The following is a 57,671-nucleotide window of genomic DNA, read 5'->3' as shown; positions in this document are numbered from 1 at the left end:
GGTTCGCCCGCCGCTGCTGCGCCATGGCCCGAAGGAGCGGCGGCACCACCACACCCTGCGCTGCCATCTGGCGCCGTACTTTGCGCCGGCAGACAACCGTCATGGCGGCGCCAAAGCCCAGGAGCAGGAACTGCACGCTGAGTGCGATCCGGAACGGTTCCAGCCCGTACAGGACGCCGCCGGAATAGCCGCTGGCCAGCAGGACGTCCAGCACCAGGCCAATCAGGAAGATAGCCACTAGGGCCGCGATGAAGCCACCCACATTCACGATGCCCGTTGCGGTTCCGATCCTGTGCGCCGGATTGAACGTCCGTGCGAAATCAAACCCGATCATCGAGCCTGGCCCCCCGATGGCCAGGACGACCACCAGGCACGCCAGCAGCCATAGCGGGGAACGGCCCGGCATCAGCAGCACCGCGGCCCAGGCAGCGGCTGTGGCGCCGGCGATGAGCAGGACCATCGTTGACCGGCGAAGCGGGTGACGGGAGACGAACTGCCCAATGAAGGGGCCCACCGCCATCGCCGCCGCAACGTACAAGGTCATCAGGCCGGCCACGGTTCCGGCATCCAGGCCCTGCCCCGAGATCAGGAACGGATATCCCCAGGTCATGGCGAAGACGGTGCCGCTGAACTGGATAGTGAAGTGGCTCCACATCCCGAGCCGGGTGCCCGGCTGGCGCCATGCCCGCGCGAGCGAGGCGCCTGTGGCTTTCAACCCCTGCTGCGCCTGAGGCGCCGGCGCACCGGGCGGGTGGTCCTTCAAGAGCACCAGCACCAGGACAACTGCCATGCCCGCCATGCCCGCCAGCATCAGGAAACCGGAGGTCCAGCCGAAGGAATGGAGGACAAAGGCGAAGGGAAGCACACTGAAAAGCTGCCCGAGCTGGCCTGACATGCCCGTCAGCTGGGTGACCAGGGGAACCCTGGCCGGCGCGAACCACAACGGAATCAGGCGGATCACGGAAATAAAGGTCATGGCGTCCCCGGCGCCCACCAGAACCCGCCCCGCCACACCGCCGGGGATGGTGTCGGCGAAGGCCAACTGGAGCTGGCCAAGACCCATCAGGACGGCTCCACCGGCGATCATGGCGCGCGAGCCGAATCTGTCCACCAGGAGGCCCACGGGGATCTGCAGGCCCGCGTAGACCAGCAATTGCAGCACCGTGAAGAAGGAGATGGCGGACGCGCCGGCATGGAAGCGCTCGGTGGCCTCCAGTCCCACCACACCGAATGACGTGCGCTGGGAGACGGCCACAAGGTAGGCGAAGATGCCGATGGTCCAGATGAGCCAGGCTCGGGGTGCAGTCACCCCCTCATTATGCCGGGGTTGCTGCCCGGACCAGGGCAGGCGTCTGCCAGGCGGACGCCGTGGGGCGGGCTACGGGTGCGGGTTCTCGCGGGCCAGGTAGGCCTCCACTGCCGCGCCGAGCTCGTCCCCGTTGGGCAGTTCGTCGTTTTCATCGGCCAGGAGGGAGCGCCGGACGGTGCCCTCGGCCTTCTCGTCGTAGCGCTCCTCCAGCCTGGAGACCACCTGCTGGACATCTTCCGAGGCGGCGACCTGCTCGGCGATCTGGCGGCCCACTTCCCGGCCCGCTTCGCGCAGCCGGTCCGCCGGCAGCATCAGGGACGTCGCGGCACCGAGGAATTCAAGTCCGGCTACGGCAGCGGGCGGGTACTCCGCATCGGCAAGGTAGTGCGGAACGTGGATCACGTAGCCGGCAACATTGCGCTCAGCCTCCATCAGCCGCAGCTCCAGAATGTGCCCTACGGCCGCCGGAACGTCAACGGTGGGTTTCCAGACCGAAATGCCCTCGATCAGTTCCGGACGGTTGCCGTGGACGGTCACACCCACAGGACGCGTGTGCGGCACCGGCATGGGAATGGAGTGGATCCAGGTCACGAGGTTCACGTCCAGTTTTTCCACAATGCCGACGACGGCGCGTGCGAACCGCTCCCATTGAAGGTCGGGTTCAAAACCGGCCAGCAGCAGGAACGGGCTGCCGAGACCGTCCGTCAGCTTGTACAGTGCCAGCTTCGGCTCCTGATAGTCCTGCAGATGATCCTCCACGAAGGAGATGTGGGGCCTCCGCGACCGGTAGTCGATGAGCTGGTCGGCGTCGAACACCGCAACCGGCACGGCGTCGAGGGTGTCCAGGAGCTCCGCATTGATCTGCCTTACCACGTGGCCGGCATCGGCAAAGCCGGTGAAACCCATCACCAGGTTCAGCCCGCGGAGCGCCGGGCTGTGGAACAGCTCGATGTTGCTCGCATAGAGCGCATCGGGGTCCAGCAGGGAACCGGAAATCCGTTCAAGCACGGCGTCGTCCTTTCAAGGAGTCGGGTGAATATCTTGTACAACGCAGCCAGGCACCCCGGAATTCCACCAGCCGGTGTGGCGCAGGTCTCAGGAGATTCCGCTGCCGCGGCCCGCAGCGGCTACGATCGTGAATGGCCTGCCGGACGGGTTTTACCGGCACCCCGGCGACGTCCCGATCGGACGGCCACCGGATTTCCGTGGCCGAGCGCCTGACATCCATACCAGCGCGAACAGCCTTTTCGAGAATTGAGGACTTACCCCGTGGTCAAGAATACTGAAATCAACCTTAGTACCCTCGCCAAGGACCTGAAGAGGACCCCCAGTGACGCCGTGGTCATCGGCGTGGGACAGGGATCGGACGGTCCCGTCCTGCTGGAGAATCCGCTGACCGCAAAATCGGCTGAAGCGCTCACAGACTCCCTGAAGGTCCTGGGCGTCACCGGCGCCGCTGACCAGGTGGTCCGACTGCCCGGCCTGCCGGAAACGGGTTCCGGGGTCCTGGTCCTCGCCGGCGTCGGCAAGGTGGCCGCTGGTCGCCCGCTGACCGAAGAGGCCCTGCGGCGTGCCGCAGGTTCCGCCGTCCGCCAGCTCAGCGGCCTGCCTACCGTGGTCCTCGCGCTCCCGACGTCGGGGGTCGCCGACGTCGCGGCAGTCGCCGAAGGTGCCGCCCTGGGAGCCTATTCGTTCACCGAGTACCGGTCGTCCAACGACGGGCTCAAGGATCCGGTCCGCAACGCGGTGATCTACACGGACGTTGCCGCCAATGATGCGCTGCGCTCGGCCCTGACGCGGGCAGGTCTGATCGGCAAAGCCGTCAACGCCACGCGGTCCCTTGTCAACCAGCCGCCCAGCCATCTCTACCCCGAGTCCTTCGCCGAGGCCGCCAAGGAACTGTCCAAGGGCCTGCCGGTCAAGGTGACGGTTTGGGACGAAAAGCGCCTCGAAAAAGAAGGCTTCGGCGGCATCATGGGCGTGGGCAAGGGGTCCACCCGCCAGCCCCGCCTGGTGAAGGTTGAATACGCCCCCGCCAAGGCCACCGCAAAAATCGCACTCGTGGGCAAGGGCATCACGTTCGACACCGGCGGAATCTCCATCAAGCCGGCCCTGGGCATGGGGGACATGAAGAGCGATATGGCGGGCGCCGCCGTCGTCCTTAATACAGTGCTGGCGATCGCAGGACTGGGCCTGCCGATGAAGACGACCGCATGGCTCTGCATCGCGGAAAACATGCCCTCCGGCGCCGCCTCGCGGCCTGCGGACGTCCTCACCATGTTCGGCGGCAAGACCGTTGAGGTGCTGAACACCGATGCCGAAGGCCGCCTGGTCATGGCGGACGGCATCGTCGCGGCGAGCCTCGAATACCCTGACGCCATCATCGACGTCGCCACCCTCACCGGTGCGCAGCTCATCGCCCTCGGCAACAGGACCGCCGGCGTGATGGGCTCGGACAGCGTCACCGCCCCGCTCAAGGCCGCCGCCGACCGTGCAGGCGAGCTGGTGTGGCCCATGCCGCTGCCGGAAGAGCTGCGCCCGAGCATCGACTCCCAGGTGGCCGACCTCGCCAACATCGGCGAACGCCACGGCGGCATGATGACGGCTGCCGTTTTCCTGCGTGAGTTTGTGGGCAAGGGCAAGGACGGGGAGCAGATCCCCTGGGCACACATCGACATCGCCGGCCCGTCATTCAACAGCGGGAGCCCCTACGGCTACACCCACAAGCAGGGCACGGGCTGCACGGTCCGCACCCTGGTGGCATACGTGGAAGACGTCCTGGCTGCCGCCGTCTGACCCCACGGGTCACTGACTTTTGCTGTTGAGTTGTCACGCGGCTGTTTGTCCTGCCACTGCAGGACGGGCCGTGATCCCTTGGCCACACGGCCGCGTGACACTCACCACAAGCGCTCCACAAACACGGCGGCAAGGTGGAGCATGGATAAGTGGTTCGCTAAGGTGAACCACGGTAGTCACAAATGCAAGAGAACTTACCTGCTGGCATAATCACGGCAGTACAAGTTCCAAGACCAGATGATGCGTACGCTCGCGTCATCGTTCACGCGAGGGAGCGTTTTAGTGGCCGATCAGGCAACTGCGCAAGAATTCGACATCCTGGTACTCGGTGGCGGCAGCGGCGGATACGCCACTGCCCTGCGGGCCGTTCAGCTTGGCTTCACCGTCGGCCTCGTGGAGAAGGGAAAGCTGGGCGGCACCTGCCTGCACAACGGCTGCATCCCCACGAAGGCACTGCTGCACTCGGCCGAACTGGCCGACCACGCCCGTGACTCCGCCAAGTACGGTGTGAACGTCACCCTGGACAGCATCGACATCACCGCTGTCAACGCTTACAAAGACGGCATCATCGCCGGCAAGTTCAAGGGACTGCAGGGGCTGATCAAGTCCAAGGGCATCACCGTCATTGAGGGCGAAGGCAAGCTCACGGCCCCGGACACCGTCACTGTCAATGGCACGGCGTACAAGGGCAAGAACATCGTGCTGGCCACGGGTTCCTACTCCCGCACGCTGCCTGGCCTGGAAATCGGCGGCAAGGTCATCACCTCCGACGAAGCCCTCACCATGGACTACATCCCCAAGAGCGCCATCATCCTGGGCGGCGGCGTGATCGGCGTCGAGTTCGCTTCGGTCTGGAAGTCCTTCGGCGTCGACGTGACCATTGTCGAAGGCCTGCCCTCGCTCGTACCCAACGAGGACGCGACCATCGTCAAGAACTTCGAGCGGGCGTTCAAGAAGCGCGGTATCAAGTTCTCCACCGGCGTCTTCTTCCAGGGCGTGGAGCAGAACGACGACGGCGTCAAGGTCACGCTGGTGGACGGCAAGACGTTCGAAGCCGACCTCCTCCTCGTTGCAGTGGGCCGCGGTCCTGTCACCGCCAACCTTGGCTACGAGGATGCCGGCGTCACCATCGACCGCGGCTTCGTCATCACCAACGAGCGCCTGCACACCGGCGTGGGGAACGTCTACGCCGTCGGCGACATCGTCCCCGGCGTCCAGCTGGCGCACCGCGGCTACCAGCAGGGCATCTTCGTCGCCGAGGAAATCGCCGGCCTGAAGCCGGTGGTCGTAGAGGATGTCAACATCCCCAAGGTCACCTACTCCGAACCGGAAATCGCGACGGTTGGTTACACCGAGAAGGGCGCCAAGGAGAAGTTCGGCGAGGACCAGGTGGAAACCCAGGAATACAACCTGGCCGGAAACGGCAAGAGCTCCATCCTGGGCACCAGCGGCATCGTGAAGCTGGTCCGCCAGAAGGACGGTCCGGTGGTGGGCGTTCACATGATCGGCGCCCGCATGGGCGAGCAGATCGGTGAAGCCCAGCTCATCGTGAACTGGGAAGCCTACCCGGAGGACGTGGCACAGCTCGTGCACGCCCACCCGACGCAGAACGAGTCCCTCGGCGAAGCCCACCTTGCACTCGCAGGCAAAGCCCTCCACGGCTAACAGCCTCCCCGTCTTACCGCATGACATCAGGGTTTGGTGCACCCGGCGTGATCCGCCGGGTGCACTAAGCTCGAACAAGCCAGCCATCATCCGCACAAAAGATCAATAAGGAGAACGGGGACGACATGTCTGAATCCGTTAACTTGCCCGCCCTCGGTGAGAGCGTCACCGAAGGAACCGTCACCCGCTGGCTCAAGCAGGTAGGTGACCGGGTAGAGGTGGACGAACCGCTGCTCGAGGTTTCCACCGACAAAGTCGACACCGAAATCCCCTCTCCGATTGCCGGCATCATCGAGGAAATCCTCGTAGCCGAAGACGAGACCGCCGAAGTAGGCGCTCCCCTGGTCCGTATCGGCGACGGCTCCGGCGGCGGCGCAGCCCCCGAAGCAGCAGCACCGGCCGAGGAAGCCCCCGCCGCACCGGCTGAAGAGGCCCCGGCCGCAGAAGCACCGGCTGCGGAAGCTCCCGCAGCGGCTGCACCCGCCGCTTCGGACGGCGAAAGCCACGACGTCACCCTCCCGGCACTGGGCGAAAGCGTCACCGAAGGAACCGTCACCCGCTGGCTGAAGGCCGTGGGCGACACCGTTGCAGTGGACGAACCGCTGCTCGAGGTATCCACGGACAAGGTTGACACAGAAATCCCGTCCCCCGTCGCGGGAACGCTGCAGGAAATCCGTGTCAACGAAGACGAAACCGCCGAAGTTGGCGCCGTCCTCGCCGTCATCGGCTCCGGCGCGGCAGCCCCTGCAGCCTCCGCACCGGCACCGGCAGCAGCGCCGGCACCCGCCGCCGCGCCTGCCGCACCGGCACCGGCAGCCGAATCACCCAAGGCAGAGGCTGCTCCGGCGGCACCTGCTGCGGCAGCAGCACCTGCCCCCGTTTCAGCCCCGGCACCCGCGGCCGAGCCTGCTGCCGGCGGCGAGTCCGGCTACGTGACTCCCCTGGTCCGGAAGCTGGCCAACCAGCACGGCGTGGACGTCGCATCACTCTCCGGGACCGGCGTCGGTGGGCGCATCCGCAAGCAGGACATCCTCGCCGCGGTAGAAGCCAAGGCCGCTCCCCCCGCAACTGCACCGGCCAAGCCGTCCGCCGCTCCGGCCGGCCCGGCAGCCTCCTCCCTGCGCGGCACCACGCAGAAGGCTCCCCGCATCCGCCAGGTCATCGCCCGCCGTATGCGCGAATCCCTCGAAATCTCCACGCAGCTCACGCAGGTGCATGAAGTGGACATGACCAAGGTTGCCAAGCTCCGCCTGAAGGCCAAGAACTCGTTCCTGGCCCAGAACGGCGTCAAGCTCACCTTCCTGCCGTTCATTGCCAAGGCCGTGGCCGAGGCCCTCAAGCAGCACCCCAAGCTCAACGCTGCGTACGACGAGGACAAGCAGGAAATCACGTACCACAACGCCGAGCACCTGGCGATCGCAGTGGACACGGACAAGGGACTCCTGGTTCCGGTCGTCACCGATGCCGGCAACCTGAACCTGGCCGGACTGGCCGCCAAGATCGCCGACGTTGCCGGCCGCACCCGCGACGGCAAGATCGGCCCGGATGAACTGTCCGGCGGAACGTTCAGCATCACCAACATCGGTTCGGTCGGCGCACTGTTCGACACCCCGATCATCAACCAGCCTCAGGTCGGTATCCTGGGCACGGGCGCGATCGTCAAGCGCCCCGTGGTGGTGGCCGATGAGAACGGTGACGACTCGATCGCCATCCGCTCCATGATGTACCTGTCCCTCACGTACGACCACCGCCTGGTGGACGGCGCGGATGCAGGCCGTTTCCTCCAGACCCTGAAGTCCCGCCTTGAAGAAGGCGCCTTCGAGGCTGACCTGGGACTCTAGCCCCAGGCCAGAACCGAACGACGGCGGTGCACGCGCCGGTGGGAAACCACCGGAAGGCGTGCGCCGCCGTCGCGGTTTAACGCGCAGCGCTGTCTCCGCCGACACAGAGACTCTGCGGCCAGGCCTTACTACACGATGTAGAAACCCTGCGTAGACTGGTCGCATGGTTATCGTGTACAACATCGTGGTCTTCCTGCACATCGTCGGCGCCGCCATGATCATCGGCATCTGGATCGGGAACATGAAAACCCCCACGGTCCACCCCCGGCAGTTCGACGGCGCAGCTCTTCAGCTCATCACCGGCATTGTGCTGATGGGCCTGATCCCGTCCCTGGACATGGACGCGAATTACTTCAAGCTGGGCATCAAGTTCGCGATCGCCCTGGCCGTGGGCGTGCTGGCTTTCATCGGCCGCCGCAAATACAAAAAGGGCGAGGACATCAGCAAGGGCCTGGCCCACGGAGTTGGCGGACTTGCACTGCTCAACGTGGCCATCGCCACGCTGTGGAACTGAACGCCGGCTGAACCACGACGGCGCCGCTCCCCTCTGTGGAACTGAACGCCGTCGCTGTTTTAGCGGCCAGGCGGTGACCGCCACGCGGCTGGGTTGTCCAGTCACAATCCACTGAGAGCGGACACCCTGTGCACAGCCGCCGCTCAATCCCTAGGATTGGAACCGGCGGGGCCAGGCAACGGCCGGTCCCGGTTCGAACCAACTTTGAGGAGTGGACATGGCAGCAACACGCACCGCGCACACAGTATGGAACGGCGACCTGATCACGGGGTCGGGTCAGACCACGCTGGACAGCTCCGGCCTGGGCACTTTTGACGTTACCTGGAAGGCACGCACTGAAGCGGCCGAAGGCAAGACCAGCCCGGAGGAACTGATCGCCGCAGCGCACGCGAGCTGCTTCTCGATGGCGTTCAGCCACGCCCTCGCCGGCGCCGGCCACGCTCCGGAGGAAGTCAACACCAAAGCAGACGTGACCTTCGTTCCCGGCACCGGCATCACGGGGAGCCACCTGACGATGTCCGCCAAGATCCCCGGTATCTCCGAAGAGGAATTCCAGAAGATCGCTGCCGAGGCCAAGACCGGCTGCCCGGTTTCCGGCGCACTGGCCAGCATCGACATCACCCTCGACGCGACCCTGCAGTCCTGATCCGCTCCGGCGGCTGCCGCGTACGCGATGAACGCTGAAGGCTGCTGAGACAGAGCAGGCCCTGCCCCGCCCGGACTAACCGGGAGGGGCAGGGCCTGCTTTGTTCTGTGGGGCCGGGGAGTCCTTATTCGCCGTGCCGGCGGGCCGGAAGCGGTGCGGGCTTCAGGCGGCGGTAGCCTTCGCGGACCGGGGGCTTGTCGGTGGGCAGCTCCTGGATCATTTCCTTGAGCGCACCGATCCCGTATTCCAGCTGCGGATCCCTGCCGGCGGCATAAGCGTGCGGCGGGTACAGCACCTCGATATCGGGGTCCACGCCGTAGTTTTCCACGGACCAGCCCACGCCGCCGCCGAACCAGGTGGCGTACCGCGGCTGGGTCACGCCCGTGCCGTCGGCCAGGGAGAACCTGTTGTCGATCCCCACTACGCCGCCCCAGGTCCGCGTGCCGATCACCGGGCCGATCCCCCGCAGTTTGGAGACCTGGGTGATGATGTCGCCGTCGGACCCGGCGAATTCATCGGCGAGGATGATCACCGGACCCCGCGGGGCATGGTGCGGGTAGGTCCGCGGACGTTCGCCGCGGGGCATGCTCCAGCCGGTGACCTTCCGGCCAATCAGCTCCGCCACCAGCTGGGACGTGTGTCCGCCACGGTTCCGGCGGACATCCACGATGAGTCCGTCCAGGGCAGTTTCGGTGTCCAGGTCGCGGTGCAGCTGCGCCCAGCCGTTGGCCATCATGTCCGGGATGTGCAGGTACCCGTAGCGGCCGCCGGAGGCCTCCCGGACGATCCCGCGGTTCGCGGCCACCCACTCCTGGTAGCGCAGTCGCTCCTCGTCCCTGACCGGGATCACAGCGATGCGCCGCTGCTCCCCTGCCTCGGCGCCATGCCCGGCTCCGTTGCGTAATGTCAGCTCCACAGCCCGTCCGGCGGCGCCCACCAGCTGCATCGCGGGGCTGACGGTGGCGGACAGCGGCACACCGTCGATGGCCAGTACTACGTCCCCGGCCATGGCGGCGGCGCCGGGCCGGGTCAGCGGCGAGGTGGCCAGCGGGTCCGAGGATTCGCCGGCCAGGATTCGGGTGATCTCCCAGCCCGCCGGTGTGAACGCGAAGTCTGCGCCAAGCCGTCCCTGGCCGTTGCTGCCGTTTTCCGTGACGGCTGCGGGCCGGACGTATGCGTGCGAGGTGCCCAGCTCGCCGTGCAGCTCCCAGAGCAGGTCCACCAGGTCGTCGTGGGACCCCAACCGGTTAACGATCGGACGGTACCGCTTATGGATCGATTCCCAGTCCTGTCCTGCCATGTCTTCGGCCCAGAAGAAATCGCGCTGCAGGCGCCAAGCTTCGTCGAACGCCTGGCCCCAGACGCTGAGGGGGTCCATCATCACGCGGACGCGGCCCAGGTCCACCTTGACCAGCTGGCCGGATTCCTCATCGGCTTTGGCAGCAGAAGGAACCACGCTGACCTGCTTGTCGTTGACCAGCACTACTTTCTTGCCATCGCCGGAGAGCCGGTAGCTGTCCAGGGCTTCCACCAGCGTGGCGGACTTCCGGCGGGCCAGGTCGAACCGGACCAGGCTGGGGCGGGCGTCCTTGTCTTCCTGGCTGGCTTTGCCGTCGCCGGTGACGCCTGCCAGGGCCCAGTCCAGCCATAGCAGTGCACCCTCCGTTGACGTGAGTGACGTGTAGTTGCCCTGGGGCACCGGAACGCCGATGACGCGGTGGGCCAGCCCGGCCGGATCCACGCGGACCGCGGGACCTGCCGCGGTGTCCGCGCTGTCCGCGTGTGCGGCAGGGGACAGGTCAACGGCGGGGCCAAACGGCGACGGCGTCGTGGCGGCCAGTGCCACGAGGTACGGCTTGATGGGGCTGGGGAAGGACAGGTCGAACGAGTGCCCGTCGTACACCGGATCAAAGCTGCGGTTGGACAGGAAGGCCAGGAACTTCCCGTCCGGCGTGAAGCTTGGGGACCCGTCGCAGAAACGGCCGTCAGTGACCTCGACGATGCCGCCCGCCAGGTCCGAGGCATTGGCCAGTCGGAGCCGGCTCCGGGAGCCGAACGAGGTGACGGGTTCGGACCAGGCAAGCCACCGGGAGTCAGGAGACCACGCGAGTTCCGCGATGCTGCCCTCGCCGATGCTGGTGACGAGGGAAAGCACACCGGTGGCTGTTTCCGCCACATAGACATCCCCGAAGGAGGTACCCACGGCAAGCCACCGGCCATCGGGGCTCGCTTCGAGGGCGCTGGCGCGTGACGGCGTCGGGAACGCGATGCGGGTCGGCACGCCGGCCCGTCCTGCGTCGACTTCGGCTTCCGACGGGCCGTGGGCGGCGTCGGCCGGGGAGTCATCAGGCACCGGAACAACGACGTCGGCAATCACCGGTGCGGACGATGCCGCCGCGGGAACCGGACGCGGCAGTGACGCTTCCGATTGGTCCCGGGCGGCTGCAGCGGGTACGGCAGCGGGGGCTGCCGTGACGGCAGGGACCACGGTGTCGGGGACCTGCGCGGCAATCTCCTTGATGTAGATCGCCTCAACGCCGTTGTGGTCGGCGACGTAAGCGAGGCGGCCGCCGTCGAGCGGCCTGGGGAGCCGTGCCCGGACACCCGGGGTGGCCTCGACGATACGGGAGGGGCCGTCCTGGTGACGGAGCCAGTGAAGGGTGCCATGGGCCTCCACTGCGCTGGCGGTACCGCTGTCATCCGGCACCACCGTGCCTAGATGTTTGGAGGTTTTCAGCAGGCCCGGGCGACGCGATTGCGACGCGGAACCCAGCGAGATGTCCAGCCGTACCGCGGCAGAGGACAGATCGTGCAGGATCCAGAGCTCACCGGCGGATTCGAAGATGACCCGCCCGCCGTCGGTGGACGCGTGCCGGACGTAGAAGTCCTCGTGGTCGGTGTGCCGTCGAAGATCGCCGCCGCCGGGCAGCACCGAGTACAGGTTTCCGTAGCCTTCGTGGTCTGACAGGAACGCGATGCGCCCGTCCACCCACATCGGATCTGCGAGGTTTCCGTCGAGGTGGGGAACCAGTCGCTCGAACTCCCCGATTCCGTCGGCGTCAATCCAGAGCTTGCCCGCGGTGCCCCCGCGGTACCGCTTCCACCAGGCCGGTTCTCGGGAGAGCACACTGGCCAGGACAACCGGCCGCTCGTCCCCCACTTCCGGACCAAAGGCCACGGATTCGACGGGTCCGAAGGGGAGCTCCTCAGCCGACCCGCCGTCGACCGGGACGCTGTAAGCGTAGGTGTGCCGGCTTTCAGCCTGGCGGAACGCGCTGGTCACCACCACCTCGCCGGCTGCCGTGAAGCCTTTGACCCTGGTTGTGGCGTGGCCGAAATACGTCAGTTGCCGGTAGCCACCGCCGTCCACCTCCGCCGAGACCACTTCCGGGGCGGTTCCCTGGATGACAGTCCAGACCAGCCGTTTGCCGTCAGGCGTAAACCGCGGATTGCGGGCGGGCAGCTGCAGTGATGAAACCCGCCAGGCGCGGCCGCCGCTGAGCGGCGCGATCCACACGTCGTCCTCTGCCACAAACGTGACCAGATCGCCGTGGACATGCGGAAACCGGAAGTAGCTCGAAGAAGTCATCGTTCGATCATAGTCAACTCCCGGAACTGTCCCGGGGAGGTACCGACGGCGTGCGGGCCGTGGTGAGATGGATCATGCACATCGTCATTGCCGGGGCCTCAGGGCTGATCGGGACCCATTTGTCCGCAACGCTGCGAGAGACCGGCCATGACGTGACCACCCTCGTCCGACGCGAGCCCACGTCCGCGGCCGAAATCCGCTGGGACCCCGCAGCGCGCCGCCTGGATCCGGCGGCGCTGGCCGGCGCGGACGCAGTGGTCAACCTCTCCGGTTCCGGGATCGGGGACAGACGCTGGACCAGACGCCGGATCGACGAGCTGATAACTTCGCGCTTGGCGGCCACCGACACCCTGACCGCGGCCATGGCCACACTTGACGACCCGCCGCGCACGTTTATCAGCCAGTCGGCGTCCGGGTACTATGGCGATTCCGGGTCCGCCCAGCTCCGGGAGAACGCGTCGCCGGGCTCGGGTGTTCTGTCACGTATCTGCGTCGAGTGGGAGGCCGCCGCCCATCGGGCGCCCGCCGGCGTCCGCGTGGTCACACCACGGACCGGTGTTGTTCTCAGCCCCGCAGGCGGCGCGCTGGGCCGGCTGCTGCCGCTGCTTCGCCTCGGGGTGGGCGGTCCACTCGGCCATGGCCGGCAGTACTGGCCGTGGATCACTCTTCCGGACGTCGCCGCAGCATTTATGTTCCTCGCGGACTCCGGGCTCCACGGACCGGTCAACGTCTGCGCCCCCGAAAGCGCTGACGTCAACGCGTTGGTGGGCGCCTTGGCATCCGCGCTCCACCGGCCGGCATTTTTCCGGGTACCGTCACCGGCCCTGCGCCTGGTCCTGGGTCAGCTGGCCGATGAACTCATCCTTCCCAGCCAGCGGATGGAACCGGCGGCACTGGAAGCAGCCGGCTTCCAGTGGCAGCACCCGTCACTGGCCCAGGCCGCCGCCTGGGTGGCGGCCAAGCACTGACTCAACCGGCTGAGGCAGCCTGCTGGTGTAACCAGTCAGGACCCAGGCAGGACGTCCGTGATCCGCCACCGGCCATCAACGGAGACCAGCACCAGCCGGAGGTTCCGGGCAGCCACCGGTGTGCCCGCCGCCACGACTGCCCCGGACGCGTCTTTCTCCACATACGGCGACGTGGCTGACGTGACAGCAACAACCACCTGGCCGGGTGGACTGCCAGGCTGGACCTGCAGGTTCGATACGGAACTGGTGAATCCGGCCAGGACGTGGCCGGACTCCTGGAGCCCGGCCTTGAGACCGGCATCCGCGGCAGCGGCAGCAGATCCCGGGGCATTCACCAGATCCAGCAGCTCCAGCCGGCCGGAGCTGAAGGCTACGGACCTCACCGCGGCCAGTCCTTGGACTGCTTGAAGCGGGTCCGCCGAGGTCAGCTGCGCCGCGGCGCCTGCCGCGACGCCAGTGGCGGCGAACAATGGTTCCACCCCTCCGGCATCCGCACTCTCCGCCACCGCCTCTGGCCAAGCTGGCGCCCCCCACGGACCATCCGGCCCAAAGACGCCGGCGGCCCAGATAGCGCCTGCCAGGATCGCACCCGCTCCCACCGGCAACAGCACTGTGCCCCGATTGTGCCCGGCCGTCCCTGAGCGCACACGGCGCCGGGACGGGCCCGGGGCCACCGATTTCGACGACGTCACCGTCCGACGCCTCGCACCGTCGTTGGATTCGTGATCCTTCGAGACAGGTTCCACGGCATGTCTGCCTCGCAGCGCCAGCATGTTACCGTCGCCCACCTGGACCGGTGCGGCGAGGCTTCCTGCCGCTGGCGCCCCGGCCTTACTTGCTCCGGGCATCTCCGTTTTCTCCCCGGCCGGGAATGGAAGGACCTGCCGCACCCCCACCAGCCCGGACCAACGCGACGTCGAGATCCGGCGCCGCCAGGCCCGGAGACCATTCCGCAGCGCGCCGCCGGAATGTTCCGGGACGGGGCGCCGCGTCAGCAGCTGCGGGATAACCGTGGCGTGGACGGAGGAGGCGAGGTCCACCGGCAACGGTGGGGCACTTCGGTAGACCGCCGTCGCCAGCTCAACAGCCGTGGGCCTGAGCCGCCGGTCCTCATTAAGGCCAGCCTCCAGGGCCGCGGCCAGCTCGACTGGAACGTCAGGGAGCAGGAGGGAAAGAGGCGGACGGTCGGCGGTACGGCGTGGCGGCTGGCCCGTAAGGCAGTACCACCCCAGCGCCGCCACCGAGTAAACGTCGCGTTCCGGCTGCAGCCCCGCCCGCACGGCGTCCACGGGTGCCGGATCCATGAACCCCGGGGTGCCATGGTCCGGCACTGCCGAAACATCACCCACCATCCTGGCAATGCCGACGTCGGACAGCATTGGCTTGCCATGACCTGTAAAGAGGACGTTCCCGGGCGATACGTCACCGTGCGTGAACCCCTGGCCGTGCAGGTAGCCAAGTACCTGGGCAATAGGGGTGAGCACGGTGACCGTCTCCCCGATGGTGAGCTTGGCCCTGCTGCCGACCAGCTCTCCGAGGGAACCGCCGGGCGCGTAATCCAGCAGCAGCCCTAGTGTCCCTCCGTCCGTCATTGCTGATCCGGCCGGCTCGCGAAGACGGAGGGCGTCGTGGGCTTTGATGAGGTGCTGGTGGTCAAGGTCAGAAAGAATGCGGATTTCACGGCGGATGGCCTCCTCGGCGTCGGCCCCGGTTTCCCTGCCTTCGCCGGGATCTGTCGCGCGGCTGTGCCCTGCACCGAGGCATTTAAGCGCAAACTCGCGGCCTGTCCCTTCTTCCGTAACCAGCCACACCGTTGAACTTCCCCCGCGGCCCAGCACGCGGCCCACCAGGAACCCAGGAACCACGGGGGCAGTGAAATCGTCCATGACTCATGTCTAGCGGAATCCGGGAATGCCTGCAGAAGTTATCCACAGGCCCACTGGATCCGACAAAGCACGACCGGTGCATGAGAGGTCCGACACTATGTCCGGACCCGTCGCGGATCGGGGTCTAAGCTTGACGGCATGACTCTTGAGTTTTCACAGGTGGGTCTCGCCCCGGACTTCGTTGACTACACGCGCGGCTGGGATCTGCAGCGCGGGATCCACAGCAGGGTCGTCGCAGCCGAAGCGCCCAGCACTGTCCTCATCCTTGAACATGCCGCCGTCTATACAGCGGGCAAACTCACGGAAGAGCACGAACGCCCGCTGGACGGTACGCCCGTCGTTGCGGTGGACCGCGGCGGAAAGCTGACCTGGCACGGCCCCGGCCAGCTGATCGCGTATCCGATCCTCAAGCTGAAGAACCGGTCCGGCATCCGAGACTACGTTGAGCGGCTCGAAGCCGTCATGATCGCGGTCATGGCTGACTATGGCATCAACGCAGAGCGCATCAAGGGACGCGCCGGCGTGTGGATCACGGCTGACAGCAAGGGCCCGGACCGGAAGATTGCTGCAATTGGCATCCGCGTCCTGGACGGGGTCACAATGCACGGCGTCGCCATTAACTGCAACAATGATCTGGCGCCTTATGCCCAGATCATCGCCTGTGGCATCACCGACGCCAGCGTCACCACAATGTCCATCGAGACCGGCAGGAACATCGCCCCGAGCGATATCGCGGACCGGTTCGTGGAAGAATTTCGCAAGCACGAAGAAGCACTCGTTTCAAGCCCTGAGGGAGCACTCCTGTGACACTGGCACCAGAAGGCCGGAAGCTGCTGCGCGTTGAGCAGCGTAACTCTGCAGTACCTGTGGAGCGGAAGCCGGAGTGGATCAAGGCGAAGGTCCAGATGGGTCCGGAGTATGTCCAGCTCAAGAACCTGGTCAAGAAGGAAGGCCTGCACACGGTGTGTGAGGAGGCCGGCTGCCCGAACATTTTCGAGTGCTGGGAAGACAAGGAAGCCACGTTCCTGATCGGCGGGTCCGAATGCACCCGGCGCTGTGATTTCTGCCAGATCGACACGGGCAAGCCGTCCCCGGTGGACATGTTCGAGCCCACGAAGGTGGCCCGCTCGGTCCTGGCCATGCAGCTGCGCTACGCCACGGTCACGGGGGTGGCCCGGGATGACCTGGCCGATGAGGGTGTGTGGCTGTACGCCGAGACGGTCCGGAAGATCCACGAGCTGAACCCGGGCACCGGCGTCGAACTTTTGATTCCTGACTTCTCCGGCAAGCCCGAGCACATCGCGGCGATCTGTGATTCGAAGCCTGAGGTCTTCGCGCACAACGTCGAGACCGTGCCGCGGATCTTCAAGCGGATCCGGCCCGCGTTCCGGTACGACCGGTCCCTGGATGTCATCACCCAGGGCCGCAAGCTGGGCATGGTGACCAAGTCCAACCTGATCCTGGGCATGGGCGAGACCCGCGAGGAGATCTCCGAGGCGCTGCGGGACCTGCACGAGGCAGGGTGTGACCTGATCACCATCACCCAGTACCTGCGCCCCAGTGAGCGGCACCTGCCGGTGGACCGCTGGGTCAAGCCGCAGGAGTTCGTGGACCTCCAGGACGAGGCCAACGAGATCGGCTTCCTCGGCGTCATGAGTGGCCCGCTGGTCCGCTCCTCCTACCGCGCCGGCCGGCTCTGGGCCACCGCGATGCGCAAGAAGGGCTGGGAAATCCCCGCCGAACTCGCCCACATCGAGTCCTCCGGCAGCACCCGCCAGGAAGCCAGCTCACTGCTCGCCGCCCATTCCTGAGCCGTAGTTTGCTATCCCTGAGGGCCGGCACCGGACATTCTCCGGCGTCCGGCCCTCAGGCATAAATCACGTAGAATTGAGGAACTATGGCGAACTCCCCTGATTCCAGTAACAGCACTCCGGCGGCATCTGACGCCCCGAAGCGTGGCCTCTTCTCGCGCAAGCCAAAAGAAGCAAAGGTCAAGAAGCCCAGCCGGCTCAAGCAGATCGGCGAAGTCTTTAACATGACCCGCCGCCATGATCCCATGGTCCCGTGGCTGATGCTGCTGGTGTTCCTGGGTGTTGTGGCTGTCAGCTTCCTGGTCGGATTTTGGCTGGAAAACTGGATCACCGGCCTGCTCATCGGTATTCCGTTGGGCCTCCTCGGCGCCACCCTGATCCTCTCGCGACGTGCCGAACGCGCCGCGTTCGCCCAGATTGAGAACCAGCCCGGCGCCTCCGGCGCGGCACTGGGCACGCTGAAGCGCGGTTGGATCACCGAGGACCAGCCGGTTGCCGTCAACCCGCGCACGCAGGACGCCGTGTTCCGCGCCGTCGGCCGTCCCGGCGTCGTCCTCGTCAGCGAAGGCCCCTCCATCCGCGTCAAGCCAATGCTCGACGCCGAGCGCAAACGCCTCGCGCGCATCCTCCCGAACGTCACGGTCCACATGATCGAAAGCGGCAAGGGCGAGGGCCAGGTTCCCATCAGCCAGGTAGCCAAGAAAATGGGCAAGCTCAAGAACGAACTGACCAAGCTTGAAGTGAATGCGGTATCCAAGCGCATTTCCTCGCTGGGCAACCGCCTCCCGATTCCCAAGGGAATCGATCCTTACAAAGCGCGCCCCAACCGCGGACGCTGAGACCCTTGAACCGCCCTGATTCCGGCTTTGCCGGAACCAGGGCGGTTTTTGTCTGCCGGACGCCGCCGAACCAGGCGGGCACATTGATTGGAAATAGCTACATGACGATTCCCGTGAGAACCCTTGTTATCCGCGCCTTCCGCATCCTGGCTGTTGCCGAAGCCTTCAGCTGGGCTGCCCTGCTGGCGGGCATGTACTTCAAGTGGATCGCCAAGACCACCGAACTGGGTGTGGAGATCGCAGGACCCATCCATGGCGCGCTGTTTGTGGGCTACGGCATCGCCGCCCTCGCCCTCTGGCGGCTCCAGCGGTGGCCCTTCGTTGTGGCCCTGTTCGCAGGACTGTCTGCAGTGTTCCCGTTCGCCACCATCGCGTTCGAACGCTGGGCCGGAAGGCGCGGCCACCTGACGCCCCGCACGGCTGTTCCCGCCGGGACAAAGGAAACAGCGGGGGTCTGACGGCGCACTGGCCGTATTCGGAGCTGTCAGGTGTTCTCGGGCGTCAGGGTGTTCTCGGGCGTCAGGTGCCGGCGAACCGGCACGGCCGGGTTCCTGATTACTGCTAGCGCCGCACGAGGACGGTGTTCATCGCCCTGTCGTGCAGACCACGATGGTCCGGATCGAAAATTACGGCGGGAATCACCAGGCACAGCAGCACTGACCTCACCACGGCGGCCATTGGACCCGCGGGCCCGCCGCCCAGTCGCAGCACCTGGATCCCGGCCACGCGGTGGCCGATGCTGTAACCGAGGGTGCCCACAAGCAGCATTTGTTCCGCGGCGAAAATCGCCAACGTGGCCCAGGAGTCACCGCCGAAGGCAAAGTTGCTGATCAGCAGGGCAATCCCCCAGTCAAGGATGATGGCGAGGATGCGCCTGCCCGCCCTGGCGATGGAGCCGGAACCGGATTCGGGCAATCCCAGGCGCTCCCCCGGGTACTTTGAGATGCCGGACGTATCCGGTCCGCCGAGCCAGGAACCAATGTCATTGCGATCTACCACCGTCCAAGCTTACCGACTCACCGCCGACCACAGAGTGGAAGCCGTTGGACCACACTACGGACACCGGATAGCGTTACCTGGTCAGGACAATTCTGTAACCTGAACAGCGCATTCTGTAACCTGCCCGAAACAATGTGGACACTGACGGGAAATGACGTGTCCATAGGCTGATAGCAGTTTCAAGCAATACCTCCCAAGCAGGGAAACTTGGTTTCCCTGCCCTTCGGATTGCGCTGGATCAGTTGGCTTGCCAGCCAGATATTACATATGCGTAAGGAGCATAGATGTTCAAGACTGCGGACGAAGTCCTCAAGTTCATCAAGGACGAAGATATTAAATTCGTCGATATCCGCTTCACCGATCTCCCGGGTGTGCAGCAGCACTTCAACGTGCCGGCAAAGAGCGTCGACGCGGACTTCTTCGTCAACGGCCAGCTCTTCGATGGTTCCTCCATCCGCGGATTCCAGGGCATCGCCGAATCCGACATGCAGCTGATCCCGGACGTCACCACCGCATTCCTGGACACCTTCCGCATGGAGAAGACCCTTGCGCTGAACTTCTCCATCGTGAACCCCCGCACCGGAGACCCTTACCACCGCGACCCCCGCGGCGTGGCCGAAAAGGCTGAGGCCTACCTCGCCTCCACGGGCATCGCTGACACCGCGTTCTTCGCTCCCGAAGCCGAATTCTTCGTCTTCGACAACGTCCAGTACCAGTCCTTCCCCGAGGGCAGCTTCTACAAGATCGACTCCGAAGAAGCACACTGGAACACGGGCCGAGAAGAAGACGGCGGAAACCTCGGCTACAAGACCCCCATCAAGGGCGGCTACTTCCCGGTTTCCCCCACCGACAAGCAGGCTGACCTCCGCGACGCCATGTGCATCGCCCTCGATGAGGCCGGCCTCGAGGTCGAGCGCAGCCACCACGAAGTAGGCTCCGCCGGCCAGGCTGAAATCAACTACAAGTTCACCACCCTGACCCACGCCGCAGACGACCTGCAGAAGTTCAAGTACGTCGTCAAGAACACGGCCGACGCCTGGGGCAAGTCCGTGACCTTCATGCCGAAGCCGGTCTTTGGCGACAACGGTTCGGGCATGCACTGCCACCAGTCGCTGTGGACCAACGGCGAGCCGCTGTTCTACGACGAAAAAGGCTACGCCGGCCTGTCCGACATGGCCCGCTGGTACATCGGCGGCCTGCTGAAGCACTCCTCGGCCGTCCTCGCCTTCACCAACCCGACGGTGAACTCCTACCGCCGCCTGGTCAAGGGCTTCGAAGCTCCGGTCAACATGGTGTACTCGCAGGGCAACCGCTCCGCCGGTATCCGTATCCCCATCACGGGTTCCAATCCCAAGGCCAAGCGCATTGAGTTCCGCGCTCCGGACCCCTCGTCCAACCCGTACCTGGCCTTCGCTGCCCAGCTGATGGCCGGCATTGACGGCATCCGCAACCGCATCGAACCGCCGGCTCCGATCGACAAGGACCTCTACGAGCTGCCCGCCGAGGAAGCCAAGGACATCCCGAAGGCTCCGGGCTCGCTGGAAGAGGCACTGGAGGCCCTGCGCGAGGACAACGAGTTCCTGCAGGCAGGTGGCGTGTTCACCCAGGACCTGATCGACACCTGGATCGAGTACAAGTACGAGTACGAGATCCGCCCGCTGTCCCTGCGCCCGAACCCGTACGAGTTCGAGCTCTACTACGGCGTCTAGCCAGATCCGCGGCTGAACCCGTTCAGTCCGCCAAAAAGTCCGCCGGGACTGCCAGCGTCAATGCTGCAGGCCGGGCGGACTTTTTTGTCCCTAAGGTGGGGGCTGACTCCAGACGTGCTGAGACCAGAAGCCAGCCCCCTGACATGTGCTCCCCGAGACGAAGACTTTTCAAGCCTTCCCCCCAACAAGGTTTGAAGAACACCGCCAATCCACATGATCGATCAATGTGGAGCCGGAGGCAATGCCTGGCCGCCGTGTCTTGACGAATTATCCCGTGAAACTCCGGTACATGGTCCGTTGCGGTCCGGAACTGCCGCCCAGGTACTGCCCCTGGTCCACAAACCCGGCGGTCCTGTACGCGGACAACCCGGCCGGGTTGGTTTCGTTGACGGAGAGCACGACGCCGGCCTCGTGGGTTCCGCGCCTGGCGGTCAGTTTCGCGGCGGCGTCCACTGCGGACGTGGCCGCCAGCGGCCCGAGGCCTTGCCCCTGGTGGCGCCTGTCGATCAGGAAACCGCGCAACAGCCACGCAGAGTCCTCGTCCGGCCAGCCGGCCAGGCGCGCGGCACCGGCCTGGAGGGTCAGCACGCCAACGGCGTAGCCCGCAGCCTCCACGACATAGGGGAACCGCGATTCCTCCTCCAGTCCCGCCAGGACCATGCGGAGCGGGTCACCCACGAAGATGCTTTGTCCTGGGCCCAGTTCAAGGTCGGCTACCTCACCCAGCTGGATGGCAAGGGCATCACCGTCGAGGTCATCCAGGGCGATGAGCCAGACTGAATCAACCCGGGTTTTCAGGTCGGCTGTCCGTCTGGTCCGGCGGGAGCTCCGTCGTCGGCAGGTGGACCGGCAGGGTCCATCCAGAGGACCTCCCACAGGTGCCCGTCCGGGTCCTGGAAACTGTGGTTATACATAAAGCCGTAGTCCTGGACCTCCTGCGACGGGGCGCCGCCGGCTGCCAGCGCCTTGCGTACCGTTGCGTCGACGGCTTCCTTGCTGTCCACCGAAAAGGCCATGATGGCCTCTGTGGAACTGGAAGCGTCGGCTACATCTCTGGAGGTGAAGGTTTTGAAGAAACCCTCCACGAGGAGCATGACAAAGGCGTTGTCGTTGATGATCATGCAGGTCGCGTTTTCATCGGTGTAGTCCGGGTTGAACGAGAAGTCCAGGGCGGTGAAGAAATCGACGGACCGCTTCAGGTCCTTGACGGGCAGGTTCACGTAAATTTGCGTTGCCATGGCCCCCAACCTAGCACCGCACCGCCGCGGCTGTCTGCAGCCCTCCGGGGAGGACCCGGACAGCCGCTAACGGCCGTAGAAGGCCTTCTCGAACACGGCCCGGGCCCGCCGGCTCAGGCGGAGGTAGTCCTCTTCCAGGGTGGCCGCGTTGCCAGGTTCGTAGCCGCACCAGCGGGCCACCGCCTCAAGGTCCCCGCGTGCGGACGGCAGCGTGTCCGACGCCCTGCCGCTCCAGATGACGTTGGCGGACCGGATCCGGCTGGCGAGCCGCCACGCGTCGGCCAGCAGTTTCGCGTCAGGCCCGGCGAGCAGGTCCAGTGCAGCCGCCGCTTCCAGGGCCTCCACCGTGGACGTGGTCCGCAGTTCCGGGTGCTTGGCCGCGTGCTGGAGCTGAAGGAGCTGCACCAGCCACTCGACGTCGCTCAGTCCGCCGCGGCCAAGCTTCACGTGGCGTGCCGGATCCGCCCCGCGCGGCAACCGCTCCGCTTCCACCCGCGCTTTGACCCTGCGAACCTCCCTGACGTCCTGCTCCGAAATCGACTCCGGGTACCTGATGGGGTCGATGAGCGCCAGGAAGTCCTCGGCCAGGGCATCGTCGCCCGCCATCGGCCGGGCCCGCAGCAGCGCCTGCGCTTCCCAGATCAACGACCACCGGCGGTAATACTCGGCGAACGAATCGAGCGAGCGGACCATGGCCCCGTTCTTGCCCTCGGGCCGAAGATCCGCGTCCATCTGCAGCACCCGCTCGGCCATGATGGCCGGCTTGAGCGGCTGCGTGAGCAGGCTGGAGATCTTGGCGACAATCCGGGCCGCCTGATCCTGCGCTTCATCGTCCGTATAGCCCGGCAACGCGCGGTGCACGTACATGACGTCGGCGTCGGAGCCGTAGCCGATCTCGCGGCCGCCCTGGCGGCCCATCGCCACCACCAATACCGCGGTCTTGAGCGGTCCCGCAGCAGAGACGATGCCTTCGGCCACGCGCAGCGCGCCCAGCACAGCTGCCCGGTCGGTGTCAGCCAGCGCCGCGCCCACCTGGTCCTGGTTGAGAAGCCCGGCAGAATCGGCGATCGCGATCCGGAGGATCTCCCGGCGCCTAATGAGCCGGATCAGCCTGATGGCGTTTTCCGGGTCCGAGTGGCGCGACATTTTGGACGCGATCTCCTGCCACTGGGCTTCGAAGCCCAATGGCACGAGGTCTTTGTTGGTGCCCAGCCACGCCACCGACTCCGGCGAAACCTCCAAAAGATCCGCAATCAGGCGTGAGTTGGAGAGCACGTTGCATAGCCGTTCAGCCGCCGCTGTGGAATCCCGGAGCATGCCCAGATACCAGTGGGTAGTGCCAAGGGCCTCACTGACGCGCCGGAATGCGAGCAGCCCGGCGTCGGGATCAACACCTTCGGCGAGCCAGTCCAGCAGGACGGGCAGCAGCTGGCGTTGCAGGGCTGCCCGCCGGCTGACACCTGCGGTGAGTGCCTCGATATGCCGCATGGCGCCCTGCGGGTCACGATAGCCCAGCGCGGCGAGGCGGCCCTGGGCGGCCTCCGGCGTCAGCCTGGCGTCCTCGCTGCTGAGTTTGGCCGCGGTGTTAAGCAGCGGACGGTAGAAAATCCGTTCGTGCAGTTCGCGGACAGAGCGTTTGGTCTTCTGCCAGGTGGCCAGCAGCGAAGCCGGCGGCGGCCTGTCATTGGAAAAGGGGCTAAGCACTGCCTTTGCGAGGGCGCGCTGTGCCGCTTCGCTGACAGGCATCAGGTGTGTCCGCCGGAGCTGGAACAGCTGGATGCGGTGTTCCAGGAGGCGAAGGTACCGGTACGCGTGATCGAAAGCGGCGGCGTCGGACCTGCCGATGTAGCCTCCGGCCGAGAGTGCCGCTATTGCCGCGGTGGTATCCCTGCGCCGAATGGTTTCGTCGGATTTTCCGTGCACCAGCTGGAGCAGCTGCACGGTGAACTCCACGTCCCGGAGGCCGCCGCGGCCGAGTTTGATCTGCCGCTGTTCCTCCGCCGCAGGGATATGCTCTGTAACCCTTCGGCGCATCGCCTGCACGGACTCCACGAACCCTTCGCGGCCCGCGGAGCTCCAGATCAATGGGGCAACGGCTTTTTCGTAGCGTTCCCCCAGGTCCTTGTCACCGGCGATGGTCCGCGCCTTCAGGAGCGCCTGGAATTCCCAGCTCTCGGCCCAGCGGGCGTAGTAGCTTTCGTGTGAGGCCAAGGTTCGGACCAGTGGGCCGGACTTGCCCTCCGGCCGCAGGTTGGCATCCACTTCCCAGAGACCGGGCTCACGTGCCACGGAGGAGATCGCCCGGGAAATACCGGTGGCCAAGGCTGTGCCGATAGTACTGGCACGGGCGTCGTCCAGGTCGCCGGCGTCGATCACGTAGATGACGTCGACGTCGGAAATATAGTTCAGTTCCCGCGCTCCGCATTTGCCCATCCCGATGACGGCAAGGCCAACGGCGGCCACGTCCCCGGCGCTGAACTGCTCGGCAGCCTCGGCACGGGAAACTGCCAGTGCGGCTTCGATCGCGGCTCCCGCCAGGTCAGCGAGTTCAGCTCCGACGGCGGGCATAAAATCCAGCGGGTCAGCAGAGCACATGTCCTTGACCGCCAGGTCCACCACCCCGCGGCGGTAGGCCGACCGCAGCGCCGCATAGGCGTCGGCTCCGGTCATTCCCGCCACGGGCCGTGCTGACCCGGGCTCCGCGAGGACGGATCTCAGGAGGACAGAGCGGAGGTGTTCCGGGTCTGCCTGAAGTGGCTCGGGACTGGCCGTGACGTCAAAGGCGTCCAGGTGCTCAGGGTGCCGGATGAGGAATTCACCCAGCGCTTCGGAGGCCCCGAGCACCCGGTAGAGCGGCTCGCTGACCTCCGGGTCGGCCGCGGCCAGCTCCCGGAGACCGGGGTGCTTTTCGATCAGCCGCACCAGTGACTGCAGTGCGGTGTCGGGGTTGGCGGCCATTTGCAGGCCAGCGAAAATCCTGTCCGGGTCCAGGCCGTCCAGTTCCGGGGCAGCAAGGAAGCGCTCACCCTTCTCCAGGTCACTGAAGCCGGCTGAGATGAGGCGGCGTGCGAGGCTCACCGCCGCCTAGAGAATGCCGAGGTTGCGCTGCAGTTCGTAGGGCGTCACCTGGAGCCGGTAGTCCTGCCATTCGGCACGTTTGTTGCGCAGGAAGTGCTCGAAGACCTGCTCGCCGAGGATCTGGGGCATCAGTTCGGAGTCCTCCATGGACCGGATGGCATCGTGAAGGCTGGCGGGCAGGGGGTCGTGACCCATGGCACGGCGCTCTGCGGAGCTCAGTGACCAGACGTCGTCCTCTGCTGCGGCGGGCAGGTCGTAGCCTTCTTCGATCCCCTTAAGCCCGGCCCCCAGCAGGACGGCGTAGGCAAGGTAGGGGTTCGCTGCCGAATCGATGCCGCGGTATTCGATGCGGGCCGACTGGCCCTTGCCGGGCTTGTACAGCGGGACCCGGACCAGTGCCGACCGGTTGTTGTGGCCCCAGCTGAGGTAGCTGGGCGCTTCGCCGCCGCCCCAGAGCCTCTTGTAGGAGTTTACGAACTGGTTGGTCACAGCCGTGAACTCGGGAGCGTGCTTCAGGATGCCTGCGATGAACTGGCGGGCCGTCTTGGAAAGCTGGAATTCGGCGCCCGCCTCGTAGAAAGCGTTGGTGTCGCCCTCGAACAGCGAGAAGTGCGTGTGCATCCCGGAACCGGGGTGGTCGGTGAATGGCTTGGGCATAAACGTGGCGTAAGTTCCCTGCTGGAGGGCCACTTCCTTGATCACCGTGCGGAACGTCATGATGTTGTCAGCGGTCTGCAGGGCGTCCGCGTAGCGCAGGTCGATCTCGTTCTGGCCCGGACCGGCTTCATGGTGGCTGAACTCCACCGAAATGCCCACGGATTCCAGCATTGTCACGGCCGTGCGGCGGAAATCCTGCGCCACGCCGCCGGGAACGTGATCGAAGTAGCCACCCTCGTCAACGGGAACCGGAGCACCGTCGGGCCCGGGCTGCTGGGACTTGAGGAGGTAGAACTCGATCTCCGGGTGCGTGTAGCACGTGAAGCCCATGTCCGCAGCCTTGGCCAGCGTGCGCTTGAGGACATTGCGCGGATCCGCGGCCGACGGTTCGCCGTCCGGGGTCAGGATGTCGCAGAACATACGCGAGGTCTGTTCGGTCTCGCCACGCCACGGCAGGATCTGGAACGTGGACGGATCCGGCTGCGCCAGCATGTCCGATTCGAACACGCGCGCCAGGCCTTCGATGGCGGAACCGTCGAAACCGAGCCCTTCCTCAAACGCCCCTTCAACCTCGGCCGGGGCAAGTGCCACCGATTTGAGTGAACCTACGACGTCGGTGAACCACAAACGTACGAACCGTACGTCGCGCTCCTCGATTGTGCGCAGGACAAACTCTTGCTGGCGGTCCATGATGGCCTCTTCTCCGGTCAATCGTTCATGCCCCGGGTCCGCGGAAGCGGCACCCGGCAGCAGTTCACCATCACTTTACTAAGCAATCGGCTCGAATGCGGGCGACGGCGCCGCACGTAACACAGCGTTTACACGGCAACCATTGACGGCCGCACCCGCAGGTGGCAAAAATGCCCTTGGCGGGCACATGAATATGACGCGGATCACGGTCCGCCAGCCCGCCTGCGGTGGCTAGGACTGCTGCTGCCGCATTACGCTCTTGCCATGGCCTCAACCAATAGCTCTGAGTCAAGCGCGTCCGCTGAAGTACACGCACCCTACGGAAACGGACCTGCACCGGTGCAGCCGCCGTCGTCGGAAGTGAACTCGAAGCCCGCACCCAGAGTGCGTATCCACCACCTGCAGCAGGCCAAGCGGGACGGCAAACGCTTCGCCATGCTGACCGCCTACGAGCAGTACAGCGCGGAGATCTTCGACCAGGCCGGCATCGAGGTCCTCCTGGTAGGCGACTCGGCGTCCAACAACGTATTCGGCAACGAGACCAGCCTGCCGGTCACTGTAGATGAACTCCTGCCCCTCTGCCGCGCCGTGGCGCGGTCCGCCAAGCGGGCCCTGGTGGTGGCGGACCTGCCGTTCGGCAGTTATGAAGTCTCGGCGCAGCAGGGTGTGGAAACAGGTGTCCGGTTCCTCAAGGAGGGGCTGGCCCATGCCGTCAAGATCGAGGGCGGAAAATACTATGCCGAAACCGTCCGGGCCATGGTCCAGGCCGGCGTCCCGGTGATGGCCCATATCGGCTTCACCCCCCAGAGTGAACACACGCTGGGCGGATACCGGGTCCAGGGCCGCGGTGATGACGCCCAGCGATTGGTTGACGACGCCGTGGCGCTGGTAGAGGCGGGGGCGTTCGCCGTCCTGATGGAAATGGTTCCGGCGGACACTGCGGCCGCCGTTGACGCGGCGGTCAGCGTGCCGACGGTGGGAATCGGCGCCGGCAACGCCACCACCGGGCAGGTGCTGGTGTGGCAGGACATGGCCGGGTTCCGCGGCGGCAAGATGGCGAAGTTCGTCAAACAGTACGCTGACCTGCGCACGACCCTCAGTGACGCGGCGAAGGCGTACGGCGACGAGGTCCGTTCAGGCCAGTTCCCCGGACCGGAACACTCCTTCTAGCAACTGACGCGCTCCCCACGCTCGCCCAGGGCCCCTCGCACGTCAGTCCTGGTCGTCCTGTTTGTCCCAGGCCTCGTTACGGGCCCGGACTTTTTCGAGGGCGTGTTCGGCCTCTTCCCGAGTTTTGTAGGGGCCGATCAGCTGGCTCCAGTCTGAGAGTGCGTCCTCTTCCACCTCGTGGGTGTTCACGTTGTACCAGTACTCAGTCATCGGTCCTCCTCGTTCCAGCCGGCCGGAGGCCCTGCCGTGATCCACGTAACTTAAACGCGGATGCGGACAGCTTGGGGCTTCCAGTTACTTGGCCTAATGCGGTGCCTTATATGATCAATCTATGCCTTCCCTAGCCTCGACTGCACCCACCGGCACCCTTACCCCCGGAACCGTCAGCCCGCTGCTCCCCGTTCCCGCGTCCATCCCGCGCCCGGAATACGTAGGCAAGCCCGGCCCGGCCAAGTTCACCGGCTCCGAGATCAAATCCGCCGAGACTGTTGAGAAAATCCGGATCGCCAGCCGGATCGCCGCACAGGCCATCGTTGAGGTGGGCAAACACATCAGGCCCGGCGTTACCACAGACCAGTTGGACAAGGTGGGCCACGAATTCCTGCTGGACCACAAGGCCTACCCGTCCACGCTTGGCTACCGCGGGTTCCCCAAGTCCCTGTGCTCGTCGCTGAATGAAGTGATCTGCCACGGCATCCCGGACAGCACCGTGGTTCAGGACGGCGACATCCTCAACATCGACATCACCGCTTTTATCAACGGAGTCCACGGCGACACGAACCACACCTTCCTGGTGGGCGACGTCGACGAGGAGTCGCGCCTGCTGGTGGAGCGCACCCGGGAATCCCTCAACCGGGCCATCAAAGCCGTGGCACCCGGCAGGGAGATCAACGTGATCGGCCGTGCCATCCAGTCCTATGCCAAGCGTTTCGGCTACGGCGTGGTGCGGGACTTCACCGGCCACGGCGTGGGCGAAGCGTTCCATACGGGCCTGATCATCCCCCACTACGATGCAGCGCCGGCCTACAGCACAGTCATCGAGGCCGGCATGGTGTTCACCATCGAACCCATGCTGACCCTCGGCACCATCGAGTGGGACATGTGGGAGGACGACTGGACAGTTGTCACCCGCGACCACAAGCGGACCGCCCAGTTTGAGCACACACTGCTGGTGACGGAATCCGGAGCCGAAATCCTCACGCTCCCCTGAAAATTTTTTCCGGTCAGCCGCCCGGCCGACCTGCCGCCCTGCCACGAACGGAACAACATTGGCCAAGAAGGACGAGAAGTCGCACAAGAACGCCCCGCTGATCGGCATTGACATCGGCGGCACGGGAATCAAGGGCGGCATTGTCGACCTGAAAAAAGGCAAGTTGCTGGGTGAGCGGTTCCGCGTGCCTACGCCCCAGCCCGCCACCCCTGACGCCGTAGCCGACGTCGTGGCGCAGGTGGTTGCCGAGCTTTCAAGCCGCCCGGAGGCTCCGGCCGCGGATTCGCCCGTGGGCGTCACCTTCCCCGGCATCATCCAGCATGGCGTGGTCCATTCGGCGGCCAACGTGGACAAGACCTGGCTCCACACCGACATTGATGCTTTGCTGACCGCACGCCTTGGCCGCCCGGTGGAGGTCATTAACGACGCCGACGCCGCCGGGCTGGCGGAGGCACGCTTTGGTGCGGGTCAGGGGGTGGATGGCACTGTCCTGGTGATCACCCTGGGCACCGGAATCGGCTCAGCATTCATCTTCGATGGCCGCCTCGTCCCCAACGCAGAACTGGGGCACCTGGAGATCGACGGCTTTGACGCCGAAAGCAAAGCCTCAGCCGTAGCCCGCGAAAGGGACGGACTGAGCTGGGAGGAATACAGCGTGCTGCTGCAGCGCTACTTCTCGCACGTGGAGTTCCTGTTCTCGCCCGAGCTGTTCATCGTTGGCGGTGGCATCTCCAAGCGCGCAGACGAATACCTGCCGCACCTCAAGCTGCGCACCCGGATCGTGCCGGCCGAACTCAAGAACGAGGCCGGGATCGTCGGTGCCGCCGTCGAAATTGGCATTAAGCACAAGCTCACAAAATAGCCGGTAGCTGCCCGGCGCCTTGGGGCAGCCGGTGCCGGTGGTGGCGGCGGCTTCCCCTCCGCGGCCACCACCGGAGCTTACAGGGGGCTCTTTTCGGAGCTCTTCGCGGGCGCTGCCCCCGGCTGCGTGCCCTCGTCCACGGACTCGTGGCGGAGCAGGGCAATGGCGGTCTCGAAGTCCTCAAGGGATTCGAAGGCCTGGTACACGCTGGCAAAACGCAGGTAGGCCACCTGGTCTAGCTTCTGCAGCGGACCAAGGATGATCAGGCCGACTTCATGGGCGTCGATCTCGGCCGCGCCCGAGGCACGGATCTGCTCCTCCACCTCCTGGGCAAGGAGCGCCAGGTCGTCTTCACTGACCGGCCGGCCCTGGCATGCTTTGCGCACGCCGTTGATGACCTTGCTGCGGCTGAAGGGTTCGCCCACTCCGGAGCGTTTGATCACCGAAAGGCTGGTGGTTTCCACGGTGGTGAACCTGCGGCCGCATTCCGGGCACTGCCGGCGCCGGCGGATGGCCGAGCCGTCGTCGGCCATGCGGCTGTCCACAACGCGGGAGTCCGGATTGCGGCAAAATGGACAGTACATGGTGTCCCCTCCCTCGATGTCTTCCGGCGCCGATGTTTCCGGCCCGGCGGACCTCTCCGTCTCTCAGTTTACGACTACATGTAGCGGAATAACAATCCTGTAATTACCACATGTAGTGGTGCCCGCAGCCGGCCCCGCGAGGCCTGCTGCGTCAGCGGGCTTCGCGGAAGCGCGCTGTGACCGCTTCACCGTGCGCCGGCAGGTCCTCGGCACCGGAGAGGCTCACAATGTGGCCGCTGACTTCCTGCAGCGCCGCCCGGCTGTAGTTGATGACCTGGATGGCGCGCAGGAAAGTGGTGACGTTCAGTCCGGAGGAAAACGCCGCGGTCCCGCTGGTAGGCAGGACGTGGTTGGAGCCGGCGCAGTAGTCGCCCAGGCTGACAGGACTGTAGTCCCCGACGAAGATCGCCCCGGCGTTCCGGATCCGCGCAGCGACAGCCGGCGCGTCAGCGGTCATGATTTCAAGGTGCTCAGCGGCGTAGGCGTCGCAGGCGGCGATGCCCTGCTCCAGGTCCTCCACCAGGACAACTCCCGACTGCGGACCGGAGAGCGCCTCGCAAACCCGGGCGGAGTGCTTGGTGCCGGCCGCCTGCCGGTCCAGTTCGGCGCGGACCGCCGCGGCCAGCTCCTCCGAGTCCGTGATGAGCACGGAAGCCGCCTGGGGGTCGTGCTCCGCCTGGCTGATCAGGTCTGCCGCCACCAGGTCAGGCTTCGCCGTTGAATCGGCCAGGATCGCGATTTCGGTGGTCCCTGCCTCAGAATCGATTCCCACCACACCCTTGACCAGGCGCTTCGCGGTAGCCACAAAAATGTTTCCGGGACCCGTGACTACATCAACGGGCTCCAGCGCCGGCCCGGCGTCATGTGCCGGCACTCCGTAAGCGAACGCAGCGATGGCCTGCGCCCCGCCGATGGCGTAGACCTCGTCGATGCCGAGCAGGGCCGCAGCCGCGAGGATGGTGGGGTGCGGGAGGCCGCCGAAGTCCTTCTGCGGCGGCGATGACAGGGCAATGGACTGCACTCCCGCAGCAAGCGCCGGGACAACATTCATGATGACCGACGACGGATAGACGGCGAGACCGCCGGGGACGTACAAGCCGACCCGCGATACCGGCACCCAGTTCTGGCTCACCAGCGCACCGTCGCCGAGCTCAACGTCGAGATCCCGCGGCCGCTGCCCGTCCGCGAAGCGCCGGGCCCGGCTGATGGATTCTTCCAATGCGCTGCGTACCGCCGGGTCCAGGTCCGCCAGCGCCCGGGCCAACGAGGCCGCGGGGACGCGGGGGTGGACCTGCTGGACTCCGTCGAAGCGGAGTGCCAGGTCGCTGAGGGCTGCGAAGCCGTTCTCGCGGACGGCTCTGATGATGTCCAGCACTTTTTGTTCCGCATCCGCCACGGTGTGTTGCTGCGCACGGGGAACAGCGGCGCGCAAACCGGCAAGCGTCAGGCCCCTGCCCCGAAGGTCGACCGTCCGGAAGCTGACAGCGGCGGCAGGCGGGGTGGCAGGAAGTTCAGGAGAAATGGTCACCGGTCCATTTTACGCGCCGGGCGCGTTGCCTTCGGCTACCGGCGTGCCCGCACTCCCAGGCCCGCTCTTGAGCAGGTTTATCAGGCTCAAGACAAACACGGACGTGGCAGTCGCTGCCGGCCACAGGATCAGCACGGACAGGGACCGGAGCGAGAACGCGACGCTGGCATTGACAGATGTATCTGCGGGGCCGCCCCACAGCTGGCCCGCAAGCACGCCGGTCAGCCACGCGATCACGGCGCCGCCCAGTCCGCCGGCCAGGCCCAGGAGGAAGGCCGCCTGCGCATCGCGGCCGCCTTTGCCGGTCAGGAAGACGGCCACCAGGCACCCTGCGAACAGACAAAGCCCCGCAAGGGTGAGGTCCCTGAGCAGCCAAACCTCCGGATTGGTCCCGTCGGCCAGTGCGGGGTTGCGCGTGATCAGGTTCATCCCCCCTGGCGCGAGCAGCCACCACAGCAGGCCAACGGGAACGCCACCGGCAGCAGCAGCGGCAAACCATTTCCACGGCAGCCGGGAGGACCGGCGGCTGATGTGTTGTTTCATGAAATAAACCTTAACAAAGGTCGGGTATGACCGATCAAATGACGGGGGCAGTCTTGACAGATGACGTGCCGGGTCCAGCGATTCCGCCCTCTCCGGCGGGACTAATACGCTTAAGGAAGAGTCCATTCCAGCCTGCTTTTCAGGGAGCAAATCTCAAGATGACAGACAAAACGCCGTTCGAGCGCACCTTCAAGGAAATGTTCCGGCGGCATGCTGCCGGGGTCGCCATCATCACCGTGAACTACCAGGGCGAGCCCTACGGCTTTACCGCCACGTCCGTGGCGTCACTTTCAGCACAGCCGCCGCGGTTCACTTTCAACATGGCCCGCAGTTCAAGTTCCTGGCCGGCTGTGGCCAACGCCACCCACCTCGGCGTCCACATGCTGGGCCTGGAAAACCAGGCGCTGGCGGACCGTTTCGCCCGCACCAAGGACAGGTTCGGCGGGGACCACTGGGAACTTGGCCCGCACGAGGTCCCGATCCTCAAAGACGTCGCGGGCTGGCTGATCGGCAAGATCCAGATGCGGCTCTCCTTCGAGAACAATGCCGTGGTGGTGGTTGAAGTTGTGGAAGGCGAAGTGGGCGACGACGGTTCGCCGCTCCTGTACCACGCCGGCGGCTATGGCCAGCCGGTCCCGCTGGACTACGAGATCTAACGGCCGGGACCTAGTTATCCAGGCAGGTTGGGCCCAGGAGCACCTTCAGGTCGCCGAACAGTGACGGACTCGGGTTGACCCTGAGATGGACGGGGAGGCCCATGACTTCCGTCCGGGTGTCCCCCTGCAGGTGAAGCCTGACTTCAGAGTTCCCCCGGTGGTTCCGAAGGACATCGCCCAGTTCGGTGACAACAGCCTCGGTTGCCTTGTGGGTGGGCATCGAAATCAGCACGGGCCCGTTGGTTCCCTCACTGAGGTCGGGAACGGACAGTTCCATGCAGTTCAGCGTCACGGCACCGTCGTCCCGCCGCTGCAGGCGGCCCTTGACCACCACGATCAGGTCCTCGGCCAGGACCGAGGCGATGGGGCCGTAGACCTGGCCGAAGAACATCACCTCCATCGAACCGCCGAGGTCTTCGATTTCGGCACGGGCATATGCGTTGCCACTCGCCTTCGCGATCCTCCGGCTGAGCGAGGTGATCATGCCGGAGATGGTGATGATGGCGCCGTCGTGCGGCCCGTCTTCGCCGATGATCGAGGTGATGGACTGGTCCGCGTGCTGGCTGAGGAGTCCTTCCAGGCCCTGCAGCGGGTGGTCCGACACGTACAGGCCGAGCATGTCCCGCTCAAACGAGAGCTTGTCCTTCTTCTCCCATTCCGGCAGGTCGGGAATCTCGATGCTCAGCGACGCTTCGGATTCGGCCTCCTCGAATCCGGCGAAGAGATCGAACTGGCCGATCGCTTCGTTTCGTTTGAGCGTGATGACGGAGTCGATGGCCTCTTCATGGATCATCGCCAGCGCACGCCGGTGGTGGTTGAGGGAATCGAAGGCTCCGGCCTTGATCAGGGATTCAATGGTCCGCTTGTTGCAGACCACGGCGGGGACCTTCATGAGGTAGTCCTTGAAGGACGTGTAGGCGCCTTCCTTTTCGCGCGCGGCCACCATCGCTTCGACGGCGTTGACCCCTACGTTGCGGATGGCGCCCATGCCGAAACGGATGTCGGTGCCTACCGGGGTGAAGTTCAGCGCGGATTCGTTCACATCCGGCGGCAGCACAGTGATTCCCATGCGCCTGCATTCGTTGAGGTAAATTGCCGATTTGTCCTTGTCGTCGCCGACCGACGTCAGCAGGGCAGCCATGTATTCGGGAGCAAAGTGCGCCTTCAGGTAGGCGGTCCAGTAAGAGATCACGCCATAGGCGGCGGAGTGGGCCTTGTTGAAGGCGTAGTCGGAGAACGGCAGCAGGATGTCCCACAGGGTCTTGACGGCGGCCATGGAATAGCCGTTGTCCTGCATGCCCTGGGAGAATCCGGCGAACTGCTTGTCCAGCTCGGATTTCTTCTTTTTACCCATGGCGCGCCGCAGGATGTCTGCCTGACCGAGGGAATAGCCCGCGAGCTTCTGGGCAACGGCCATCACCTGCTCCTGATAGACGATCAGGCCGTAGGTTCCGCCGAGGATTTCAGCAAGGGGTTCCTTGAGTTCGGGGTGGATCGGGATGACTTCCTGGATCCCGTTCTTGCGCAGCGCGTAGTCGGTGTGCGCGTTGGCGCCCATGGGACCGGGCCGGTAGAGCGCGAGCACGGCGGAGATGTCTTCGAAGTTGTCAGGCTTCATCAGCTTCAGCAGGGAGCGCATGGGGCCGCCATCAAGCTGGAACACGCCCAGGGTGTCGCCCCGGGCCAGCAGTTCATAGGACGCCACGTCATCCAGGGCCAGGCTGTCCAGGTCCAGGTCCAGGCCGCGGTTGAGCTTGATGTTCTCCAGGGCGTCGGAAATGATTGTCAGGTTCCGCAGCCCGAGGAAGTCCATCTTGATCAGGCCCAGGCCCTCGCAGGTGGGGTAGTCGAACTGCGTGATCACCTGGCCGTCCTGGATGCGCCGCATGACCGGGATGACATCGATGATGGGGTCCGAGGACATGATGACGCCGGCGGCGTGCACGCCCCACTGGCGCTTCAGCCCCTCAATGCCGAGAGCCGTCTCGAAGACCTTGGCGGCCTCGGGATCAGTTGCGATCAGCTGGCGGAAGTCACCGGCCTCGCTGTAGCGCTTTGAGTCCTTGTTCTGGATGTCGGCGAGCGGGATGTCCTTGGCCATCACGGCCGGCGGGAGCGCCTTGGTCAGCTGCTCGCCCATGCTGAACGGGTAACCAAGCACTCGGGAGGAGTCCTTCAGCGCCTGCTTGGTCTTGATGGTGCCGTACGTGACAATCATGGCCACGCGCTCGTCGCCGTATTTCCGGGTCACATAGTCGATGACCTCGGACCGCCGACGGTCATCGAAGTCAACGTCGAAGTCAGGCATGGACACACGGTCCGGGTTGAGGAACCGCTCAAAGATCAGCCCGTGCAGGAGCGGATCCAGGTCCGTGATGCGCATGGCGTACGCCACCATGGACCCGGCTCCGGAGCCACGTCCCGGGCCGACGCGGATGCCGTTTTTCTTCGCCCAGTTGATAAAGTCGGCCACCACCAGGAAGTAACCCGGGAACCCCATGGAGGTGATGACTTCGAGTTCGTAGTCGGCCTGGGTGCGGACTTTATCCGGGACACCGCCCGGGTACCGGTATTCCAGTCCGGTGGCGACTTCCTTGACCAGCCAGGATGTCTCGTCCTCGCCCGGTGGGCACGGGAACCGTGGCATGTAGTTAGCACCGGTGTTGAACGAGACATCGCAGCGCTCGGCGATCAGCAGGGTGTTATCGCACGCATCCGGGTGGTCCCTGAACAGCTCCCGCATCTCCTGCGGGGATTTGAGGTAGTAGCCGCTGCCGGAGAACGCGAAGCGGGAACCGCCGTTGTCATACGATGGCTCCAGCAGCGTGGAACCCGACTGGATGGCAAGCAGGGCCTCGTGCGCCTTGGCGTCGTGTTCGTGCGTGTAATGCAGGTCGTTGGTGGCCACCAGCGGCAGGTTCAGGTCCTTGGCCAGCCGCAGCAGGTCCCCCGTGACCCGGCGTTCGATGTCCAGGCCGTGGTCCATCAGTTCGCAGAAATAGTTCTCCGCACCGAAAATGTCCCGGAATTCCGAGGCGGCTTCCATGGCCTCGCGGTACTGGCCCAGCCGCAGCCGGGTCTGGACCTCCCCCGACGGGCAGCCGGTAGTGGCGATCAGGCCTTCGGAGTATGTGTTCAGGAGCTCACGGTCCAAACGCGGCCACTTGCCGAAGACTGCGTCCAGCGAGCCGATGGACGAGGCCCGGAAGAGGTTGCGCATGCCGACGTTGTTGTAGCTCAGCAGCGTCATGTGGGTGTAGGAGCCGCCGCCGGAGATGTCGTCCTTGCGCTGGTGTTCCTCGCCCCAGCGGACACGGCTTTTGTCCGTCCGCGCGGTGCCGGGGGTGACATAGGCTTCGACGCCGATAATCGGCTTGATCCCCTGGTCCGTGGCGCGCTTCCAGAAGTCGAAAGCCCCGAACAGGTACCCGTGGTCGGTGGTGGCCAGGGCCGGCATCCCGAGGCGTTCAGTCTCGTTGAAAAGCTCACCCAGGCGGGCTGCGCCATCCAACATGGAGTATTCGGTGTGGTTGTGGAGATGGACGAACGAGGCATTGCTGGAAGTCACCGCACCATTCTAAGCGCTGGCGGACCGCCAGGGGCCCAGCGACCCAGCCGCTAGGCCTCCCCGGACTCCAGGACTTCGAGGGCAAAGGCCAGGTCCTGCGGGTATTCGCTGGTAACGGTCACGCGCTCCCCCGTCACCGGGTGGTCGAAGCCGAGCTGCCGGGCATGGAGCCATTGCCGTGTCAGGCCCAGGGTGGCGGCGAGCCGAGGATCCGCCCCGTAGGTAAGATCTCCGGCGCAGGGGTGCCGCAGAGCTGAGAAATGGACACGGATCTGGTGTGTACGCCCGGTCTCAAGGTGCACCTCCACCAGCGTGGCCTTGCCAAAAGCCTCCAGCACCTCATAGTGCGTGATCGACGGCCGGCCGTCTTCGATCACGGCAAAGCGCCAGTCGTGTCCGGGGTGGCGACCGATTGGTGCGTCGATGGTGCCCTCCAGCGGATCCGGGAGCCCCTGGACCACCGCGTGGTACACCTTCTCCACAGTGCGCTCCTTGAAGGCCCGCTTCAGGGCCGTATAGGCGCGCTCCGTTTTGGCCACCACCATCACACCGGACGTGCCGACGTCGAGCCGGTGCACGATCCCCACCCGCTCCGGGGAACCCGACGTCGAGATCCGGAAGCCGGCTCCGGCGAGACCGCCGACCACGGTGGGCCCTACCCAGCCGGGCGACGGATGCGCGGCAACGCCCACCGGCTTGTCCACAACGACAAATTCGTCGTCGTCCAGCAGGATTTTCAGGCCTTCCACAACTTCCTCCACCACTTCGAGCGGGTCCCGTCGTTCAGGCACCGTCACTTCCAGGACATCGCCGGCAACCAACCGTGCGGACTTTCCGAGTTTCTTGCCGCGGCCAACCACGTTGCCTTCAGCAATGAGGGTCGCGGCCATTGACCGGGAGATCCCCATCAGCTTGGCGAGCCCTGCGTCCGCCCGCGTTCCGCCGAATTCGTCGGCGACCACTACACGCTCAGACACCGTCTGTGTCCTTCGGCTGTGCCGCCTCTTTCGGTGCCGCCGCGACGTGGCGTGAACCGTCAAGGGCGATCCCCTTGAGCGTGAGGATACAAATGATGGCCACCGCTGAGACCACCGCGGAGTCGGCAATGTTGAAGATCGCAAAATTGGGCAGCTGGATGAAATCCACCACGTGCCCCATGCCGAACGAGGGCTCCCGGAAGAGCCTGTCCGTCAGGTTGCCCAGGGCCCCGCCCAGGAGCAGACCCAGCGCCAGCGACCACCAGGCCGACCCCAGCTTGCGCACCTGGAGCAGGATGGCGATGGAGACGCCGGCCATGATGATGGAGAACACCCACGTGACATTTTCCCCGATCGAAAATGCGGCCCCGGAATTCCGGATGAAGTACCAGTGCAGGAGCGGCGGAAGGACCGGGATGCGTTCACCCTCCACCATCGAGGACGTCACCCAGAGTTTTGTCAGCTGGTCCAGGACATACGCAAAGACCGCAAAACCGGCGAAGAGCGAGAGCAGGAGTGCCCGCCGGGGGCGGGCCGATGAAGGAGAAGGGTTTGCGGCGTCAGCGGCGAGGTGGTCAGTCATGGTGCTTTCATTTTGTACAGCCGATGTTAAATCCCAAAAACCGGCGGCCGAGGAATCCTCAGCCACCGGTTCTCAGAATACGTGCTTGACGAACTAGTTCGCTTCAACCTCAGGTGCCGCCACGGAACCGCGGGCGTCAAGGTCGCGCAGCTGGCCTTCAATGTAGGCCTTCAGGCGTGAGCGGTAGTCGCGTTCGAAGCCGCGGAGTTGCTCAACCTTGCGTTCCAGGACGGAGCGCTGCTGCTCAAGGGCACCGAGGATCTTCCGGGATTTCTCCTGGGCATCGTTGACCAGGCTGCTGGCCTCGATCTGGGCCTCTGCGATGATCTTGTCCTTTTGGGACTGACCGTCGGCGACGTGACGGTCGTGCATCTGCTGCGCCATGGCGAGCAGTCCGGCAGCGGACTCGGCTGAAACCGTGCTTCCGTTGGCTGCGGTGGGCGCAGCCGGGACGGCCGCAACAGGTGCCACCGACTCGGCTTCCTTCTTCTTGGCGGCGTCGGAGGCTTTCGCCTCAACCTCGGCCTTCGCCGGGGACTCAACCTTGTCAGCCTTGACGGGTGCGGGAACCTTCTCGACCACCGGGGCGGACGCAGCGGAGCTGGCCGGCACACCGGAACCTGATTCTGCAAGCTTTTTGCGGAGCTCGTCGTTCTCCTGGTTCAGGCGCCTGAGTTCCACAACGATCTCGTCCAGGAAGTCATCAACTTCATCCTGGTCGTAGCCTTCGCGGAACTTGGTCGGCTGAAAGCGCTTGTTGACAACGTCTTCTGGCGTCAAAGCCATCTGGTCACCTCATTGGTCTAGTTAGTCAGTAGGCCTTCCGGCCGTCAAAACTACGGTACCTAAATACTGTCTGGTTCCTCTAATTCAACACTGGGTGTCAAACCGGAGATTTCTTCGCGGCTCAGCGGGAGTTCCAATTCCAGGAACTTCGCCTACGCCGCTAGGTCTTGTCGAAGATTACGCGAAACCCCTGGTGACCGCCATCGCGATGCTGACGGCGATGAACAGGACCAGAAACCCGAGGTCCAAAGTCACCCCGCCGAGCCTCAACGGAGGGATCAGCCTCCGGAGCCCCTTGAGGGGCGGATCGGTGATCGAGTACACGGTGTGGGCCACCACGAGGGCAACACCACGCGGACGCCATTCCCTGGCAAACATCTGGACCCAGTCAAAGACGAGCCGGATGATCAGCGCCACGAAGAACAGCAAAAGGGCGATATAGACAAGTCCGAAAACAATTCCCATGACTTAACTCATATCTCCATGTCCATTCCGGATACCGCGGTGCCCTGCCAATGTTTCTTGTCTATTTCAGCACGGATGCCAGACAGGTGTACCTGCCTGGCATCCGGAATAAGCTCAGGGCTAACTTTGGTTGAAGAAGCTGGCCTGGGTCTCGCTGACCTTCTTGTCATCACCAATGACCTCAATGTACGACGGTGACAGCAGGAAAACCTTGTTCGTGACGCGTTCGATGCTGCCCCGGAGACCAAAAACCAGGCCGGCCGAGAAGTCAACGAGACGCTTGGCGTCCGCTTCGCCCATGTCGGTGACGTTCATGATGACGGGGATGCCGTCCCGGAAACTCTCACCGATGAGCTTGGCGTCATTGTAGGACCGCGGGTGGATCGTGGTGATCTGCCGAAGCCCGGACGGTTCTTCGCGGCTTGAGGCCGCACGCTTGATGGGGGTCACTGGTGCGCGGTATTCCTCTTCGGGGGCGTGTGATGACTCGCGGCTGACGTCGCGGACGGGTGCCGGTGCACGGCGTTCCTCGCGGTCAACTTCCATCGAATCGTCCTCGTCCTTACGTGTTGTGGTGTGCTCGGACTCGTAGTGTTCATCGCCATCGGCGAGCCCAAGATAGATCATTGTCTTGCGCAGAGCGCCGGCCATGGTCGACTCCTAATCGTGTCCGTAGGCGGGCCGCCCAATGACTTGACAGCCTTGAATCCCCCGCCATTCACTTCCTATGGGTTCGACGCTACCCCACGTCAGGACGCGATCCGAGAATATCGGAACCGATTCGCAGGTGTGTCGCACCGAAACGGATAGCCGCTTCCAGGTCCTGGCTCATGCCCGCCGAGATGGCAGTTGCGCCGGGATGCTCCGCTACCAGGGCCGCCGAGATGGCTGCCAGCTTTTCAAACGCCGCCTCAGGACTGGTGCCCAACGGGGCGACAGCCATAACGCCCGCCAGTTCCAGTCCTGCCGCGGCTGACAGCCGCTCGGCCAGGAGTGGTACCTCGGCGGCGGCCACGCCGCCGCGATGCGAGCCGGCGTCGTCGTCGAGGCTGACCTGGATGAAGCAGTCCAAAGCTCCCCGGCCCGTCCGCTCCTGTTCCGCGGCGATGGCACGCTCGAGGCCATCAACCAGGGCCAGCCGGTCCACGGAATGGAGCGCATGGGCATACTTCACCACGGATTTCGCTTTTTTGCTCTGCAACTGCCCGACGAAGTGCCAGTTGAGTCCGAGGCCGGCCAGTTCGGCCGCCTTCGCGGAAGCTTCCTGGTCTCTGTTCTCGCCGACGTCGCGGACGCCGAGGGCAGCCAGGCGCCTGATGTCGGCGGCCGGATGGAACTTGGTGACCACAATCAGCGTGGGCAGTTCCCCCGCCCGGCCTGCATCTTGGACGGCCGCGTCAATACGACGCTGCACGGCGGCGAGGCGCTCCGCCAGATCAGCCATCCGTTCGGCGTTGTCCTCCACAGTGCCCTCATTCATGCGACCACACCAGTCCTGCGAAGCGTCCGGTGGTGTTGGACCTGCGGTAAGAGAAAAGCTCTTCGTTTTCAAGCGTGCACGGACCCGCATATTCGATGACGACGCCGGCAGCTTCAAGTTGGCGCTTCGCCCCCGCTGGGAGATCCAGTGCGGGCGTGCCCCAGGACGTGGCAGCCCACGTCGCCGGAACCTGGGCAGCTACTTGGGCGCGCAGTTCGGCGGGCACTTCATAGCAACGCCCGCAGATTGACGGGCCCAGCCAGGCACGGATGGCGGTTGCCCCGGCTGAGCGCATCCGCTCCACTGCCGCCGGGAGAATGCCGTTTTCTATCCCCGGGCGGCCTGCGTGCACGGCGGCGAGGACCGGACCTTCTGGTCCTTCCCCTACGAGTACTGCCGGGATGCAGTCGGCCACCATCACCGCAAGCGGCAGCCCCCTTGACACCATGGCATCGGCGGTGGGCGCTGGCGTGGCCGGCTCCATCATTTCCACCGCGGTGCCGTGGACCTGCTCCATGAACCGGAGGGAACCACGGGTTAGGCCGGCAGCGTCCTCCAGCGCCTCCCGGCGCTGGAGAACATCAGCGGCGTTGTCCGCGACGTGCAGGGCAAGATTGCCGGCCCGGGTGTCCGTGAACGCCACACTCACGCCAGCAGACACTTCGGCCCGCCAATGGAACAACCCGGGCCCTACTTCAGGAAGTCGGGGACATCCAGGTCATCGGCGCGGTTGCCCGAGAGGTCCGGCTCCACTACCGAGGGCAGGTCGACGTCGAAACCTGAATCGGCGGGAACCGACGACGGGCGCTGCTGGCCCCAGTTGCTCAGCCCCGACGCGCCGACTCCTGCGTGGACCGGCTGGACGTTGTGCTGGTGGCTGCCACCAGAAGTGGGGGCCTGAGCCGGTGCGGGTGCCGCTGCGGGCCGCTGCGGCGCCACCTGCGGCTGCGACTGGTCCATGGAGGGGGAGGTGGCCTTGACGTCGTCAAAACCGGCGGCAATGACCGTGACACGGGCCTCGTCGCCGAGTGCGTCGTCGATCACGGCACCGAAGATGATGTTGGCTTCGGGGTGGGCCACTTCCTGGACCAGGCGGGCAGCTTCATTGATTTCGAACAGGCCCAGATCGGAACCGCCCTGGATGGAGAGCAGGACACCATGGGCGCCGTCGATGGAGGCTTCCAGCAGCGGCGATGCAATGGCGAGCTCCGCAGCCTTTACCGCACGGTCTTCACCGCGGGCGGAGCCGATTCCCATCAGCGCGGAGCCTGCGCCCTGCATCACGGACTTGACGTCAGCGAAGTCGAGGTTGATCAGGCCGGGGGTGGTGATGAGGTCCGTGATGCCCTGGACACCGGACAGCAGGACCTGGTCAGCGGAACGGAAAGCGTCCAGGACGGAGACGTTGCGGTCGCTGATGGACAGAAGCCTGTCGTTCGGGATGACGATCAGCGTGTCCACTTCGTCGCGGAGGGCGTCGATGCCCGCCTCTGCAGAACCCGCACGACGGCGGCCCTCGAACGTGAACGGGCGGGTCACCACACCGATGGTCAGCGCTCCGAGGGACCGGGCAATGCGCGCCACCACAGGGGCGCCACCGGTGCCCGTGCCGCCACCTTCGCCGGCGGTCACAAACACCATGTCCGCGCCGCGGATGACCTCTTCGATTTCGTCGGCGTGGTCCTCCGCAGCCTGCTTGCCCACCTCGGGGTTGGCGCCTGCACCGAGCCCGCGGGTCAGCTCACGACCGACGTCGAGTTTGACGTCGGCGTCACTCATCAGCAGAGCCTGGGCATCTGTGTTGATGGCGATGAATTCAACGCCCCGGAGGCCGACTTCGATCATGCGGTTGACTGCGTTCACGCCACCGCCGCCGATGCCGACGACCTTGATGACGGCCAAGTAATTCTGCGGAGCTGCCACGTTACGTGTCCCTTGTTCGTGTCCTATTGCGAAAACTGTGGAGTCGGGCTTGAAGCTTCGAACCTTAACCCTCGAGTTGAAGGTTATAGTTATGTCAAGTAACTCATGTCTGGAACGCTATTTCCTATGGTTCGGACATTCAATAACCGGAGCCGCGTGTCGCGGGAATACCGGGTAAATAAAGCGTTCAGCGCGTCACCGGATGCCGGGGCGCGCTCACATCGTACACACGGACGGGGTTCTTCGGGTCCGCGGGAACTTTGAGCAGGGCTTCAAGCACCTTGGCCTTGAGCTCCTTCTCCCCCGCATTCCCCCAAATGATGGTCTGACCGTCCACCAGTTTGAGCTCCACCGCGTCCACGGACTGGGCGGATGCGTTGGACAGCTTCGACAGCACGTCCAGCGGGAGTGCACCGAGGACCGCTGCGGTGGCCTGGAAGAGGTCCTTGCCGATGGTTCCGGCGCCGCCGTCGATCACGGGCAGGGCAACTGCGGCCGGGTCCGCAGGGCTGGCCAGGACCACGCCGTCCACATCCACCAACTGGTACTGCTCCCCCTGCTTAACCAGGGCCACCGGGACGCGCTCCAAAACCTGGACCGCCAACCCGGACGGCGGGCGCGCCTGGGTGGAGACGGACTTGATCTGGACGAGCGGCGCGAGGAGGCGGCTGACTTCCTCATCGCTGATCTGGGGAAGGGGTTTGCCCTTCAGGGGTTCCAGTGCGGCCTGCACCTGTTCCGTGGTGACGAGCCGGGTACCGGACACGGAGACGGTGCCTACGGCGAGTGCCGGGGAAAAGATTGCGGCGGCCAGCAGCGCGCAGACCAACGCCAGGGCAGCGCCCAGGGTCATCAGGATGTTGCGCTTGAGGCGTTTTCCGGGCGGCTCCGGGAAGGCCAGCACATTGTCGGTGCCCGCCCCCGCCTTGCCTGCCGACGGCTTGCCCGCCGCCGCCTTGTCCGCTGACTGCCTGCGACCAGCGTCCGTCACTTTCTTGCGGCCGGCGTCCTTCGCCTTATTGCGGCCGGGCACATGCGGGGTGTCCGCTTCCGGGGCGCGTTTGGAGGCCGAGATGACCCCCGGTTCCGCCGGAGCGGAAGGCTGGCGCCTGCCCGGTGAAGCGTAGGTGGGCCGGCGCGGACTACCCACCGAGAGCCTGCACGATCTGCGGTCCGAAGGCCGTGACATCCCCTGCCCCGACAGTCAGGATGATGTCGCCGGGCCCGGCGGCGTCCGCAAGGGCAGCAACAGCCCCGCCCGGCTCCACCAGGCGCCCGCCGGGTGCCAGGTGCTCGGCGATGAGCTGGCTGCTGACTCCGGGGATGGGATCTTCGCGCGCAGGGTAGATGTCCAGGACCAGGGCGGTGTCTGCAAGGTTCAGCGCGTCTGCGAACTCCCTGGCAAACTCCCTGGTGCGGGAGAACAGGTGCGGCTGGAACAGAACATGGACGCGGTGCCCGCCGGCCACTGACCGTGCAGCCGTCAGGGCGGCGCGGACCTCGGTGGGGTGGTGGGCGTAGTCGTCATATACGCGGACGCCGCGCGCCTCCCCTTTCAGTTCAAAGCGCCGCGAAGCGCCCGAGAAGTGCGCCAGGGCACGCGCGGCAGCTTCGGCGTCGACGCCCAGCTCCAGCGCGACGGCGACGGCGGCGGCAGCGTTCAGCGCGTTGTGCCTGCCCGGGACCTGCAGGTCCAGGGCGAACCGCCCGGCAGGTGAGGAGACCGCCACGTCCCCCGGGCCGCCGTCGTGCAGCACCAGGTCCGACCCGTCCGAGGTGCCGTACAGGACCACCCGGGTGTTGCCGCGCGCCAGCGTGCGCTCTGCGAGGGCTGCGGCGCCGGAGTCATCAGCGCAGGCAATCAGGACGCCGTCGGCCGGAAGCAGCGCCGTAAAGCGGTCGAAGGACTCGTAGACGGCCTCGGCGGTGCCGTAGTGGTCCAGGTGATCGGGTTCGACGTTGGTGACCACGGCAATCTTTGGCCGGTAGTTCAGGAAGGAGCCGTCGGACTCGTCCGCTTCGGCCACAAAGACCCCTGACGTGCCGTGGGCGGCATTGACGCCGAGAGCAGGCACGTTGGCGCCGATGGCAAACGACGGATCCATCCCGGCGCCCTGGAGCAGGACGGTGACCATGGAGGTGGTGGTGGACTTGCCGTGGGTTCCTGCCACGGTTACCACGAGGTCGTCCCCCATGGTGGCCGCCAGAGCCTCCGAGCGGTGCAGCACGGGCAGGCCGGCCGCCCGCGCGGCCACCAGCTCGGCGTTGTCCGCACGGATCGCCGAGCCGGCAACCACGGTCTGGGCATTGCCCAGGTTGGCGGCGGCGTATCCCACGGCGATCCGCGCGCCGGCGGCTGCAAGTTCCGCCATGACGGGAAGGTCCTTGGCGTCCGATCCGCTGACGGTAACGCCGCGGGCCACCATGATGCGGGCCACGGCGGACATTCCCACCCCTCCGATGCCGATGAAGTGGACGCGGCCCAGGGACTCCTGGCTGCGGACGCTTGAGGGGATCATGCGGATACCGCTTCCAGGACAAGATCAGCCATGCGCTGATCGGCGTTTCTGATGCCAAGGCGGCGCGAGCTGGCGGCCATGGTGGCCAGGCGGCCGGGGTCGGTGACCAGGGGGATGAGCTTGCCTGCCACCCACTCCGCGGTGAAGTCCTTATCCGGGACCAGGAGTGCGCCACCGGCGCTCACGAGCCCTGCCGCGTTGAGCGCCTGCTCGCCGTTGCCGATGGGCAGCGGGACAAACACTGCCGGTACACCCACGGCGGCCACTTCGCAGACCGTGGCGGCGCCGGACCTCGCCAGCAGCACGTCCGCTGCGGCGTACACCCGTTCCATGCCGTCCACGTACTCCACCTGCCGGTAGCCCGGCGCGGCGAGCGGGCCGCCGTCGGGCCCCAAAACCGTCTTGCCGCGGCCGGTGATGTGGAGTGTCTGGATCCCCGCCGCGCCAAGGTCCTGGACGGCGGCAGCGACCGCACGGTTGATGCTCTGGGCGCCGGAGGAACCACCGGTCACAATCAGCGTGGGCGAGGTGGGATCCAGGCCCAGTTCTTCGCGCGCGGCGGCTCGGGAAGCCTCACGGTCCAGGCTGGAGATTTCGGTCCGCATGGGCATGCCCACATGGCGGGCGTGGCGCAGGCGCGTGGTGTCGAAGGCAGTGGCCACGCGACGGGTCAGGAACGATCCCACCCGGTTGGCCAGGCCGGGCCTGGTATTGGCCTCATGGATGACGATGGGGATTCCCCGGCGCCGGGCGGCCAGGTACAGCGGTGTGCAGACGTAGCCGCCGACGCCCACCAGGACGTCGGCCGAGGCGTCGTCGAGGATGCGTCCGGACTGCCTGACCGCCCCGGCCAGCCGTGCGGGCAGCCTGAGCAGGTCAACAGAAGGTTTCCGCGGAAAAGGCACCCGGTCGATGGTGGCCAGTTCCAGGCCGGCGGCGGGCACCAGCCGGGTTTCCATGCCAGCAGGCGTGCCGACGGCGAGCAGCCTCGCCTCGGGCGCGGCGGTACGCAGGGCGGCCGCGATGGCCAGCAGGGGGCTGATGTGGCCGGCGGTTCCGCCGCCCGCCAGGACAATGGACAGGTTCTGGGAAGTCATCTGGTGCTACGTACGCTTTCTTGCGGTTGTTGTAGGGCTGGCTGTTTTGCGGGCAGCGGTTGTCGTGCCGGTGGTTTTCCGGCCGGCGGTTTTCCGGCCAGCAGGTTTGCGGCCAGCGGCTCCCCCGGCCTTCTTGGCGCCGAATTTCAGCAGTTTCTTCGGCCTGAGGGCAGGCGCCATCTGTTCGCGGGCAAGCGAGAGCACCACCCCCACGGCGCAGAGCGACATCAGCAATGCCGAACCGCCGTAGGAAATGAACGGCAGCGGCACGCCGATCACCGGCATCAGCCCCGTCACCACGGCCATGTTGACAGTGGCCTGCCCCAGGAGCCACACCATGATGGTGCCGGCCAGCACCCGGTGGAACATATCCTCCTGCGCCACCACTACGCGGTAGATGGCGGCGCCAAGGATGGCAAAAAGGACAAGCACGACGACGGTGCCCACCAGGCCGAGTTCCTCACCGATGATGGCGAAGATGAAGTCGTTGTGGGCTTCCGGAATCCAGCTGTACTTCTGCCGGCTTTGGCCCAGGCCAACCCCGAACCAGCCACCGGACGCGAGCCCGTAGAGCCCGTTGGTGGCCTGGTAGTTGGCGTCAATGCCGTCGGCACAGGACTGGCCTGTCCACCACGAGGTGATGCGGCACATGCGGTTTGAGCTGGTGATGGCCATGACGGCCGTGCCGGCGGCCGCGGCCAGTGCGGCGAACCCGAACAGGTACAGCGGTACTCCGGCGAAGAAGAGGGCGGCAGCAGTGATCATCATGATGATCATGGCGGTGCCCAGGTCATTGCCCAGCAGGACCAGGCCGATGACCCCGCCCGCCAGCGGCACGGCCGGGATCAGCACGTGGGGCCAGCGCCGCAGCAGCTTCCCTTTCCTGGCCAGGACGGTGGCCATCCACAGCGCCAGAGTCAGCTTGGACGCCTCGGACGGCTGGAACGTGATGCCGCCCAGGTCGATCCAGTTCTTGTTGCCGTTGACTTCGTCTCCGATCACCTGCACCAGGACCAGGAGGACGAGGGCCCCGCCCAGGCCCGGCCAGGCCAGGCGCTTCAGCCAGACCACGTTGATGCGGGAAAGGACGAACATGGTGAAGATGCCGATGGCGGCGAACATTCCCTGCTTGAGGGCGTCGCCGTAGGGCGATTTTCCGGCAGCGATGGATTCGACGCTGGAGGCCGACAGCACCATCATGATGCCGATAGCGGTCAGGGCCAGCGTGGAGCCAAGGATCAGGTAATACGTTGAGCCGTTCTTGGAGGTGCCGGTTCCTTCCAGCGTGGACCAGAAGGCTTGGTACGAGTCCCGGATCCGGTCCGGCAGGGTGATGGTGGACGTGACGGGAGAAGCGGGTTTCCCGGCGCGCGGCCGGGGGGCCGGCGACCGGGTGGGCGTGCTGACCATTGTTACTCCTCGCCGGTCTGGGCCTGCCCTTCCACCAGCTCGCGGACAGCTTCAATAAAGGCGTCGCCGCGGTGAGCGTAGGAAGAGAACTGATCCATGGAAGCAGCTGCCGGGGCCATCAGCACGGTGTCGCCTGATGCCGCCAGCTGCGCCGCTGACGCAACGGCCCGGGTCATCACGGCCGCACCGGAATCCGGCGAGCTGTCCGTGGTGGCTCCGCCCGTTGCGGCAGTCTGCATATTTTCAGTGTCGCCCGGCGGCGTCGTGATCACGGGGACATCGGGCGCGTGTCGCTGCAAGGCCTCCGCAAGCGCGGCGGTGTCCGTACCGATGAGTACCACAGCCTTGAGCCGGGCGGCGTGGTCCCGGACCAGATGGTCGTAGCTGACTCCCTTGGACAGGCCGCCGGCGATCCAGATGACGTTTTCAAAGGTGGCCAGTGACGCGGCTGCTGCGTGCGGGTTGGTGGCCTTGGAATCGTTGACCCAGAGCACGCCGTTCTGCCGGGCGACCGGCTGGATGCGGTGGTTGCCCGGCACGTAGTCCTGGATTCCCTGGCGCACGGCCTTCGCATCCACACCGTAGGCCCGGACCAGGGCTGCAGCCGCCAGGGCGTTCGCCACCATGTGCCGGGGCGCAAACTGCCCCAGGTCGGTCATCGAGGCCAGCTCGGCGGCGCTGTCCCTGCGTTCCTCGATAAACGCGCGGTCCACGAGCAGGCCCTCCACCACGCCGAGCATGCTGATGGCCGGCGTGAGTGTGGTGAAACCGACGGCCCGGCAGCCCTCCACAACGTCCGCGTCCTCAACCATCCGTTCGGTCTCGATCTGTTCCGCGTTGAAGATGCAGGCCTTCTGGGTCCGCGCATAGACCTTGGCCTTGTCCGCGAGGTAGGAATAGTAGGAACCATGCCAGTCAACGTGGTCCTCAGCCACGTTCAGGCAGACGCTGGCCACCGGCGACAGCGTTTCAGCCCAGTGCAGCTGGAAGCTGGATAGTTCAACCGCGAAGACGTCGTATTCCACGGGGTCGCGGAGGGCGTCCAGGATGGGAGTGCCCACGTTGCCGACCGCGATGGCCTTCAGGCCGGCGGCCTGCAGCATCGACGCCGTCAGGCCCACAGTGGTGGTCTTGCCGTTCGTGCCGGTGATGGTCAGCCAGTCAGCGGTCCTGTGCCCGGCCCGGACCCGCAGGCGCCAGGCAAGCTCGACGTCGCCCCAGACCGGAATGTGGGCGCGCGCAGCGGCCGCCAGGAGCGCCTGGTCCGGCCGCCAACCCGGGGAGGTCACGATGAGGTCGGGGAAGCTGCCATCGATCTTTGGAATCCTGTTGACGGCTTCCTCGCCCAGGAGCACGTCCACGGCGCCGACGATCTTCAGGGTGTCGGCCTGTGCCTTGGCTATCTCGGACGTGGCGGCATCAACCACCACCACCCGGGCACCGAGTTCGATGAGGGTATCCGCCGCGGCGAACCCGGACACTCCGATGCCGGTGACTGCAACGCGCAGCCCTGCCCAGTCAGAATCCCAACTGACCAGGTCTTGCAGGCGAGGAGAAACAGTCACAGGAGCACAACCCATTCAGCGTAGAAGACACCCAGGCCCACAGCCACGAAGAGACCGCCCAGGATCCAGAACCGGACCACCACCGTGACTTCTGCCCAGCCCTTGAGTTCGAAGTGGTGCTGCAGCGGTGCCATCTTGAAAACGCGTTTTCCGCCGGTGGCCTTGAAGTAGCCCACCTGGATGATCACGGACAGGGTAATCAGGACGAACAGGCCGCCGATGATTCCCAGCAGCAGTTCCGTCCGCGAAAGGATGGCGAAGCCGGCGACCGCACCGCCGATGGCCAATGACCCGGTGTCACCCATAAAGATCTTGGCCGGTGAGGTGTTCCACCAAAGGAATCCCACGAGGGCGGCGCTCAGGATAGCTGCCAGGAGCGCCAGGTCCAGGGGGTCGCGGACGGAGTAGCAGCCGCTGCCGGCTTCCCGCGGCGACCCGCAGGCCTGGTTGTTCTGCCAGATTCCCATCAGCGTATAGGCGCCGAAAACCATGACCGCAGCGCCGGCGGCCAGGCCGTCCAGGCCGTCCGTCAGGTTTACGCCGTTGGTCGCCGCCGTGACGATCAGGTTGGACCAGAGGACAAAGAGGATTGCGCCGACCACTGTGCCGGCGAAGGCCAGATCCAGCCAAGGAATGTCGCGGACCAAGGAGATTTTGGTCGAGGCCGGCGTCAGGCCGTCCGGGTCGGGAAAGTTCAGGGCCAGGATGGCGAAGGCTATGCCTACCGCGGCCTGGAGGATGAGCTTGGCCTTTGCGTCCAGGCCAAGGCTCCGCTGGCGGGAGATCTTGATGAAATCGTCCAGGAAGCCCACCAGCCCCATGCCGACCATCAGGAAGAGCAGGATCAGGGCCGAGGCGGAGGGGCCTGCCGAGTCCGGGTTCATCATCCACATGATCAGGTGGGTCAGCCCGTAGCTGAGCAGGACCGCGCCCACCACCACGGTGCCGCCCATGGTGGGCGTTCCGCGTTTGGTGTGGTGGGACGTGGGTCCGTCATCACGGATGAATTGGCCGTAGCTCTTGCGCACAAGCAAGCGGATAAACAGCGGCGTTCCCACCAAGGCAAACAGCAGGGCAAGTCCTGCGCCGATCAGTAGTGCAATCACAGCAGCTCGCTCCCTTCATCGGTGGGTTCCGTGGATTGTGGGGGTAATGCTATCCGATCGCCCAAGTGCCGCAGTCCAACGCTGTTGGACGACTTGAAAAGCACCAGGTCGCCGGGCTCAAGCTCTGCGTTGAGGAGCACATAGGCGTCCTCGGCGGTTTCGGCAAAGACGCATTCGTCGCCCCAGGAACCCTCCTGGACGGCGGAAACGTAAAGTGCGCGGGCTTCGCGGCCGACGACGACCAGCCGGGAAATGTTCAGGCGGACCACCTGGGTGCCAACAACAGTGTGTTCACGGATTGAATCGGGTCCCAGTTCCAGCATGGCGCCCAGGACTGCCCAGGTGCGCCGACCGCGGCCAAGGTCGGCCAGCGTGCGCAGGGCCGCCCGCATGGACTCCGGGTTGGCGTTGTAGGCGTCGTTGATGATGGTCACGCCGTCAGCACGTTCGGTGCGTTCCATCCGCCAACGGCTGGCTGCTGACTGTGTGCTCAGCGATGCGGCGATGTCCCTGCCGGACACTCCGGCCGCGTGCGCGGCCGCTGCTGCGGCGAGGAGGTTGCCGGTGTGGTGGGCGCCGATGAGGCGGCTGCTGACGTGCAGGCCTGTTTCGGCGCCGGGCAGGACGAGCTCGAATTCCGGGTTGCCTTCAGCGTTTGTGTCCGGATTCTCGGCCCGAACGGTTGCGTCAGGGCGTCCTTCGGCGGAGAAGCCCAGCACGGTGGCGGCGGTGCGGCTGCGCATGGCAGCGACGCGGTCGTCGTCGAGGTTGATGACGGCGGTCCCGCCGGCGGCGAGGGCCTCCACCAGTTCACCCTTGGCCTGGGCAATGTTGTCCACTCCGCCGAACTCCCCGGCGTGGGCGGTGCCGATGCCGAGGACGACGCCGATGTCGGGCCTCACCATGTCGGCCAGGTAGCGGATGTGCCCGATGCCTGTGGCGCCCATCTCGATCACCAGGTAGCGCGTTTGGGTGTCGGCGCGGAAGACGGTGAGCGGTACGCCCACCTCGCCGTTGTACGAACCTTGCGGGGCAACGGTGGCACCCTGCTGGGTGAGGATGCCGGCGAGGAGGTCCTTCGTGGTGGTCTTCCCGGCGGAACCGGTGATCCCGATGACGGTCAGGGCGTCGCCTGCGGCAGACCGGGCCAGGCGGATCCGGCGGACCGCTTCGGCGGCCAGCGCACCCATGGCCAGCACGGCATCCTCTACCAGCACGGCCGGATAGTTGACGCCGTCCGGGCCCGTGACGGGGCGCTCGGCGAGGACCAGCACCGCACCGCGGCTGAAGGCGGCAGCAACGAAGTCGTGGCCATCGGCGTGCTCGCCAGGTTTCGCCACGTATAGCGACCCGGCGGCAGCCTCGCGCGAATCGGTGACCACCGAAAGGGGCGTGATCCCCGGATCGGCGTCCAGGCGTCCGTGTGTGATATCGGCGATTTCCGCCGCAGTAAGTGCAATCATCTCGGTCTAGGACTCTATCCGGTCGTCTCGGAGAACGGTGAATCCCCTGGCTGTCAAGGCGTTCCGCAGTTCCACACGGTCATCCAGTGCAAGATTGACGCCCTTGACTTCCTGCCAGACCTCATGGCCGCGGCCGGCCACAAGAATGGTGTCGGCCGGACCGGCCAGGTCCACGGCGCGCCGGATGGCGGCGTCGCGGGGATAAACCTCTTCGATGACACTCTCCAGAGATCCCTGTTCGCGCGCCGCCCGTGCGCCCGCCAGCACATCAGCCCTGATGGCCGCAGGGTCCTCGTCGTGGGGGTCGTCGTCCGTGACGATGACGATGTCGGCCATCTTTGCGGCGACGGCGCCCATGGCTGGACGCTTGCCCTGGTCGCGCTGTCCGGTGGCTCCGAAAACCACGATCACCCGGGAGCCGGGCTGCGGCGACCTGACCGCTTCCAGTGCCCGCGCCAGGGCATCAGTGTTGTGGGCGAAGTCCACGACGGCCGCCGGTTCTTCGGAGACGAGCTGCATCCGTCCCGGTACCGCCACGGTGAAGGGGTCGTGGCGGTCCAGGGCGGCCTGCACGGTGGCGGCGTCCATTCCGCTGGCCAGGACCATTACCGTGGCCAGTGCGGCGTTGGCGACATTGAAAGCTCCAGGCAGGCCGGTGTGGACATTCAAAGTAACTCCGTCGGGTCCCTGCAGGCTGAAGCCGGTCCCCAGCCCACGCGCGGAGGGGGAGGTTACGGTCCAGTCGGTGGGAGCTCCGCCGGGTGTCATCGAGAGGGTGGTGACCGGGATCCGTGCCGTGGCGGCAAGCCTGCGGCCCCATTCGTCGTCGACCGTCACCACAGCCTTGCGGGCACGGCCGGGCGTGAACAGCTCCGCCTTTGTGGCGAAGTAGTCCTCCATGGTGCCGTGCAGGTCCAGGTGGTCCTGCGTCAGGTTCGTGAAACCGGCGACGTCGAAGAGCACACCGTCCACCCGCTGGAAGGACACGGCGTGGGAGGAGACTTCCATCGACGCGGCGTCCAGTCCCCGTTCCCGCATGAGGGCGAGCAAGCCGTGGAGATCCGGTGACTCAGGCGTGGTCAGGAGGCTGGGAACCGGTTCTCCGCCGGCCAGGATTTCGATGGTTCCGATCAGGCCCGTCTGCTGCCCGAGCGCACGGAGCAGGGCGTTGATGAAGTACGTGGTGGTGGTCTTGCCGTTGGTTCCAGTCACACCGTACAAGCGCGGCGTCGGCCCAGCTGCGGGCTGGCTCTGGTAGATCATGGCGGACAGTGGCCCCACCACGTTGCGCGGTCCGTCCACCACAAGCACCGGGACAGAGGCTTCGGCGGAATCCGCAGACAGCGCGAGAAGGCGGGCGCCGGCGTCGTCGGTCAGGACTGCCACCGCTCCCCTGCCGACCGCCTGCGACACGAAGTCTGCGCCATGGCGGGAAGCACCAGGCAGCGCCACATACAGGTCGCCCTGCTCCACGGTTCGCGAGTTCAGTGAAATTCCCGTGACGCTGACGGCAGCGGAGGCGCCCGGAACCTGCACACCGATCGCGTCGCCGATCGTGTCCAGGCTGACGGCAGCAACTGCCGTAGGCCTGAACCGCGCGGGGGCCGGTTCCCCGGCCGGTCCCGCGTTGCTGGCTGATGCGCTCTGCTCTGACAAGGGAATCTCCGATGGTGGTGCTAGTGGATCATGCCCGCGGGAGACTGCTTCCGCTGCGGGCGTTGGGTGAACTGCTGCCTGGCTTGATGCTACTTGGCGTACTGCGGCAGCCTGGCCGGTTCGCCCGTGGACGGCTGGACATTGTAGGTGCGCAGCGCCTGGCTCATGACCGAACGGAACACGGGCCCCTGCGTAATGCCGTAGATATTGCCCTTGGGCCGCTGCAGCACCACCTCAACAATAAACCGGGGATCATCCATCGGTGCCATCCCCACGATTGAAGCGGTGTAGCCGCAGAACCCCGACTTCCCGTCGTCGCACGGCGATTCAGACGTTCCGGTCTTTGCCCCCACCCGGTATCCGTCGATCGCGGCGTCCTTGATCTGGCCTTCGGTGACCGCGCTTTCCAGGATGTCCTGGACCTGCTGCGCGGTGCCGTCCGACACCACCTGGCGGGAAGGCTGCGGGGCGACCTTCTCCTCTGTTCCGTCGGGTGAAACGTATGCGTCAATCAGGCGCGGCTGGAGCATCACACCGTTGTTGGCGATGGTCTGGAAGGCTCGGACCGTCTGCAGGGTGGACTGCGATACGCCCTGGCCGAACAGCACCGTGTATTCCTGGCGGCCGTCCCACTGGTCCGCCGGTGTGAGAATCCCGGAGGCCGTAGCCGGCAATCCAATGTCCGGGGCTTCGCCGATGCCGAATTTCCTAAGCCAGTCGTACCGTTGTTCCTTGGTCAGCCGCGACCCGGCCGCAACGGTGCCGGTGTTCATTGACCAGCCCAGGATGCCGGCGAGCGTGCGCTCTTCGGTGCCGTGCGTAAAGGCGTCTGTGAAGGTCTGGCCGTCCACGGTGTACGACGGTCCGAGAGTGAACGTATCCAGGGGGCTGGATTTTCCTTCTTCAATCAAGGCGGCGGCCGTGATCATCTTCTGTACCGAGCCGGGCTCATACGCTGCGGTCACGGAGCGCACGCCGCGGTCCTTGGCAGCCACCCGTCCGGGATCGTTCGGATCCGGGGCATTAGTGTCCGCCATCGCGACAATGTCACCGGTCTTCGCATCCATCACGGTGATGACACCCCACTCGGCGCCCTGTTTGTCTGACTGGCTTTGAATGGCCTGCTGGGCGAAATACTGGAGATCGGAATTGAGCGTGAGCTTGACGTCCTTGCCGTCCTCCGGCGGTGTCAGTTCATCCACGCCGACCGGAATCCGGAGACCGTCGGCACCGATCTCAAAGAGCCGCCTGCCGTCCTTCCCGCGCAGCAGCCCATCCTGTGTCTGCTCGATCCCCGCCTGGCCGGTGTTGCCGTCCTGGAGGAAGCCGATAATACCGCCGGCCACGGAACCGTTGGGGTAGACGCGTTTGCTGACGCCCTCAGTGACGATGCCGGGAATACTGAGATCCGAGACCCTGAGCTCAACGTCCGGCTTCAGGTCCTTGGCGACGATGTGGTACTTCGATTCGCCCGTCACGGCGTTCCTGAGTTCGTCAGCGTCCATGCCCAGGACAGCTGCGAGTTCGCTGATGCCCTGCTCCCGGCTGACTTCAACAAGTTTGTCCACGCCCTCCTCCAGGCGCCAGAACTTCTCCGTCTTCGTGTTGGTGGTTTGGTCCACCACAATGTTGTAGCGGATCACACTGTTGGCCAGGACCGTCCCGTTGGCGGCAAGGATGCTGCCGCGTTCGGCCGGGAGGGAAGTCTCGCGCATCCTGTAATCGAGCGCAGCCGCGGCCATCCCGCCGACGTCGAGCCCTTGGACGAAAAAGAGCTTGCCGCCCACCACTAAAAGCAGCGTCAGCATAATGCCCAGGCCGAGGCGCAGCCGCTTGGTGGCGTTGGGGGCCTTGCCGCCTTTTGCCTTGCCGGTCCTCTGCGCCACCGTGATTCCCTTGCTGCTCGCCTTGTTGCCTGTTTATGACCTGACTGGCTGTCCTTCAGCGGCTACCGGTTAGACCCGGGCACCTTCTGTTCGGGTGCTGGAACCGAACCGCCGTGGAGCTCCGCCGCACGTGCCGGTGGTGCGGGCGCTTCGGCCGGCGGTGCTGCAGCGGCAGGTGCCGCCGCACGGGCCTGCGCAGGGGGCCGTTCCTCGGCAGTCGGTTTACGGCTCGCCAACGGCTCCCCGGACGTTGCCGGAGGAACCACTATGATCATTCCCTCGACGGCGGGAGCAGGGATCACCGATCCGGCCGCGCCACCCTTCACCGCCGGAGTTGCCTTGCCCGTAACGGCAAGCGTGGAGAGGTCGATCTGGCCTTTGACCGTCGAAGCGACCATGCCCAGGTCGGAAGCCTTGGCTGCCAGGTTCTGGGGAGCTTCAAAGTTTTGGACCTGCTGTGTCAAGTCCTGGTTCTGCTTGGTCAGCGTGCTCTGCTTGCCCCTCAACTCCACTAGTTGGTATTGGGAGGTAGAGACTGAGATGTTCAGGACCAGCACGGCAACGAGCGCAACAGCGAGCAGGGCGAAGCACATCACCACAAACGGCGCACGGCGCTTCTTGGGGGCGGAACGCACCACGGACAGGGGTGTGCGTTCCCTGCGGCCGGCGCCGGAAGGAAGCGACCTGATCGCCGGGGCGCTGCTGCCGGAGACGACCGGAAAGTCCTTGGCGGCGGCAGTGCTCATGCTTCTCTCCTGGCTCTGATACGTTCCACGGCCCGCAGCCTGGCGGAGGCTGCACGCGGATTCTCTGCAATCTCGGCGGCGGTGGGTACCTCGGTGCCCTTGGTCAGGGTTTTGAGGAAGGCCTTGTGTTCCTCAAGTTCCACCGGAAATCCGAGGGGCGCGGAGGATTTGGAGCCAGCCTGGAAAACTGACTTGACGATTTTGTCCTCGAGGGAGTGGTAAGACATGACCACGATGCGCCCGCCCAGGGCCGTTGCTGCCACGGCTGCGGGAACAGCGCGCTCCAGCACGTCGAGTTCCTCGTTGACTTCGATGCGCAGTGCCTGGAACGTCCGCTTGGCCGGGTGGCCGCCCGATTTGGCGGCTGCCGCCGGAACCACGGAGCGGATCTGTTCCACGAGTTCCCCCGTGGTGGCGAAAGGCTTGACAGCCCTGGCCGCGACAATCCTGTTGGCGATCCGGCCGGCGAACTTCTCCTCGCCCCACTTCCGGATGATCCTGACGAGATCCTCTTCGCTGTAGTTGTTAACCACATCTGCTGCGGTCTGCCCGCGGCTGGTGTCCATCCGCATGTCCAGCGGAGCGTCAAAGGAATAGGCGAAGCCACGCTCACGTTCGTCCAGCTGCAGGGATGAAACGCCCAGGTCCATCAGGATGCCATGAACCTGCGCCACGCCCAGGTCTTCGAGGACGTCGGCGATTTCGTCGTAGACGGCGTGGACCAGGTCGGTCCGGGAAGCGAAGGGCGCCAGCCGCTCCCCTGCCAGCGCCAGGGCTTCCTCATCACGGTCGATGCCGATCAGGTGCAGATCCGGGAAACGCTCCAGCATGGCTTCGGAGTGGCCGCCCATGCCGAGGGTCGCGTCAATCGCGATGGGGGTTTCACCTCGGAGGCGGGCAGCCTCGAAGCCGGGGGCCAACAAATTGATGCACCGGTCCTTGAGGACCGGCACATGGCGTTCGGACGTTGGCTTCGGGTCATCGTTCATGCCTTCGTCCTTTCCTGCCGTGGGTGCTGGTGTGCTGCTTCTTAAGCCAGATCCCCATCCGCGCCTATCGACCTGCCGGCCTGGCTCCGGGGAAGTGAGCCAGGTTGACTGTCCGATGGGCGGCTGGAGATCTCGTTCAAGAAGCGTCCGCCGGGCCGCTCAGGTGATCACAGGATCCCCGGAATGGCGTCGTCGGTGTCGGAGAAGGCTGTTTCCTTCTCCGCGAGGTACTCGTTCCATGCCTGGGCATCCCAGATCTCGGCCCGGGTTCCTGCACCGATAACGGCCAGTTCCCTGCCGAGGCCTGCGTACTCCCGGAGCGCGGCCGGAATGGTGATGCGCCCCTGCTTGTCAGGTACCTCGTCCGAGGCTCCAGAGAGAAAGACGCGGATGTAGTCCCGGGCCTGCTTGGAGGAAATGGGCGCCTCCCGCATTTGCTCGTGGACACGTGCAAATTCCTGCTCACTGAAGACGTAGATGCAACGTTCCTGTCCCCTGGTGAGAACAAGCCCGCTGGCAAGCTCCTCACGGAACTTCGCAGGGAGGATAATTCGGCCCTTTTCGTCCAGACGTGGCGAGTGTGTGCCCAGAAACACTGGCCCACCGCCTGTCTGCCGTCAGGAACTGCACATCCCCTGTGTTGCAACTACCCTCTTATGTCCTC

Annotated in this window: 49 protein-coding genes (1 of these 49 cut by a window edge); 15 read left to right on the top strand and 34 right to left on the bottom strand. The window is 65.5% G+C overall.

The features are described from left to right. Nucleotides 1-1,309 carry the 5' portion of an MFS transporter gene (locus NFC73_RS10805; protein ID WP_254750062.1) on the bottom strand. It extends 47 nt beyond the left edge of the window, so 1,309 of the gene's 1,356 nt are visible here — the first part of the coding sequence; its start codon is at nucleotides 1,307-1,309; its stop codon lies off the left edge, out of view. A 69-nt stretch (nucleotides 1,310-1,378) separates the two neighbouring features. After that, on the bottom strand, nucleotides 1,379-2,317 hold the full coding sequence (locus NFC73_RS10800) for a proteasome assembly chaperone family protein (RefSeq protein WP_254750060.1): 939 nt from the start codon (nucleotides 2,315-2,317) through the stop codon (nucleotides 1,379-1,381). Between the two features lie 261 nt (nucleotides 2,318-2,578). Between NFC73_RS10800 and NFC73_RS10795 the strand changes: the two genes are divergently transcribed. The 5 genes from NFC73_RS10795 to NFC73_RS10775 all read left to right on the top strand — a co-directional run bounded on the left by NFC73_RS10795 (nucleotide 2,579) and on the right by NFC73_RS10775 (nucleotide 8,771). Continuing rightward, entirely contained in the window at nucleotides 2,579-4,105 is a 1,527-nt protein-coding gene (locus NFC73_RS10795) for a leucyl aminopeptidase (RefSeq protein WP_254750058.1), read from the top strand. A 282-nt stretch (nucleotides 4,106-4,387) separates the two neighbouring features. Then, entirely contained in the window at nucleotides 4,388-5,770 is a 1,383-nt protein-coding gene (gene lpdA / locus NFC73_RS10790; protein ID WP_254750056.1) for a dihydrolipoyl dehydrogenase, read from the top strand. Nucleotides 5,771-5,895: 125 nt separating this feature from the next. Beyond that, entirely contained in the window at nucleotides 5,896-7,611 is a 1,716-nt protein-coding gene (gene sucB, locus NFC73_RS10785) for a 2-oxoglutarate dehydrogenase, E2 component, dihydrolipoamide succinyltransferase (protein ID WP_254750053.1), read from the top strand. 163 nt (nucleotides 7,612-7,774) lie between these two features. Then, entirely contained in the window at nucleotides 7,775-8,125 is a 351-nt protein-coding gene (locus tag NFC73_RS10780) for a hypothetical protein (RefSeq protein WP_254750051.1), read from the top strand. A gap of 217 nt (nucleotides 8,126-8,342) precedes the next feature. Next, entirely contained in the window at nucleotides 8,343-8,771 is a 429-nt protein-coding gene (locus NFC73_RS10775; RefSeq protein ID WP_254750049.1) for an OsmC family protein, read from the top strand. 124 nt (nucleotides 8,772-8,895) lie between these two features. Here NFC73_RS10775 and NFC73_RS10770 read toward each other — a convergent pair whose 3' ends face one another. Beyond that, nucleotides 8,896-12,360 (bottom strand): S41 family peptidase, encoded by a 3,465-nt coding sequence (locus NFC73_RS10770; RefSeq protein WP_254750047.1) that lies wholly within the window; start codon nucleotides 12,358-12,360, stop codon nucleotides 8,896-8,898. Between the two features lie 74 nt (nucleotides 12,361-12,434). Between NFC73_RS10770 and NFC73_RS10765 the strand changes: the two genes are divergently transcribed. Continuing rightward, a complete protein-coding gene (locus tag NFC73_RS10765; RefSeq protein WP_254750045.1) occupies nucleotides 12,435-13,328 on the top strand; it encodes a TIGR01777 family oxidoreductase in 894 nt (297 codons plus the stop codon). Nucleotides 13,329-13,363: 35 nt separating this feature from the next. On the opposite strand, the gene NFC73_RS10760 is transcribed toward NFC73_RS10765, so the two are convergent. Beyond that, nucleotides 13,364-15,214 carry a serine/threonine protein kinase gene (locus NFC73_RS10760; protein ID WP_254750043.1) on the bottom strand — a complete coding sequence of 617 codons (1,851 nt, stop codon included), beginning with the start codon at nucleotides 15,212-15,214 and terminating at the stop codon, nucleotides 13,364-13,366. 138 nt (nucleotides 15,215-15,352) lie between these two features. On the opposite strand from NFC73_RS10760, the gene lipB reads away from it, so the two are divergent. The 4 genes from lipB (at nucleotide 15,353) to NFC73_RS10740 (ending at nucleotide 18,322) form a co-directional block, all read left to right on the top strand. Continuing rightward, entirely contained in the window at nucleotides 15,353-16,021 is a 669-nt protein-coding gene (lipB, locus tag NFC73_RS10755; RefSeq protein ID WP_254750041.1) for a lipoyl(octanoyl) transferase LipB, read from the top strand. After that, entirely contained in the window at nucleotides 16,018-17,025 is a 1,008-nt protein-coding gene (lipA, locus tag NFC73_RS10750) for a lipoyl synthase (RefSeq protein WP_252609145.1), read from the top strand. The genes lipB and lipA overlap by 4 nt, the downstream gene beginning before the upstream one ends. Nucleotides 17,026-17,111: 86 nt before the next feature. Continuing rightward, a complete protein-coding gene (locus NFC73_RS10745; RefSeq protein WP_254750039.1) occupies nucleotides 17,112-17,864 on the top strand; it encodes a DUF4191 domain-containing protein in 753 nt (250 codons plus the stop codon). Nucleotides 17,865-17,965: 101 nt separating this feature from the next. Beyond that, a complete protein-coding gene (locus tag NFC73_RS10740; RefSeq protein ID WP_254750037.1) occupies nucleotides 17,966-18,322 on the top strand; it encodes a DUF3817 domain-containing protein in 357 nt (118 codons plus the stop codon). A gap of 103 nt (nucleotides 18,323-18,425) precedes the next feature. Here NFC73_RS10740 and NFC73_RS10735 read toward each other — a convergent pair whose 3' ends face one another. Continuing rightward, a complete protein-coding gene (locus NFC73_RS10735; protein WP_254750035.1) occupies nucleotides 18,426-18,863 on the bottom strand; it encodes an RDD family protein in 438 nt (145 codons plus the stop codon). A gap of 284 nt (nucleotides 18,864-19,147) precedes the next feature. On the opposite strand from NFC73_RS10735, the gene glnA (NFC73_RS10730) reads away from it, so the two are divergent. Further along, nucleotides 19,148-20,572 (top strand): type I glutamate--ammonia ligase, encoded by a 1,425-nt coding sequence (glnA, locus tag NFC73_RS10730; protein WP_254750033.1) that lies wholly within the window; start codon nucleotides 19,148-19,150, stop codon nucleotides 20,570-20,572. 267 nt (nucleotides 20,573-20,839) lie between these two features. On the opposite strand, the gene NFC73_RS10725 is transcribed toward glnA (NFC73_RS10730), so the two are convergent. The 4 genes from NFC73_RS10725 to glnA (NFC73_RS10710) form a co-directional block, all read right to left on the bottom strand. Beyond that, nucleotides 20,840-21,370, bottom strand: a complete 531-nt coding sequence (locus tag NFC73_RS10725) for a GNAT family N-acetyltransferase (protein WP_372494640.1) — start codon at nucleotides 21,368-21,370, stop codon at nucleotides 20,840-20,842. Continuing rightward, nucleotides 21,367-21,810: a VOC family protein gene (locus NFC73_RS10720; RefSeq protein WP_254750031.1), complete on the bottom strand. Its 444-nt coding sequence runs from the start codon at nucleotides 21,808-21,810 to the stop codon at nucleotides 21,367-21,369. Before NFC73_RS10720 ends, NFC73_RS10725 begins: the two co-directional genes overlap by 4 nt. A gap of 66 nt (nucleotides 21,811-21,876) precedes the next feature. Further along, nucleotides 21,877-24,888, bottom strand: a complete 3,012-nt coding sequence (locus NFC73_RS10715; RefSeq protein ID WP_254750029.1) for a bifunctional [glutamine synthetase] adenylyltransferase/[glutamine synthetase]-adenylyl-L-tyrosine phosphorylase — start codon at nucleotides 24,886-24,888, stop codon at nucleotides 21,877-21,879. Nucleotides 24,889-24,894: 6 nt separating this feature from the next. Beyond that, nucleotides 24,895-26,235 carry a type I glutamate--ammonia ligase gene (gene glnA, locus NFC73_RS10710; protein ID WP_056342417.1) on the bottom strand — a complete coding sequence of 447 codons (1,341 nt, stop codon included), beginning with the start codon at nucleotides 26,233-26,235 and terminating at the stop codon, nucleotides 24,895-24,897. Between the two features lie 264 nt (nucleotides 26,236-26,499). On the opposite strand from glnA (NFC73_RS10710), the gene panB reads away from it, so the two are divergent. After that, nucleotides 26,500-27,405, top strand: coding sequence for a 3-methyl-2-oxobutanoate hydroxymethyltransferase (panB, locus tag NFC73_RS10705; protein ID WP_254750027.1), 906 nt, complete (start codon nucleotides 26,500-26,502; stop codon nucleotides 27,403-27,405). A 42-nt stretch (nucleotides 27,406-27,447) separates the two neighbouring features. Here panB and NFC73_RS10700 read toward each other — a convergent pair whose 3' ends face one another. Beyond that, on the bottom strand, nucleotides 27,448-27,615 hold the full coding sequence (locus NFC73_RS10700) for an SPOR domain-containing protein (protein ID WP_141140108.1): 168 nt from the start codon (nucleotides 27,613-27,615) through the stop codon (nucleotides 27,448-27,450). Nucleotides 27,616-27,736: 121 nt separating this feature from the next. On the opposite strand from NFC73_RS10700, the gene map reads away from it, so the two are divergent. Next, nucleotides 27,737-28,615, top strand: coding sequence for a type I methionyl aminopeptidase (map, locus tag NFC73_RS10695; protein WP_254750025.1), 879 nt, complete (start codon nucleotides 27,737-27,739; stop codon nucleotides 28,613-28,615). Nucleotides 28,616-28,673: 58 nt separating this feature from the next. Then, complete coding sequence (ppgK, locus tag NFC73_RS10690; protein WP_254750023.1) at nucleotides 28,674-29,477, top strand: polyphosphate--glucose phosphotransferase; 804 nt, start codon at nucleotides 28,674-28,676, stop codon at nucleotides 29,475-29,477. 77 nt (nucleotides 29,478-29,554) lie between these two features. Here ppgK and nrdR read toward each other — a convergent pair whose 3' ends face one another. The 3 genes from nrdR to NFC73_RS10675 form a co-directional block, all read right to left on the bottom strand. Next, nucleotides 29,555-30,061: a transcriptional regulator NrdR gene (gene nrdR / locus NFC73_RS10685; RefSeq protein WP_254750021.1), complete on the bottom strand. Its 507-nt coding sequence runs from the start codon at nucleotides 30,059-30,061 to the stop codon at nucleotides 29,555-29,557. Between the two features lie 151 nt (nucleotides 30,062-30,212). Next, the gene (hisD, locus tag NFC73_RS10680; RefSeq protein ID WP_254750019.1) at nucleotides 30,213-31,589 is read right to left on the bottom strand and encodes a histidinol dehydrogenase; all 1,377 of its coding nucleotides are present in this window, start codon (nucleotides 31,587-31,589) and stop codon (nucleotides 30,213-30,215) included. Nucleotides 31,590-31,598: 9 nt separating this feature from the next. Next, nucleotides 31,599-32,132 (bottom strand): hypothetical protein, encoded by a 534-nt coding sequence (locus NFC73_RS10675; RefSeq protein ID WP_254750017.1) that lies wholly within the window; start codon nucleotides 32,130-32,132, stop codon nucleotides 31,599-31,601. A gap of 158 nt (nucleotides 32,133-32,290) precedes the next feature. Between NFC73_RS10675 and NFC73_RS10670 the strand changes: the two genes are divergently transcribed. Next, complete coding sequence (locus tag NFC73_RS10670; RefSeq protein WP_254750015.1) at nucleotides 32,291-32,788, top strand: flavin reductase family protein; 498 nt, start codon at nucleotides 32,291-32,293, stop codon at nucleotides 32,786-32,788. Between the two features lie 10 nt (nucleotides 32,789-32,798). Here the strand turns inward: NFC73_RS10670 and dnaE are convergent, their stop codons facing one another. The 21 genes from dnaE to mraZ form a co-directional block, all read right to left on the bottom strand. Further along, nucleotides 32,799-36,356 carry a DNA polymerase III subunit alpha gene (dnaE, locus tag NFC73_RS10665; protein WP_252600778.1) on the bottom strand — a complete coding sequence of 1,186 codons (3,558 nt, stop codon included), beginning with the start codon at nucleotides 36,354-36,356 and terminating at the stop codon, nucleotides 32,799-32,801. 50 nt (nucleotides 36,357-36,406) lie between these two features. Then, a complete protein-coding gene (locus NFC73_RS10660) occupies nucleotides 36,407-37,333 on the bottom strand; it encodes an RluA family pseudouridine synthase (protein ID WP_254750013.1) in 927 nt (308 codons plus the stop codon). Then, nucleotides 37,326-37,916: a signal peptidase II gene (gene lspA / locus NFC73_RS10655; protein ID WP_254750011.1), complete on the bottom strand. Its 591-nt coding sequence runs from the start codon at nucleotides 37,914-37,916 to the stop codon at nucleotides 37,326-37,328. The genes NFC73_RS10660 and lspA overlap by 8 nt, the downstream gene beginning before the upstream one ends. A 93-nt stretch (nucleotides 37,917-38,009) precedes the next feature. Further along, nucleotides 38,010-38,702, bottom strand: a complete 693-nt coding sequence (locus NFC73_RS10650; protein ID WP_254750009.1) for a DivIVA domain-containing protein — start codon at nucleotides 38,700-38,702, stop codon at nucleotides 38,010-38,012. A gap of 177 nt (nucleotides 38,703-38,879) precedes the next feature. Further along, nucleotides 38,880-39,167, bottom strand: a complete 288-nt coding sequence (locus NFC73_RS10645; RefSeq protein WP_056342216.1) for a YggT family protein — start codon at nucleotides 39,165-39,167, stop codon at nucleotides 38,880-38,882. 120 nt (nucleotides 39,168-39,287) lie between these two features. After that, on the bottom strand, nucleotides 39,288-39,818 hold the full coding sequence (locus tag NFC73_RS10640; protein WP_056342219.1) for a cell division protein SepF: 531 nt from the start codon (nucleotides 39,816-39,818) through the stop codon (nucleotides 39,288-39,290). An 88-nt stretch (nucleotides 39,819-39,906) separates the two neighbouring features. Further along, entirely contained in the window at nucleotides 39,907-40,647 is a 741-nt protein-coding gene (locus NFC73_RS10635; protein WP_254750007.1) for a YggS family pyridoxal phosphate-dependent enzyme, read from the bottom strand. Continuing rightward, the gene (locus NFC73_RS10630) at nucleotides 40,640-41,329 is read right to left on the bottom strand and encodes a purine nucleoside phosphorylase YfiH/LACC1 family protein (protein WP_254750006.1); all 690 of its coding nucleotides are present in this window, start codon (nucleotides 41,327-41,329) and stop codon (nucleotides 40,640-40,642) included. Before NFC73_RS10630 ends, NFC73_RS10635 begins: the two co-directional genes overlap by 8 nt. Nucleotides 41,330-41,337: 8 nt before the next feature. Further along, nucleotides 41,338-42,570, bottom strand: coding sequence for a cell division protein FtsZ (ftsZ, locus tag NFC73_RS10625; protein WP_254750004.1), 1,233 nt, complete (start codon nucleotides 42,568-42,570; stop codon nucleotides 41,338-41,340). Nucleotides 42,571-42,757: 187 nt separating this feature from the next. Next, on the bottom strand, nucleotides 42,758-43,720 hold the full coding sequence (locus NFC73_RS10620) for a cell division protein FtsQ/DivIB (protein WP_254750002.1): 963 nt from the start codon (nucleotides 43,718-43,720) through the stop codon (nucleotides 42,758-42,760). Then, entirely contained in the window at nucleotides 43,713-45,089 is a 1,377-nt protein-coding gene (gene murC / locus NFC73_RS10615; protein WP_254750000.1) for a UDP-N-acetylmuramate--L-alanine ligase, read from the bottom strand. Before murC ends, NFC73_RS10620 begins: the two co-directional genes overlap by 8 nt. After that, nucleotides 45,086-46,186 (bottom strand): undecaprenyldiphospho-muramoylpentapeptide beta-N-acetylglucosaminyltransferase, encoded by a 1,101-nt coding sequence (gene murG / locus NFC73_RS10610; RefSeq protein ID WP_254749998.1) that lies wholly within the window; start codon nucleotides 46,184-46,186, stop codon nucleotides 45,086-45,088. Before murG ends, murC begins: the two co-directional genes overlap by 4 nt. Nucleotides 46,187-46,192: 6 nt before the next feature. Continuing rightward, complete coding sequence (gene ftsW / locus NFC73_RS10605) at nucleotides 46,193-47,596, bottom strand: putative lipid II flippase FtsW (protein ID WP_254749996.1); 1,404 nt, start codon at nucleotides 47,594-47,596, stop codon at nucleotides 46,193-46,195. A gap of 2 nt (nucleotides 47,597-47,598) precedes the next feature. After that, the gene (gene murD, locus NFC73_RS10600; RefSeq protein ID WP_254749994.1) at nucleotides 47,599-49,176 is read right to left on the bottom strand and encodes a UDP-N-acetylmuramoyl-L-alanine--D-glutamate ligase; all 1,578 of its coding nucleotides are present in this window, start codon (nucleotides 49,174-49,176) and stop codon (nucleotides 47,599-47,601) included. Then, on the bottom strand, nucleotides 49,158-50,267 hold the full coding sequence (gene mraY, locus NFC73_RS10595; protein WP_254749992.1) for a phospho-N-acetylmuramoyl-pentapeptide-transferase: 1,110 nt from the start codon (nucleotides 50,265-50,267) through the stop codon (nucleotides 49,158-49,160). Before mraY ends, murD begins: the two co-directional genes overlap by 19 nt. Continuing rightward, on the bottom strand, nucleotides 50,264-51,730 hold the full coding sequence (locus tag NFC73_RS10590; protein ID WP_254749990.1) for a UDP-N-acetylmuramoyl-tripeptide--D-alanyl-D-alanine ligase: 1,467 nt from the start codon (nucleotides 51,728-51,730) through the stop codon (nucleotides 50,264-50,266). The genes mraY and NFC73_RS10590 overlap by 4 nt, the downstream gene beginning before the upstream one ends. 6 nt (nucleotides 51,731-51,736) lie before the next feature. Then, nucleotides 51,737-53,386: a UDP-N-acetylmuramoyl-L-alanyl-D-glutamate--2,6-diaminopimelate ligase gene (locus NFC73_RS10585; protein ID WP_254749988.1), complete on the bottom strand. Its 1,650-nt coding sequence runs from the start codon at nucleotides 53,384-53,386 to the stop codon at nucleotides 51,737-51,739. Between the two features lie 89 nt (nucleotides 53,387-53,475). Then, complete coding sequence (locus NFC73_RS10580) at nucleotides 53,476-55,272, bottom strand: peptidoglycan D,D-transpeptidase FtsI family protein (protein WP_254749986.1); 1,797 nt, start codon at nucleotides 55,270-55,272, stop codon at nucleotides 53,476-53,478. Nucleotides 55,273-55,334: 62 nt separating this feature from the next. Next, the gene (gene ftsL, locus NFC73_RS10575; protein WP_254749984.1) at nucleotides 55,335-56,018 is read right to left on the bottom strand and encodes a cell division protein FtsL; all 684 of its coding nucleotides are present in this window, start codon (nucleotides 56,016-56,018) and stop codon (nucleotides 55,335-55,337) included. Further along, nucleotides 56,015-57,007 (bottom strand): 16S rRNA (cytosine(1402)-N(4))-methyltransferase RsmH, encoded by a 993-nt coding sequence (gene rsmH / locus NFC73_RS10570; RefSeq protein WP_254749982.1) that lies wholly within the window; start codon nucleotides 57,005-57,007, stop codon nucleotides 56,015-56,017. Before rsmH ends, ftsL begins: the two co-directional genes overlap by 4 nt. A gap of 167 nt (nucleotides 57,008-57,174) precedes the next feature. Continuing rightward, nucleotides 57,175-57,603, bottom strand: a complete 429-nt coding sequence (mraZ, locus tag NFC73_RS10565) for a division/cell wall cluster transcriptional repressor MraZ (RefSeq protein WP_254749980.1) — start codon at nucleotides 57,601-57,603, stop codon at nucleotides 57,175-57,177. Between the last annotated feature and the right edge of the window lie 68 nt (nucleotides 57,604-57,671).

The organism is Pseudarthrobacter humi (assembly GCF_024294965.1).
Classification (GTDB): Bacteria; Actinomycetota; Actinomycetes; order Actinomycetales; family Micrococcaceae; genus Arthrobacter; species Arthrobacter humi.
Note: the sequence above shows the minus strand (reverse complement) of the source record. Positions and strands in the feature narration are given on the sequence as shown.

Bases quoted from the DNA above. Each gene is read 5' to 3' on its own strand.
- murC (WP_254750000.1), bottom strand. From the start codon at position 45,089: ATGATCCCCTCAAGCGTCCGCAGCCAGGAGTCCCTGGGCCGCGTCCAC.
- murD (WP_254749994.1), bottom strand. From the start codon at position 49,176: ATGGGTTGTGCTCCTGTGACTGTTTCTCCTCGCCTGCAAGACCTGGTC.
- map (WP_254750025.1), top strand. From the start codon at position 27,737: ATGCCTTCCCTAGCCTCGACTGCACCCACCGGCACCCTTACCCCCGGA.
- NFC73_RS10635 (WP_254750007.1), bottom strand. From the start codon at position 40,647: ATGAATGAGGGCACTGTGGAGGACAACGCCGAACGGATGGCTGATCTG.
- lspA (WP_254750011.1), bottom strand. From the start codon at position 37,916: ATGACTGACCACCTCGCCGCTGACGCCGCAAACCCTTCTCCTTCATCG.
- NFC73_RS10740 (WP_254750037.1), top strand. From the start codon at position 17,966: ATGACGATTCCCGTGAGAACCCTTGTTATCCGCGCCTTCCGCATCCTG.
- ftsL (WP_254749984.1), bottom strand. From the start codon at position 56,018: ATGAGCACTGCCGCCGCCAAGGACTTTCCGGTCGTCTCCGGCAGCAGC.
- glnA (WP_254750033.1), top strand. From the start codon at position 19,148: ATGTTCAAGACTGCGGACGAAGTCCTCAAGTTCATCAAGGACGAAGAT.
- NFC73_RS10720 (WP_254750031.1), bottom strand. From the start codon at position 21,810: ATGGCAACGCAAATTTACGTGAACCTGCCCGTCAAGGACCTGAAGCGG.
- NFC73_RS10590 (WP_254749990.1), bottom strand. From the start codon at position 51,730: ATGATTGCACTTACTGCGGCGGAAATCGCCGATATCACACACGGACGC.
- nrdR (WP_254750021.1), bottom strand. From the start codon at position 30,061: ATGTACTGTCCATTTTGCCGCAATCCGGACTCCCGCGTTGTGGACAGC.
- NFC73_RS10675 (WP_254750017.1), bottom strand. From the start codon at position 32,132: ATGAAACAACACATCAGCCGCCGGTCCTCCCGGCTGCCGTGGAAATGG.
- NFC73_RS10775 (WP_254750049.1), top strand. From the start codon at position 8,343: ATGGCAGCAACACGCACCGCGCACACAGTATGGAACGGCGACCTGATC.
- NFC73_RS10640 (WP_056342219.1), bottom strand. From the start codon at position 39,818: ATGGCCGGCGCTCTGCGCAAGACAATGATCTATCTTGGGCTCGCCGAT.
- panB (WP_254750027.1), top strand. From the start codon at position 26,500: ATGGCCTCAACCAATAGCTCTGAGTCAAGCGCGTCCGCTGAAGTACAC.
- sucB (WP_254750053.1), top strand. From the start codon at position 5,896: ATGTCTGAATCCGTTAACTTGCCCGCCCTCGGTGAGAGCGTCACCGAA.
- NFC73_RS10745 (WP_254750039.1), top strand. From the start codon at position 17,112: ATGGCGAACTCCCCTGATTCCAGTAACAGCACTCCGGCGGCATCTGAC.
- NFC73_RS10765 (WP_254750045.1), top strand. From the start codon at position 12,435: ATGCACATCGTCATTGCCGGGGCCTCAGGGCTGATCGGGACCCATTTG.
- NFC73_RS10670 (WP_254750015.1), top strand. From the start codon at position 32,291: ATGACAGACAAAACGCCGTTCGAGCGCACCTTCAAGGAAATGTTCCGG.
- NFC73_RS10770 (WP_254750047.1), bottom strand. From the start codon at position 12,360: ATGACTTCTTCGAGCTACTTCCGGTTTCCGCATGTCCACGGCGATCTG.
- NFC73_RS10700 (WP_141140108.1), bottom strand. From the start codon at position 27,615: ATGACTGAGTACTGGTACAACGTGAACACCCACGAGGTGGAAGAGGAC.
- rsmH (WP_254749982.1), bottom strand. From the start codon at position 57,007: ATGAACGATGACCCGAAGCCAACGTCCGAACGCCATGTGCCGGTCCTC.
- NFC73_RS10650 (WP_254750009.1), bottom strand. From the start codon at position 38,702: ATGGCTTTGACGCCAGAAGACGTTGTCAACAAGCGCTTTCAGCCGACC.
- glnA (WP_056342417.1), bottom strand. From the start codon at position 26,235: ATGGACCGCCAGCAAGAGTTTGTCCTGCGCACAATCGAGGAGCGCGAC.
- ftsW (WP_254749996.1), bottom strand. From the start codon at position 47,596: ATGGTCAGCACGCCCACCCGGTCGCCGGCCCCCCGGCCGCGCGCCGGG.
- NFC73_RS10645 (WP_056342216.1), bottom strand. From the start codon at position 39,167: ATGGGAATTGTTTTCGGACTTGTCTATATCGCCCTTTTGCTGTTCTTC.
- NFC73_RS10780 (WP_254750051.1), top strand. From the start codon at position 7,775: ATGGTTATCGTGTACAACATCGTGGTCTTCCTGCACATCGTCGGCGCC.
- murG (WP_254749998.1), bottom strand. From the start codon at position 46,186: ATGACTTCCCAGAACCTGTCCATTGTCCTGGCGGGCGGCGGAACCGCC.
- lipB (WP_254750041.1), top strand. From the start codon at position 15,353: ATGACTCTTGAGTTTTCACAGGTGGGTCTCGCCCCGGACTTCGTTGAC.
- NFC73_RS10760 (WP_254750043.1), bottom strand. From the start codon at position 15,214: ATGGACGATTTCACTGCCCCCGTGGTTCCTGGGTTCCTGGTGGGCCGC.